Source organism: Promicromonospora sukumoe 327MFSha3.1 (assembly GCF_000385135.1).
GTDB classification, from domain to species: domain Bacteria; phylum Actinomycetota; class Actinomycetes; order Actinomycetales; family Cellulomonadaceae; genus Promicromonospora; species Promicromonospora sukumoe_B.
In genome coordinates, this window is record NZ_ARQM01000014.1 from 1 (window position 1) to 57,671 (window position 57,671).

The following is a 57,671-nucleotide window of genomic DNA, read 5'->3' on the forward strand; positions in this document are numbered from 1 at the left end:
ATCTGGACCCCGCTGCAGCCCGCGACCCAGCCCGAGGAGAAGATCACCGTGTTCGGCACCGACACCCCGCTCGGCCGGGCCGGGCAGCCCGCCGAGGTGGCACCCGCGTTCGTCTTCCTGGCGTCGCAGGTCACGGCGTCGTACGTGTCCGGGACGGTGCTCGGCGTGACGGGCGGCAAGCCGGTCTTCTAGGCGCGGTCTTCTAGGCGCGGTCTCCTGGGCGCGACCGGCTGGGCGCCATCCACCGGTTCGAGCACCTCGACCGTGCCGTGCTCGCCGTCCACCCGCACCCGATCGCCCGTGCGCAGCCGCATGGTCGCGTTGCCGCAGCCGACGACGGCGGGGATGCCCAGCTCCCGCGCGACGATCGCGGCGTGCGACAGGGGCGCGCCGACGTCGGTCACGACGGCGGCCGCGCGTGGGAAGAGCGGCGTCCAGCCCACGTTGGTCACCGCCGTCACCAGCACCTCGCCGGGCAGCAGCGCCTCGCCGTCGTCCGCTGAGAGAACCACGCGGGCCACGCCCTCGGCCACGCCGGACGCGCCCGGGAAGCCCCGGACCTGGTCGGACCGCGCGGCCTCCTGGCCGTGCTCGTCGAAGACGTCGGACCGCCGATCCGGGTCCGCGGCCCACCGCACCGGGTCGAACCGGCCGCGGATCACCGCCGGGTACGGCGGCAGGCTCCGGTACAGGTCGTAGGTCGCGCGGCGCACGGGGACGACCTGCTCCCCCGCGCGCGGCACCCCCCGGCCGGACGGCGCGCGGAGCACCGCCAACAGCTCGTCGACGTGCAGGTAGAAGACGTCGTCGCCCAGGCCGGTGAGCTCGCCGGCCCGCACCGCGAAGGCGCGCAGGGCCCAGAACGCGCGGATCACCTCGGACCGCGCGCTCTCCCGGCCGCGCGCGTTGCGGGCCCACCGGTCGAGCTGCCTGCGCAGCGACGCGGCCCGGCGCGGGGACACGCTCTCCAGCCGCTCCCAGACGGCGGCCCGGGCACGTTCCTGCCGTTCGAGCAGCGCGTCGACGTCGGTCCCGGCCGCCGCGGCGATCTGGCGGTCGAGCCAGGCGGGGTCCTCCGCCGGACGGGGCCGGGAGACCTCGAACTCGTCGACGCAGCGGTGCCCGAACCGCGTCACGTAGGTCGCGCGGTCGAGCCGGCCGAGGGCGACCTCGCGCAGGCCGATCAGGGTCTCCATGCTGGCCAGCGCGTGCCCGCCGGACGACAGGCCGGAGGTCAGGGTCTCCGTGTCGGCGTCGCCGAGCAGCGCGCGCAGGTCCCGGCGCAGCGTGAGCAGCTTGGTGCCGTCCTGCCGGGCGGCGCCCCGCAGCGCGCGCGACGCCGCCTCCAGGTACGGACCGAGCTCGGCGTCCCAGAAGTCCGCGAGCTCAGCCGGGCCGACGACGGCGCCCGCGCGCTCCCGCAGCTCCGTGCCGCGCTGCTCGGCGGTACGCAGGAACCCCGGCACGGCCCGTACGTCCCGGACGAGCGTCGTGAGGTTGCGCCCCACCATGGGCAGGAGCCGCCGGATCAGCTCCGCGCGACCGAGCGGGACTACCGGGATGTCGGGCTGGCCGGGCAGCCGCCCGAACACCTCCCGGTACGCCGCGTCAACGGTCTTCTGCAGGCCCAGCGTCCGGGCCACGGTCTCGGTGGTGCTGAGGTTCATGTAGAACCGGCCGCCGATGGTGCCGTACGCGGGCACGCCGATGTCGGTGTCGGCCATCGCGTTGGCCATGAAGATCTGCACGAGCGACCAGGTCAGCGGTGTCATCACGCTGGGCAGCGCCTCGCCGAGGTTCGCGTTCGTCCACAGGAAGTCGCCCAGCAGGCTGTCGTTCCACACCTCGGTGACGGCGACCTCGCCCGCCGCGCCAGTGACGGGGCGCGCCTGGAGCACGGCCGGCTCGCCGTCGTGCAGCGCCCACTCGACGTCCATCGCCACGCCGTACAGCGCCTCGATGCGGACGCCGAGCGCGGCGAGCCGCGCGGCCTGCGCGTCGGTGAGCGCGGGGCGATCTCGGAGCTCGGCGGGGACCGGCTCGTTCCGCGGACCGGCGCCGGTCCGCACGGTGCGGACCTCCTTGGTGCTCACCGTGCGCTCGACGGCGCCACCCACCCGGGCCACCAGGTACGTGTCCGGCGTGACCTGCCCGCCGACAACCGCTTCGCCCAGTCCCCAGGCGGCGTTGATCAGCACCCGGTCGCGGGAACCCGTCATGGGGTCGACGGTGAACAGGATGCCGGCCGCGTCGGCGTCGACGAGCCGCTGCACCACCACCGCGAGCGCCACCTCGTCGGCAGGGATCCCGTGCCGCGCCCGGTAGCCGATCGCGCGCGCCGTCCACAGGGAGGCCCAGCAGTCCCGGACCGCGTCGAGCACGGCGTCCGCGCCACGGATGTCCAGGAACGAGTCCTGCTGGCCGGCGAACGACATGCCGGGCAGGTCCTCGGCCGTGGCGGAGGAGCGGACGGCGACGGCGGGGGCGCCGTCGGGCGAACCGCCCGGGGCGAGCAGACCGGCGTACCCGGCCCGGACGGCGTCGGCCACGGTCTGCGGGACCTCGAGGGCGGCGAACACCTCGGCGATCCGGGCCGCCGCGGCCTCGTGGGTCTCGGGGCGGTCGGAGTCGACGTCCCGCGCGGCGGCGACGATGGCCTCCTGCGGGGCGCCCGCCACGGCCGCCCGGTAGGCGTCGGTGGTGACGTGGAAGCCACCGGGGACCGGCAGCCCGGCCGCGGCCAGACGCGCGAGGGACGCCCCCTTGCCGCCGGTGGTGGCCAGGTCGACCGCCGCGGGATCCGCGAGCGGCAGCGTGAACGAGCTGGTGACCTCGGTGCTCACGTCGGTTCCCCTTCCTCCGGCGGGAGGTCGTCGCCGAGCGACTCCCGCAGCTTGGCCCGCGCGACCGCGTAGGCCTGGTCGACGAACTCACGGGTGGCGTCCGCGCAGGCGGCCCGCGCGGAGTCGGACGGCGGGTGGTCCGCGGCGAAGGCACGCGCGAGCGTGTCGCCGATCAGCTCGCCGGCACGCTCGTCGGAGACCCGCAGGGACTCGGGCATCATCCGCAGCGAGACCAGCGAACCGTGCAGCACCGCCGCGATCACGGTGAGGTGGTCCTCGACGCTCAGGTCGTCGCGCACCGTGCCGTGCTCACGGAGCCTGGCGAGGTACTCGCCGAAGGGCACCACCATCTCGGGTGTGGTGGTGCTGGTCTGCTTGCGGGCCACGAGCTTGCCGAGCACCGCGGAGTCCTGCACCATCGCGGCCTGCAGCAGCGGACGCCGGTGGATCTCGTGCGCGAGATGACCGAACAGCCCGGGCAGCGTCGCGGTCGCCGGGTCCTCCCGGATCCGCCGGCGCACCGCGCCGATCATCTCGGCCCGGTCCCGGCGCATGATGGCGGCGAACAGGTCCTCGCGGCTGCCCCAGTGCAGGTAGATGGTGCCCTTGGCGACCCCGGCGAGGCGGGCGACGTCGTCGATGGTGGTCTTGTCGTAGCCCCAGCGCAGGACCAGCTCGGTGCCGGCGTCGAGGATCCGCTCCGCCCGCTCGACCCGTCGCTGCGCCGTGCCGCGCCGCCGCGTCGTCGCTGCCGCACTCATGCTCGCCTCCGCTTCGTGAAATTATGACCAGATTCGTTGATCTGGTCATACTCGGAGGCTAGACCCGGTCGCCGCCCTGGTCAACAGCCCATGGGACGCCGTCTGACCTGCGGATTCGGCGAGCCTCGTGCGGCATGGAACCTTTCGCACACGTCTCCGCGTGGTGGGGGACATGACGAGGGAGAGCAGGGGACCATGCGGACCGAGGTGAGCGACGAGGCGCGGGTGCGGGTCGACGTCACGCGCACCAAGGACCAGGAGTTCACGGCGTTCGTGCACGATGCCGGCCCGTACCTCTACAAGACGGCGCTCCTGCTCTCCGGCGACGCGCACCGCGCGGAGGAGCTGGTCCAGGCGACGTTCGAGCGCACCTACCGGTCCTGGCACAAGGCCCGCGCCGGCGAACCGCGCGCCTACGCGCGGCGCATCCTGCTCAACCTGCGCATCGACGGCTGGCGTCGCAGCCGCGGCGAGGTGGTGTCCGACGTCGTCCCCACGGGGTCGGTCGCCGGCCCGGCCGACGGCGTCGCGGTGCGCGACGAGGTGGTGCGCGCGCTGGCGTCGCTGCCCCTGACGCAGCGGCGGGTCGTGGTGCTGCGGCACCTGCTCGACCTGACCGAGCAGCAGACGGCCCGCGAGCTCGGGATCGCCGTCGGCACCGTCAAGTCCGCCAACGCACGCGGGATCGCCCGCCTGCGCGAGATCTTCGAGGAGGGTGCGCGATGAGCATCGACGACACGGACGTTCTGGCCCGCCTCCGGGCCGGGGCCGACCAGGTCGAGCGGCACGAGTTCGACGCGGGACAGGTGGTGGCCGGGAGCCGGCGGGCGCTGCGGCGGCGGCGTACCTGGCAGGCCCTGGGCAGCGGCGCGACGGCGGTCGCGGTCGCGTTCTCGTTGGCCCTGGTGGGGCCCGTGCCGGTGCCGGGGGGTGGCGAGGTGACAATGCCGGGGAGCGAGCGGGTGCGGGAGCTGTTCGGGCTGGCGGAGGGGTCGGAGTGCACCGCGCCGGAGCCTGCGGCCCGCCGAAGCCCCGTCGATTCAGGTACCAACCTCCGGCCTGGGGTGACGTTCGATCTGGCCAGGGCACGACCGATGTCCACCTGCTCAGACGTCCGAATCGACGGCGCGGTCGGGGGAACCAGCCTGTCGCCCGAAAGCCTGACGGAGGAAGGTGCGTTCTGGAAGCCGCCTGAGGACGCCGTCGATACCGCCGGTACGACCGGAACGAGCGTTGCCCGTGTCGACCCGTTCATCGACGGAATCGAGCAGGTAATGGCGCCTACTGTCCTCACACCGGCGGATGACGAGCTACACACTCTTGGTGGTCTCACACCACAGGGCGACGAAGCCGCATGGTTCGAGATCACCACACAAAGCGCAGATCAGCCGCCGGATCGGATCGTCCTTGTTGCCGGTGGCCGCCGGATCGACTCGTCGAACGAAGAATTCCGCAAGTCCCGAGCCATCTCCGAGATCGAAGGTGACTATGACGACAAGGTGGCCGTGACCGCCCAACGCGTGGCGTGGCGTCAAGAAGCACTCGGAGGATCCACAGACTCAGCCGCGGCGACGGACTCATGGGGCTTGCCCGCGTGGGTGGCAGACATCGAGTCAGGTGGCCCTCAGCTCCTTGCGGAACGCGCAACGGCGATCGGTGGTGACGGCGACGAGATCGTCGTGGCCACCCTCGACCAGCCTGTCACCGGCGCCTGGAGCACCACCTTCACGTCCTTCCGGGACGACGGCACCGAGTCCACGGTCCTCGTACTGGAACACCCCCGCGAAACGTATGTGCCGCTCGTCGACATGACCGACGACGTGCTCACGTATGCCCTGGACGGCGGTTATCACCTCGCCGTCGTGCCGCGTGTGGGCGGCATCGCCGAACCGGATGCCGATCAAGCCGTCGCCGTACGGCTGGGCGGCGCCGGCGTCAGCAGCCTCTCCGCGTCGGGTGATGCCGTCGCATGGGTGTCCGGCGAGGTGGCCTATCTGCTGCGTGACGCTGGACCAGGTGACAGGTCAGTTCCTGACCTCGTGCGAATCGTGCAAGGTGGCTTGAGGAAACACGTCATGATTCAGCTCGCCGGTGACCGGATCGCCTGGAGCACGACTGCCAGGGACTACCGCAGGGGCATGACCGATGAACCGGAGGGCTCGTTGACCATCGGTACTCTCCTCTCGCGAGACGGCCCCGCCCTCAGCGGTCCGGCGGATCCCGGGTCGAATGCTCACGCCGTACCCGCCGCACCGACGGTCACGGTCCCGGAGGACGCCGTCTTCCACACCTACGACTGACCGGCAGGGACGCGAAAGGTCCGCCTCCAGGATTGTGATCTGGAGGCGAACCCTCGCGGTGGCGGATCGGCGGGGCGCTCGGTCAGCGGACCGTGACCGTCACCGAACGCTTGGACGGCGCCTGCAGGCTGGTGCCCTCGTACTTGGCGATCCACGTGCCGGACCTGGTCGCTCTCACGGTCGTCCGGTAGGCGCCCGTCGGCCCCGTGCGGACGGTCTTGACGTAGGAAGGCCCGGCCTGGCCGGCCGGGTCGAAGTACAGCTTCAGCGCGATGTTCGGCGCCAGCCGGTTCTCCGCCTTGGTGTCGCTGACCAGCTGCACCCTGCGCAGCGAGCCGCGCAGCTCGATGTTCCGAGCCCCGGTGAACGACGTCGACGACGCGGCGATGGTGGTGGTGCTGGCGCGCCGGACGCGGATGGTGGTGATCGGCTTGTGCGGCATCTGGACCTCTGTGAAGCGGGTGATGCCGTCACGGTCCATGTCCCAGTACTCGTTGTAGACATTGACGACGTCGTCGGAATAGACGTCGTACAGACCTGCAGGATGCAGGGCGGACATGCGATAGGCCCGTACCCCGCTGTAATTGGAAGTGAGCTTCGCCGACCCCGGGGCGGCGAACTCACCCACCCGGTACCGCCCCTCGGCGCGGCGATTGCTCAGGTACGGGAGACGGTCGCTGTGCGCGGAAGCGCCCAGAGTCTGAATTCCCATATCGAGGTAGACCGTCTGTGCCTCTACCCGGGTCACGACGTCCTGGGTCGTCACCCGCATCTTGGCGGTGTAGCCGTTCTTCGAGGCCGAGATGACTCCGGATCGGACGGTCTGGTCGGCCGGCCGCACAGTGAAGTCCGCCTTGTTCGTACCGGCGACGTAACCCGCCAGCTGAGCGACGACTTCGTACGTCCCGGAGGTACGGGGTGTGAACGTCCGGGCGAAGGCGCCGTATCCATCAGTGATGACCGTGTCCACGACCTCACGCGGCGCCGTCCCGACCGGGTCGAAATAGATCAGCAGTTCTACCCCGATGGAGGGCCGGGCCTCTGAGTCCCAGAGGTACCCGTGGAGCTGGACCGGCGCGCCCACTGTCGACGCATTCGGCGCCAAGTACACGTTGTAGTTGGTGTACGAGTTCTGTGGGCCGACAGAGCTCGAGCCTGCGTCATCGGGGCTCGCCGCGACTGCCGCCGGCACTCCCAGCGTGCTCCCGACAAGCACCAGCCCGAGCACGGATGTGACCAGTTTTCGGGCACCGACAACCAAGGGACACCTCAAGGGGGAGAAAGGGGGCCCGGAAACCGGGAGCAAGCACAGATCCTGCCAGTCCAGGCGATTCCCAGCGCGTCCTTTTCCGGGTGAACTTCCGTCCAGCACAAAGGTCCGCCCCCACCAGACGATCAGGCATGGATCCGCGTGAGAACCCATGCCTGATCACCTGGCGGAGGCGGACCTCTGTCCGCCGTCGGCCGGGGTGGAGCTAGCCGACCGACACGTTCACGCCCGCCTCGGACGGCGCCACCAGGCTCGTCCCGGCGTACTTGGCGATCCACTTGCCCGAGGTCGTGGCGCGGACCGACGTCGAGAAGCTGCCGTCGGAACCCGTGGTGACCTCCTTCTTGAGGACCGGTGCCGCCGAGCCCGCGGGGTCGAAGTACACCTTCACCGCCACGTTCGGCGCCGGCCGGATCGCCGCACCGCCCGTGCTGACCAGCTGGACCCGCTCGACGTCACCGCTCAGCGTGATGGTCCGCGCCGTGGGCACGGACGTCCGCGAGGCGGCCACGGTCGTGGTGCTCGCCCGCTTGACCACGATCGTCGTGACCGTGGGGTCCTCGACCAGCACGTTGTGCGTGCAGTTGCTGGTGCCGCCCTCGAGCCCGTCCCAGTCCGGTGCGGAGCAGGCCTTCATCTCGTCGCGGATGCCGATGTCGTAGATGCCGGCGGGGAGCGTCGGGTTGAAGGTGAACGTCGCGTGGCTCGTCCCGAGCCCGGAGTGCGTCAGGTCCCGCTGCACGCGGTAACCGTCGGGGAAGTTGCCCTCGCCGCGCCGGCTCTCGGCGCTCAGCCAGCCGGACGTGCCGCCCACGGTGAAGTCGAGGCTGCCCACGTCGACGCGGCGCTGCACCGGGGCCAGGCCCAGCACGACGTCGTGCGTCATCAGGTGGTCGCCCGCCGTGAAGCCACCATCGGTGGCGGTGACGGTGCCCTCGCGCAGCGTCGTGTCGCGGGCCCGCTCCGCCGAGGTCAGGGTCCACACCGCCTTCGCGCCCGTGTCGGTCATCGGCATCTCCGCGCGCCACTTGCCCGACGCGCCCGGCTTCTGCCGGGTCGTGAAGTAGCCGCGGTCGTCGGTCGTGAGCGTGTCGATGAAGCGCTCCGGCGCGTCGCCCGAGGGGTCGAAGTACAGCTTGACCTCCTGGTCGGTGGCCGGCGCGTAGTCACCGGTGCCGAGGCTCCGGATGTTCGCGGCGCCGTGGACCGAGATGGTCGAGCCCGCGGGCGCGCTCGACGTCGAGGTCCAGATCAGCGGGATGTTGCGCTTGGCCCGGAACGGCACCAGGACCGGGTCCGCCGTGCGGATCGGCACCTTGACGACGCCGTCGGTGGTGGTCACGTCGATCTCGGCGTTCACCGACACCTCGAAGGTGCCGGGCTCGACGTCGGCGGGGAGCTGGACGGTCGAGGTCCACGTGTTCGCCGTACCCGAGGCGACGAACTGCGCGCCGGTCAGGCTGCGGCCCTCGGGGTCGATCATGGTCATGCGCCCGGAGCGCATGGCCGCCGAGGACCCGTTGTGCGTGATGGCCAGGGTTCCGGTGACGGACCCGACCACGTCCCCGCCGGGGGGCAGGGAGATCTTCGCGGAGACGACGACGTCGTCCACCTTGTTGGTCACACGGTCCGCGGTGATGCCCGGCGGCGGCGCGGTGCCCACCTCGGCCGCGACGCTCGGTGTCGCGGCGACGCCGGTCATCAGCAGTGCGGCCCCGAGCGCCAGGCCCAGCGACGCACGCATCCTCGATCTGTTCAAAGCAGCCCCCTCGTCAGAGGGACGCGGACGCGTCCCGCCCAGCCAGATGTTCTCCCGGCGGACAGCGGCGGGCCACGGGAGGCGGTGATGCGAGGGGGTGAATTTCCCTCGCCCGGCTCGGTAAATCGGACGTCAGGTAAGAATGGGGACTATGCAGACCGACGGGCGGACCGAGACGCCGAACGAACGCGCGGACCGGAACTGGAGCGAGCTGCTGCAGGAACTGCGCGTCATGCAGACCGGCGTGCAGATCCTGACCGGGTTCCTGCTCACGCTGCCGTTCCAGTCCCGGTTCGCCGACCTCGACCGGTACCAGGTGAACGTCTACCTGGCGCTCGTCATCGCCGCGGTAATCGCGACCGCGCTGATCGTCGCCCCGGTGAGCGTGCACCGCGCGCTGTTCCGCAAGCGCATGAAGGGCAACATCGTCACCCTGACCGACCGCATCACCCGGATCGCGCTCGCCGTGCTCGCCCTCGTGATCACGGGCGTGGCGGTGCTCGTCTTCGACGTCGTGGTCGGGCGGACGGCGGGCATAGTCGCCGGTTCCGCCGCTCTGGTGGTGATGGTGCTGCTGTGGGTGCTGCTCCCCGAGGTGCTGCGCCGGCGCGGCTGAGCCGGCGCAGCACCCGGGACTACTTGACGGTGATCCAGACCGTGCGGGTGGACGAGGCGTGCAGCGACGTTCCCGGGAACTCCGCGACCCACCGGCCCGACGCGCTCGTGGGGACCTTCGCCGCCCATACGCCCTTCGAGTTCGTGTAGACGGTCTTCTTGTACTGCGGTGCTGCGGAGCCGGCGGGGTCCCAGTAGAGCTTGACGGGTGCCTTCGGGGAGTAGCGGTACGCGGCCTCCCTGTTGCTGACGAGCTGCAGCTTCCGCACCGAGCCCTTGAGCGTGACCGACTGGGGCGCGGCGAGCGACTTCGACGACGCCGAGATCGTGGTGATGGTCGCCCTCTTCACGGTGAGGGTCGTGATGGTGTCGTCCTTGATCGGCAGGTCCATCGGCCCGCAGCTACCCGAGAACGACCACTTCGTGCAGGTACCGACGACGACGTTCGCGCCGACGTCGTAGACGCCGGGCGGGGTGAGGGCGTCCATCTTCATCGTGATGTAGCCGGCGCTGTTCGCACCGACGAAGCTGTGCCGCGGCGCGTAGTCACGCCCGTTGGGGTAGGAACCCTCACCACGACGACCTTCGACGCGCACTCCATAGGTGCTTCCGATCGTGCCGAACGTCGTCACACCGAAGTCCACCCGGACCATCTGTGGCTCGAGTGTCGTCACCACGTCCGTCGCCGTCACGCGGATGCGCGCGGTGGCGTTGCCCGAGGTCCGCGAGGCGGTGCCCTGATGCACCGACCGCGTGTGCGGACGAGCCGACTGCGTGATGCGCACGGTCTCCGGGTTCTGCTCACTGGACCCCGCATACGAGACGTACCATCGGCCAGGGGCCGTCACCCGGGTGTCCATCTGGAAGAACCCCGTGCTGCTCACCGTGGCGGTGCCCACCTTCGCGCGCGGCCCCGGCCCTTCGGGGTCGAAGTCGATGTCGACCACCGCACCGGTCGCCGCGACGGAACTGTAGTAACCGGCATCACGCCAAACCCGCCACCCCATCTTCCCCGCCACGGTCGTGACCGTTCCGGTCGGCTGGTTGCCCGACCGTGCGTTCGCTTCCAGCACCGTCGGGTGCCGGACCTGGAACGACACGAGGTTCACAGCCCCGATCCGCACGAGCGCGGGCGCACCGGCGCCCTGGACGTCGACGAACGCGGTGAAGGACACGCGATAGTCGCCGATCAGCGCGGCGTCCTGGAGGCGGGGAACGGCGCGGAGGTGCCCCTCTTCGACCTCGGTGAGGCCGGCGTCGCCGGCCCAGACCTGATTCCCCGCGGGGTCGGTCACGTCCACCCACCCCTGGTCCAGCGAGATCGCTGTCCCGTCATGCTCGAGGTAGATGTCGATCGGCATGTCCCGCGAGCCGGTCGTGTCGCGGTCGCTCACGACGACGCGCGCCGTGACCTCGTAACCGCCCGAGGAGACGGTGACCGTCCCCTCCGCGGCCGTGGCGGGCGCCACACCCGCGCCCGTGATCAGCAGCATCGTTCCGAGCGTCGCACCGAGCGCACGCCTCACCTGTGACATCACTGTCGTGGCCTCGCAAGAAGGAAGGGAGAAGTCACCGGAGATCCCGGGCACCGAGATCCTGCCAGAGCGGAGGTGCCGGCCTCGCTGTCAGCCGGTTATCCACAGGGTGATCTTCGCAAGCTCGTCAGAGCGTCTTGTGCCAGGCCTCGATCCGGTCGACCGCGCGCGACACCGTGTCCAGCGACGACGCGAACGACAGCCGCACCCACTCGCCGCCGTGGACGCCGTCGAAGTCGGTGCCGGGCGTGATGGCGACGTCGGCCTCGGCGAGGAGGCGGGCGCAGTAGGTCACCGAGTCGAGCCCGAACGAGGCGATGTTCCCGTACAGGTAGAACGCGCCGTCGGCGGGGGCGACGGGTCGCCAGCCGAGCTCGCCGAGCCGCTCCAGGAGCAGCCTGCGCGACGACGCGTACCGCGCCACGTTCTGCGCCGCCGCCTCGTACCCCTCGGGCGAGAAGGCGGCGATGCCCGCGTGCTGCGCGAGCGCCGGCGGCGAGAGCGCCACGTTGCTCGCGAGGGCGTCGACGGGCGCGACCAGCTCGTCGGGCAGCACGAGCCAGCCGAGCCGCCAGCCGGTCATCGCCCAGTACTTCGAGAACGAGTTCACGACGACGGCGCCCCGGTCGACGAACGTCGCCGCCGTCGCCTGCGCCACCTCGTCCGAGTAGGCGATGCCGTGGTAGATCTCGTCGCTGATCAGGCGCACGTCGTGGTCGGCGCACCACTCCGCCACGGCCGCCAGCTCCGCCGGCGTGATCATCGTGCCGGTCGGGTTCGCGGGCGAGGCGACCATGACGCCGTCGAGCCCGCCGCCGTAGTAGGCCTCGTTGAGCTGCGACACCGTGGGCTGGTAGCGGGTCTCGGGACCGCAGTCGAGCTCCACCACCTCGCAGCCCAGCGCCGACAGGATGTTCTTGTAGGCCGGGTAGCCGGGCCGCGCCAGCGCCACCCGGTCGCCGACGTCGAACGACGCGAGGAACGCGAGCACGAACCCGCCGCTCGACCCCGTGGTGACGGCGATCCGCGCGGGGTCGACGTCGACGTCGTACCAGCGCTTGTAGTGGCCGGCGATCTCGGCGCGGAGCGCCGGCACACCCATCGCCTCGGTGTACCCGAGGTTGCCGTCGCGGAGCAGGGCGATGGCTCGCTCGCGCACGACGTCGGACGCGCCGGTCGACGGCTCCCCCGCACAGAGGTTGAGCACGTCCGCACCGGTGGCGCGGCGCGCGTTCGCGGCGGCGAGCACCTCCATGACGGCGAACGGGGGCACGTGGGACCGACGAGAGACCTTCATGTCGCCATCATGGCCCACCTGGGTGCCCGCCGGGGGCGCGAGCCGGCGAGGTTCACCAGCGCACCCGGGCGAATGTCAGCGACGCGACGCCGTTCTCCCCGAGACTGGTCCAGGCGATGTGATCGCCGTCGACCCCGACCGCGGCCTGCTCGCGAGACAGCCGGATGACGCCCGGCGCGCCCTCCCGGTCCACCATCGCGTAGGCCGAGCCGTCCTCCGTCGACCAGGCAACGGTCCCGGTCGACACGTCCAAGGCGGTGACGGGCGAGGTGCCGCGTACCTGGTAGGCCGTCTGTGCGAAGAGGTCCATCAGGTACAGCCGGTCACCGGCAGAGAAGGCGAGCCACCCGACGTCGTACCCGAGCGCGGACACCGGCTCGCCCCCGAGATCCGCGTCCCGGATCGAGAGGAGCCGGAACGAGTCCAGGTCGTCCGGCCCGGACATCAGCGCAAACTCCGTCGTCGAACCGGGGCCGGCCCCGACACCCGGCTCGCCGGAACGCTCTCGGTACGCGACCAGCAGAGCGTCCGGCGTCGACCCCAGGGCGCAGACCTGCTTCCGGACACTCGTCGTGACCGGGGCGGACCCGTCGAGCGCAGCCGTGTGCAGGGTCTGGGTGCAGCTGGTCCGCGCGACGTTCGGCGCCGTGGTCCACCCGAGCAGCGTGTCCGCGAGCGCCGCGGTGCCGGCCTCCGCGTCCTCCAGCGCCGACGAGTCGCTGACGGTCGTCACGCCCCCGTCCTCGCCCAGGACTCGCAGGGTCCACGGCAACGTCCCGGCGATCTGGGTGTTCGGCGTCTCGAACCAGGCGGCCCGGTCGCCCTGCCGGACCAGACCCAGGGCCTGCGGCCAGCGTCCGTCGACCTGCTCGGTCTCGGCCACCGGCACCACGGCGCTCCAGCCCTTGCCGTCCGGGGCCAGCACCTCCAGGGTGACCGGTCCGGGGATGAGGTCGCCGTCGAACGCGTCGTACGGATCGGACCAGTTCAGCACGCTCTCGCCCGCACCCAGGGTCGTGGCATCCGCCTGGACCCTGGCTGCGGTCCTCCACCGGTGGTCGACGACGACGTCGACGCAGCGCTCGACGTCGTGCGCGTCGGCGGTGTCGATCATCCCGACGACGGTGAGCTCGCCCCAGTCGAGGGGCGTGGTGTCGACCGGAGTCGTGGGCGCCTCGTCGTCGGGCCGGGTGCACGCCGCGGTGTCCGCGTGATCCGAGGGCAGGCCGGAGATCCCTCGGCCCTCGAGCCCGACCACCTCGCGCAGCCACTCGCTGCCCGGCAGCGTGACGGGCCCCAGGCCAGGAATCCGAACCGGACCGGCCAGCAGAATGCCTACGACCAGTGCGAACACCCCCGTGACGGTCACCACGGCCTGGACCACCCGCCGACGTCGGGCCGACGCCCGGGCCCGGAGCAGCACCCGATCGCCGTCCACCCGGAACTCCGGGACGGAATCGATCGCCGAGGCACCGAGCAGGGAGCGCAGGCGCGCGAGGCCGCGTGCGTTGGCGGACTTGACCGCGCCGAGGGAGATGCCGAGCTCCTCGGCGACCTGCGCCTCGGACAGGTCCAGCAGGTGCCGCAACACCACGACGCGTCGCTGGCCGAGGGGCAGTGCCCGCAGGGCTTTGCCGAGCTCGTCCCGGACGGCGACGTCGGGCGCGTGGTCAGGGACGGGCGAGAGCGGTATGACGCCGTCGTCCGTCACCGCCGTGCGCTTGTCCTTGCGCCAGCCGTCGATCCGGAGGTTCATCAGGATGCGCCGCGCATAGGCCCGCGGCTCCCCCGCCCGCGCCTTGTCCCACGCCCGGTACGTCCGCTCGAACGTGGCCTGGACCAGCTCCTCGGCCTCGTGCGCGTCGCCGGACAGCAGGTACGCCGTCCGGTACAAGTAGGCCCCCGCCGACGTCACGAACTCGACGAACTCCACGTCGGGGTCACGCGCCACCAGCACGCCGGCGCGCGGCGGGTCGACGACGGGCTGCTCGGCTGTCTCCACGTTCATACCGTCCACCACGGTCGGGACCGCGCGGAGGTTGCCTCGTCCACGACATCACAGTGCACGGGGACATCCTGCCGTCGGGCACCCCGGCGCTTCCCTTTCGAGCTGCTTGTGAAAGTTGTAACATGACCGCCATGGCGCCGGGATCGCGCGACGACGCAGACAACGACCCCCTCCGCCGAGCCGCGCAGTACCGCGTGGGCCGGGAGGCCGAGGCGGAGCGCGCGGAACGCGCCGGCTCCCCCGACGAGGCGGATCCGGTCGAGGACGCCGCCGACGAGGGCAAGCGGCCCGGCGCGATGAGCGTCGAGGAGCGCTCGCGCTACGTCGACACGGTGATCGACCAGGCCATGCGGCGCGGCGAGTTCGACAACCTGCCCCTGCACGGCAAGCCGATCCCGGGCATCGGCGGCAAGCACGACCCCGACTGGTGGGTCAAGGGCCTGATCGAGCGCGAGAACATCACCGGCGTCCTGCCGTCGGCCCAGCTCCGGAAGGACGACGCCGAGCTCGACGCCCGGCTCGACCTCGAGGCGATGGAGGAGCGCGTCCGGGAGATCGTCACGGAGTTCAACGCCCGTGTCGTCGACGCCCGGCGCCAGCTCCAGGGTGGACCGCCCGTCGTCACGCCCACCCGCGACATCGACGAGCAGGTGCGCAGGTGGCGGGAGCGCCGGGCAGCGCGAAGGGCCGCCGCCTCTGCCCCGGCGCCGCGACGCGAACCGGGAACCTCGGCCGGCAGGCCCTGGTGGAAGTTCTGGTGACCTGGAAGTTCTGGTGACCGCGGTCAGAACCCGTACGCCGTCACGATGACCACGGCCGTCATCAGCCAGTAGGGCACCGAGCCGAGCGCGAACCCCAGGCCAGCGGCGATCGCCATGCGGCCCCGGTGTGCCCCGAACCGGCTGGACACGGCCCCGATGGCCATCGTGATGCAGCCGATGATCGTCACTCCTTCGGCGGCGCCCTGGGATATGAGCATCCCGAGGATGAGCGCGACCAGCCCGACGACGGCCTCGTTGCGGGCGAGGAACGGCCCGCCTCGGCGAGCCCGCGGGTGAGTCTCCTGGTGCGTTGTCATGGCGCATCGCCCCTCGTGCCCGACGTCGGAGTGGGCACCTCTTTTCCAGCATCGCACCATGACCCTGTCTTCGCCAGGGCCCGCCGGGCTCAGGCGACAGGCCCCTCCGCGGCCTCCTGCGTGAGCACGTAACCGCGGAACCATCGGCCCGTCTCGCGCCAGACCTGCTCCCGCGCGGGCGCCGCCGAGAGGGTCGCGTCGTGGAGCCCGCCGGCGATGCGCACGAGGGTGGTGAGGGAGCCGAGATCGGGCACGCGGCGGGCGATCCCGACCACGTCGAGCACCGAGTCGGTGACCTTCATGTCCTCGGTCCAGCGCGTGGGGATGCTGCTGCGGGCGCTGAGCAGCACCAGCACCGGCACGTCGATGCCGAGACCGCGGGCGACCTGGTCCTGCCCGCGGAAGATCGCGGCGAGCCAGGCGGGCGTGGCGCGCCATCCGGCGTCGGGCCGCCAGGCGACGTCGTAGTCCCACTCGCCGTCGAAGCGGGACGAGATGGAGCGCGCGTAGAGGCCGCGGTCGAGGTTGACGAGCTGGCTGCGCGGCACGAGCACGGACTGCACCCGGATGCCGGGCTCCATGAGCTTGCGCCCCGCCTCGCGCGTCTGGAACTCCAGCCACGGGCCGTTCAGCACCAGCCCTGCGACCCGCTCCTGGTTGCGCGCCGTCCACAGGCTGAGGATGAGTCCGCCCGTCGAGTGCCCCATGAGCACGAGCCGGCGGTCGGACCCGGCCTCGCGCCCGTGGCCCATGACCTCGAGCGCGGCCTCGATCTCCTCGTCGTAGGTGGTGAGGTTGCGGACGTAGCCCGGTGTCTGGCCCTCGCGCAGGCTGCGCCCGTACCGCCGCAGGTCGAGCGCGTGGAACCGCACGCCGAGCGACTCCCAGAAGTCGGCGAGGTGCGTCTGGAAGAAGTAGTCGAGCCAGCCGTGCACGTAGAGCACGTCGACGCCGGCGTCCGGCGGGCCTGCGGGCTCGCCGTCGGTGGGCCGGTGGGCCGCACCCGGCAGGCGCAGCCGCCGGCCGAGCTCCGACAGCTCCTCCCAGAGGCGCGCCAGCTGCGGGTTCTCCGCCCCGTTCCGGCGGATCCCGCCGGGCTTGTCGGCGGCGCCGTCCTCGGCCGGGTCGGTGCGGGCCCGGCGCACGAGCGTCGCCACCACCTCGGGCTCCTCCTCGTCGGGCTCCAGCGGCAGCGTCAGGCGCTCGAAGCCCGGCAGCACGTCGGGCTCCCAGGCCGGCTCCTGCGCCGGCTCGTCGTCCAGACCGGGGGAGAGGCTCGTCATCTGACCGACGGTAACCGGAGGTGGGCCCACTCCGCCGGGTAGTCGTCGAGCCAGACCTCGAGCGAGCGGGCCCGGCGCCCGGCCAGGTGTCCGACGTCGGGGCTCACCTGCGCGAGCACACCCGCCTCGATCGCCTGGCACTGCGTGATCCAGTCCTCCACCTCGGTGGCTGTCGACCGGTAGAACTGGGCACGCGCCTGCTCGACCGTCTGCGGCACGTACCGGATGGTGCGGCCGACGGCGGCGGACAGCGTGGCCGCGATGTCGTCGAACGTCAGGGCCTCGGGGCCGGTCAGGAAGTAGATCCGGCCCGCGTGCCGGCGGGGGTCCTCGTCGAGCAGGACGGCGGTGGCGACGTCGGCCACGTCGTCGTGGGACACGGTGGCGACCGCGCCCTGCCCGGCCGGCGCGCGGAGCAGCGCCCGCTGCCCGGCGCCGGACGACTCGTCGCGCACCGCCAGGGTCGGCGTGCGGTGGAACATGCTGGTGCGCAGCATGGTCCACGCCAGGTCGGTGCCCCGCAGGTACTCCTCGGTGAGCCAGTCGTCCCGCGCGCCGGACGCGATCGCGTCCGGCGCCGCCCCGATCGACGAGACGTAGACGACGTGCCGCACCCCGGCGAGCACGGCGGCGTCGATCGCCGCACGATGCCGGGCGAGCCGGCCGGGCCGCTCCCGGCCCGGCACGAGAAAGACGGCGTCGGCCTCGGCGAACGCGCTGCTCATGGCCCTGGCATCGGCCTCGGCCGGGATCGCGGCGACCTCGGACTCGGGCAGCGGCGCGCCGTCGGGCAGGCGCGGGGCCGAGCCCCTGCCGGAGATCAGCAGGCGCTGCCGGCCGCCTGCCGCGGCGACACGGAAGGCGAGCCTGGAACCCAGGCGGCCGTCGGCCCCGGTGAGCACGACCAGCCGGTCCGGCGAGGCGGGCGTCATTCCCACACCGTAGACGGCGGATCGCCGACGGGCCGGGTGGGGCAGGATGAAATTTGCCTCAGGCGTCCGAGGAGACGCCGAGCTCCGTCCGGACGAACTCGACGACGCCGTCCGCCGCCGCCTCGATCTCCGCGAGGCACTCCTCGAAGTCCTCCGGCCCGCCGTACCAGGGGTCGGCGATGTCCAGCCGGTGCTCCGGGAGGCCGTCGGCGGCGGGGTCGAACGACCGGTACATCCGGATGTTCGGCTCGGCCTGCGCGCGGCCGGCGAGGTTCCGCAGCGCCTGCGCGTGGCGGGTCGTCATGGCGAGCACCAGGTCCCGCGAGCCGACGTCGTCCCGCGTCACCTGACGTGCCCGGTGGCCGTCGCCCGTGGTGTAGCCGTGCTCGGCGAGGACGGCGCGGGCGCGGCGGTCCACCGGGTTGCCGTGCTCCTCGTCGCTCACGCCGGTCGAGTCGACGACCACGGAGTCGCCCAGGCCCGCGGCCTCGAAACGGTCCCGCAGCACGATCTCGGCCATGGGGGAGCGGCAGATGTTCCCGGTGCAGACGGTCATCACGCGGTATGCAGTCACGCGCTCATTCTCCCCGGTGGCAGGGGAAAGCCCGCGGGGCGACGAATGTCAGCCGTGCTGGACGAGGGCACGGCACCCGCGGGCTCCGGTGGTCGCGAGGAAATCGCCACCAGTGTCCCGTGCGCCTGAACGATCGGAAAGGCCCCGTGCTGAGCCCTCCGACCGCCGTCGGCGCGAAACGCCTACAGCGTCACGCGACTAGCGCGCGACCACCTCATGGGTCCGATGTGAAATCACTTCTCGGATCACCTCCCTTCTCATGTGCGAACGAACCTACGCCGCCTCTTTGCGTATGCACAGGTTTTTTCCTCGCGGCGAAATCCGGCGCCCGTACGGCCGAGCGACGAGTTTCGGGAGAGCGCCCCGTCTGCCCTGCATGACCATCACCACCGTGGACGCGTGCACGACGTCGGCCGACGGCACGCGGATCGCGTTCGACCTCACCGGGCCGGGCCGCGGCCTGGCACCGGCGGTCGTGGTGGTCGACGGCGTGCTCGCGCACCGGACGCCCGTCACGCTCGCGGTGGCGTCCCTGCTGGGCGACCGGGTGACGACGCTCCGGTACGACCGGCGCGGCCGGGGCGGCAGCGGCGACACACGGCCGTACGGCGTGGACCGCGAGGTGGACGACATCGCCGCGTTGTTGCAGGTCACGGGTCCAGCAGCGCTGCTGGGCATCTCGACGGGCGCGTTCCTCGCGCTGCGCGCGGCGGCCGACCTGGGCTCCTGCGTCACCGCCGTCCTGTGCTACGAGCCGGGGTACGACGTCGCCGGCGGCGAGCCGCCCACCGACCCGCGGATGATCGCGGGGGTGGAGGCTTGCGTCGAGGCGGGCGACCCGGGCAGCGCCGTCGAGCTGTTCCTCGACCTGGTGGGCATGCCGTGCCGGCTGGTGCCGCGCATGCGGGCGTCGCCTTCGTGGGCGGACCTGGAGTCGATCGCGCCGACCATCGCGTACGACGGCCGGGTGCTCGCCGAGATCGCCCTGGGCCGGCGGGCCCTGATGGGGCGCTGGCACTGCATCGAGCAGCCGGTGGTCGTGGCCCACGGAGCCGCGAGCGCCGCCGGGACCGCGACGGCTGCGCGGTCCCTGGCGGCGGTGCTTCCGGCGGCGCGTCGGGTGACGCTGCCCGGTCACGGGGCGGACGTGCCGCCGGAAGCGATGGCGGAGGCCGTGGCCGGCCTCCTCGGGATCAGTCCGTGACCGTGGCCCGGAAGCCGGTCTGCGGGGCGACACCCGCCGGGCCGGCGAGGCCGAGCCCGGTCGCCGAAATGCCCAGGCTGGTCCGGGCGGCGGAGTTTATGTTGAAGTCACTGCCCCGCCGGTAGGTGACGTACTGGGTGTAGGTCTGCCCGTCCGAGCGGTCGGTGATGCGCCACCGGCCGCCGTCGCGCACCGACTGCGGGGCGTTGGAGTAGACCCCGAACCAGCCGCAGCCGTCCGCGTCGAGCGGGACGCCCCAGTAGAGGTGGTCGCCCTGCTCCATGCCGGCATCGCCGTAGACCCGACCGTTGTTGCCGACGAACCGGACGCTGAGGTCGTTGCTCACGTAGTAGCCGGGCGCCGCGCAGATGCGGACCTTGGCAGCGAGGTAGCCCTGGTAGTCGTCCACGGACTGGCTGAAGGCCGCGTTGTAGTTCCACAGGCTGAACCACTGCTCCACCGGGAACGGGCGCGACAGCGAGGACTGGATCCACACGTAGGTGCCCGCGCTGGTGTCCCGGCCCGCCATGTTGGTCACGACCACGCGGATCCGGTTGAGCTCGTAGGACGTCGACGCGGTGAACTTGAGCGTCGAGCTGGTCTTGCCGGACATGTTGGTCCACTTCGGGTTCGCCGGCGTCCAGCGCTGCCACTGGTAACGCAGGCTGCCGCCGGACGCGGAGACCTTGAGGGTGACCGTCCGGCCGGCGACCGTCTCGACGGAACGCGTCGGGTTCTTCGTCACGCGGGGCACGCTGATGCCGACGGGCCACTTCACGACGGAGGTGCTGGCGCTGGTGCGGGCGGCCGTGACGTAGGCGTGCTTGCGGCCCGTGACCTGGACCGAGATCCGCTTGCCGTACTGCGCGCTGGTGAGCTTGAAGGTGCGGCTGGTCGCGCCCGAGATCGTCTTGCCGTTGGCGAGCCAGCGGTAGCTGACCGACGTCGGGGACGGCGACCAGGTGCCGCGGTAGGCCGTCAGCGTCGAGCCCACGCGGGCCGTGCCCTTGATCGCCGGGGCGGCCGTTCGCGCGAACGGCTTCGCCACGAGGGACGACGCCGAGGTGGCGCTCCGGGTCGTGTACCCGTCCCGGTACGCCGTCGCGGTGACGGTGAGCCGGTCCCCGTGCAGCCGCGAGGGGATCGTGAGGATGCGGCTGTTCGCGCCGTAGATCGACTTCCCGTTCGCCTTCCAGCGGTAGGTCACCTTGCTGGGCTTGGGGGAGAAGTTGCCGGTGCTGGCGCTGACCTTGGCGCCGACCTTGACGGTGCCGATGATCTTGACCGTCGTGGCGCTGAAGGACGCCTTCGCGACGGTCGTGGTGGCGCTGGACACCGTGCGCGAGCCGAAGCCGGCCTTGGTGCCCGTCACGTCGAGCCGCAGGCTCTTGCCCGCCTGGGTGGTCAGGGGCGTGAAGGTGGTAGCGGTGCCGGCGGTCGCACCACCCACCACCCAGCGATAGGCGAACGTGGTGCCCTCGGGCCAGCCGGCCGCCCGGGCGAGCAGCCTGGATCCAACCTGGACCGTGCCGGCGACGGCGGCGGTGCCCGCGGCCAGGTCGCCCTCCACCACGGGTCCGACGGCTGCGGCCGCGACGGGGTCACCCGTGAGGCCGGCGGCCGTACCGGTGACGGTGCCGATCACGTACTTGCCGAGGTGCTCGGGCAGCAGCGTGAGGGACTCCGTGGCGGCGTCGGCGACGGGGACGTCGGCGGCGTCGAGCACCGCGTCGTCGCTCAGGAGCCAGGCGTAGCCGAGACTCTCGGGCTGGGGCGTCCAGGTGCCGCCGGTCTGGTCGATGGTGAGCACGGAGCCGACGGCGGCGTTGCCGTCGACCGCCAGGGTGCCCTCGAAGACCGGGCCGTCGGCCTCGGCCGCGGACGCGGGGGCCGCGGCGAAGGGCGTCGCGACCAGGGCCAGGGTGGCGAGCGACGCGGTGCCGCGCCAGCGGCGGGCCGCGCTTCTGACAGGTACAGCGGACGCGGGAGAGGCGTCGCCAAGGACTGCAGGATTCATGGGGGTCCTTCGTGATCCGTGACGGGACGGGCGCCAGGACCGACGTCGGTCCCGGGCGCCGCGAACCTAACGCGCGCCAGGCCCCACCAGAAGCGCATTTGCTGTGAATTAGCGGGAATTCGAATTACTTCACCCCGTACTTCACCCGCTGCGCCGCCCCCACCGCCCCGAGGCCGGCGGAGCGTGCCGGGGACGTGGCCCCGGCACGCCGGGCTCAGAAGGGCCGGCGCGCCGTGACCAGGATGCGCGGCGCCTCGTCCACGAGCTCGTTGCCCGTCGCGAAGTGCATGTGCAGCCCGCGCAGCGCCGCCTCGTGCCGGGCGACGGCGGCCGGCGTCAGGTCGGCGAGGTCGGGCACCTGCCACGCCGCGACCCGGAGGTACCAGAGCACGGACGACAGGTCCTTGAAGGTGCGCGTGCCGGGGTACTCCTTGGCCTCGACGATCTCGAGCCCGGAGGCGACGAGCCCGTCGGAGATCACGTCGACGGTCACGCCGTCCGGGTCCCAGCCGAGCGGAACCCGGAGCGCCTGGTTGAGCGCGATGCCGTCGCGCGTGTCCACCTGCTCGGTGATGAACGTGCCACCAGGCTCGACCACCCGGCCCACCTCGTTCGGGTCGATGGTGCCGAACCGGCTGAGCACCACGCTGAACTGGCCGTCGAAGAAGGGCAGCAGCACGTCACCGGTCCAGGACGGCTCCACCCGGCGCACGTCCACGCCGAGCGGCTCCAGCCGGCGTCGGGCCGTGAGGAACGCCGGGCCGACCTCCGTGGCGGCGGACGCCGTCGGCAGCGGGCCCAGGCCGGCGAAGAAGTTGCCGTCACCGGTGCCGATGTCGAGCACGGCACCCCGCGAGGCCCGCACGATCTCCTGCGCCAGGGCGGGGTAGTCCCACTCCGGCGTGTCGGTCGTGAGACGGTCGTCGACGGGGGTGGCGTCGAGACCACCGGTGAACAGCGCCGCGGGTGTCGCGGGGGTAGCCGGGGCGTTGCGGGCCCATTCGATGTGGTCCTCGAAGGGCGCGTCCGGCGCCGGGGCTGGGGCGATCGAGACGTCAAGCATGTGGGAGATTGTGACGCAAACGGGGAGTAAGGGCTAACACTGGTGCAAACACGACCGGAGGAGTCGTCGTGATGGCAGAACCAATACCCGGGACAACGCTGTCACCAGCAAATACACAATTTCCACTGCGAGTGGTCGGCTTGATGTCCGGCACATCCCATGACGGGGTCGACGCCGCCGCGTGCGATCTGCGGCTCGCCGACGACACGCTGGTGCTGACTCCTCTCGGACACCTCTCCGCGCCCTGGCCGAAGGCGCTGCGGTCCGAGCTCGTGGCCGCCCTGCCGCCGGCCGCCACCTCGGCGGAGGCGTTCTGCCGCCTCGACACCGGTATCGGACAGGCCTTCGCCGGCGTCGCGGCGCGCGCCGTCGACGAGCTCTGCGGCGGCCGCGCCGATCTGGTCGTCTCGCACGGTCAGACGCTCTTCCACTGGGCGCCGACGGGTGGTGATGTGCGCGGCACCCTGCAGATCGGCGAACCCGCGTGGATCGCCGAGGCGACCGGCCTGCCCGTCGTCTCGGGCCTGCGCACGCGCGACGTCGCCGCGGGCGGGCAGGGCGCCCCGCTGGTCGGCCTGTTCGACGCGCTCTGGCTCGGCGGGCGACCCGGGGCGGTCGCCCTCAACCTGGGCGGGATCGCGAACGTGACGGTGCTGCCGGGGGCCGACGGCGCCCCGGTCGCCTTCGACACCGGACCCGCCTGCGCCCTGCTCGACGCCGCCACCCGGCACGTCACCGGCGGACGCCTCGCCTTCGACGCCGACGGCGCGCTCGCCGCCCGCGGCCGCGTACTCCCGGAACTCCTGGCGCGGCTGCTCGACGAGCCCTTCTACACGCGGCCCGCACCGAAGACGACGGGCAAGGAGCTGTTCCACCTGTCCTATCTGCTGGACCGGGTCGGCCCCACGCCGCCGACGGCGGAGGACCTGCTCGCCACGCTCGTGGCGCTCACCGCCCGCACGGTGGCGGACGCCGTCCGCGACACCGCGACCGAGGTGGTCGCCTCGGGCGGCGGCACGCGCAACCCGGTGCTGATGGCGGCGCTGCGTGCGGAGCTGCCCGGCGTCGTCGTCCGGACGTCGGACGAGCTGGGGGTGCCGAGCCAGGCCAAGGAGGCGCTGGCGTTCGCGGTGCTGGGCTGGCACACCTGGTTCGGGCTGCCCGGGGTGGTGCCGGGGGCGACCGGGGCGCGGCATCCCAGCGTGCTGGGGTCGGTGACGCCGGGGGTGGACGGCCGGTATCCGCCGGGACGGAGCGCGGGTGTGGAGCGGCCGGGACGGCTGGAGATCTCACGGGTGGTCTGAGGCGACGGAACGTCACCGGGTGAAGATCGGCGCGACGCGGTTATTTCGGGGCAAACGCGGCTGCACGGCGGATACAGTCACGCGACTTGTCGTTCCGCGCACGAACCGTGCGCCATGTTCCTGGAGCGCTCGATGCCGACCTCAGACCTTCGGCGATTCCTTCCCTCGGCCCGGCGGGCCTGTGCGTCGCTCGTGGCGTCCGTGCTCGTGCTCGGACTCACCATGACGACAGCCGGTGCCACGCCCGTCCAGGCCACGCCCCCGGGCCGCATGGGCACGGTAGTCCAGGCGGCCAACGAAACGCTGGACCGCACCTTCGTGCAGGAGGGCATGCCGAGCGCACGGGGCGGGCAGTTGGTCAGCTGGGGCGACCAAAGTGGCGGCAGCACGACGCAGGCTCTTCCCGACGGGGTCCACGCCACGGCAGTTTCCACCGACCACGACAGAGTGCTGGTGCTCCGGACCGATGGACGGGTCGATCTGCACCAGTACGACACTTCGCCCTATTCCTTGGAGCCCCTACCCGCTCCGTCAAATGGCACCCGCTACATGGCGGTATCGGCAGTTTCAGGGCGAATTCTCCGGTCCGACGGTGTCGTCGTGAGCTTGCAGGGCCGACCCGAGATCACTCCGCCTGACGGCCTGGCCTACACGGCGATCTCTGGTGAGCTCGCGCTGCGCTCGGACGGTGTACTCAGCAACCCGGGAAATCCGGACGGGTCGTGCGCCGACGTACGTGATCCCGGCGCGGGACCCCACTACACCGCGGTCTCGGCCCGTACCGGTCTCGAAAACTGGGCTGCTCTACGAAGCGACGGAGCACTCGTGTACTGCCAGGACGCGTTCGCGGAGTCCACAGCGGCGGTCGTTGATCCGCCTGCGGGCACACGGTTCGTCGGCGTCGACATGGGAGTGGACGAGGCGATCGGAGCCACTGCAGATGGTCGGGTCATCTCAACGAACGGCAGGCAGCTCGCCGCAGCACCGACTGGACGGTCGATCGTCTCGCTCGCTGCGATGTCCAACGGCCAGGGTGCCGCTGCCCTCGATGACGGGACGATCATCAGCTGGGGTCTCAACGGTCAGGACGCGGCGCCGCCCGTGATCCCCGCCGGACGCGACGTCTTCTCGGCCGTCAGTGGCTACTCCAGCTCCGGCCAGCACTGGGCGATCGTGGTCGGTGATCCCATCCCGGTGGAAGTCTCCGTCGACGTGTCGGTGTCCACCGACTCCTCAGGACCAATGGAACGCCCCACAAGGGTGACCGACATCGTCGCGTTGAAGGTCTCTGCCACGCTCGATGGTGGAGCGCCGGTTCCCGGCCGCGTGACCACGACGGTGATCGCGCCTGACGGGAAGACGCACACGCTCGAGCCGGAACAGACATATCGGGGCACGGCTGAGGTCGAGCTCTATCCTTGGGATCACGAGCAGGTGGGTACCTACGTGCTGAGCACGGCCTTCTCCGGATCGCCGTACACCGTGAGTCCCGTCGAGACGACGGTTGACCTCGCGGAGCCGAGTCCCGTCGTCGTGACCACCACCGGGCCAGACACGTGGTACGAGAACTCGACCAGGACGCTCTGCTTCGAACTGTCCACCACGGATGGTTCGCCCCTCTGGTTGCGGTCGACGGAACAGATCAGGATCACCGTGGACGGGCGTCCGGATCTCATCCAGTTCGGCGAGTTCCACAGGGAGTGTGTCGATCGCCTCGATCTCGACCCCGGGACCTACACGTTGCACTACGACTACGAAGGCTGGAGCGAGGTGGACTCGGTGGCCTGGAGCAAGCAGGTGGTCGTCCTTCCTCCGGTCGCGACTCGCATCGAGAGCGACCTGCCGTCGTCGTGGCACTACGGAGAGATGCCTGCCTCAGTCGAGGTCGATGTTTTCTCCGATTCATCGGTCCCGGCCGGAATCACCACCCTTGAACTCGACCGGCTGACTATCGGCTACGGTTCCCGGCTCGACGGGGGCGGTCACAGCCAGATCAGGATCACTGACGAGGACGAACTGGCTCCTGGCACCTATGCCATGGTCGTGAGGTTCCGGGCGGACGACAACTTCCGCGACGCAAGTCTGGAGCGAACGGTCACCGTCAGACCAGCGTCGTTCACGACGACCCCTCCGACCATCACCGGGACCCCACAGATCGGCTCGACGCTGACGGCCGTCCCCGGCACCTGGTCGCCGGCTCCCACGAGCACCGGCTACGTGTGGAAGGTCGACGGCGTCGCTGTCGCGGGCGCGACGTCGAGCACGTTCACCGTCCCGGCGTCGGCAGCGGGCAAGAGGATCACGGTGACGGTCACCGGAGATCGGCAGTACTACAACACGGGATCGGCCACCAGCGCCCCCACGGCCACGGTCGCGCCCACGACATTCACCGCTGCCCCGATCCCGGCGGTCAAGGGCACCGCCCAGGTCGGCAAGACATTGACGGTGACCCGCGGGACGTGGTCGCCGGCGCCGTCGTCCGTGAAGTACGTGTGGAAGGCGAACGGAACGACCATCTCGACCCAGACGTCGAGCAGCTTCGTGGTCCCGACGTCGGCGAAGGGCAAGCGTCTGACGGTCACAGTCACCGGTTCTCGGACCGGCTACACGACCAGGTCCGTGACCAGCCCCGCCACCAGGACCGTGGCCGCCGGCACGTTCAGCGCACGCCGGCCGGCGATCAAGGGCACCACGCGGGTCGGGTCCACGCTGACCGTGGTCCGTGGGACCTGGACGCCGGCGCCGTCGGCGCTGAAGTACGTCTGGAAGGCGAACGGCGTCACGATCGCGACGCGGACGAGCAGCACGTTCGTCGTCCCGGCGCGGGCCCGGGGCAAGCAGCTGACGGTCACGGTGACCGGGGCCCGGGCCGGCTACACGAGCAAGTCGGTCGCGAGCTACCGGACCGCGACGATCCGCTGACCCCCGACCAGAGCCCTCCGAGGCGGTGACATCCCCGGATGTCGCCGCCTCGGCTGCGTCCGGCCCGCCAGACCGCCCGACATTTCGGGGTAGAAGTACCCATACCGGATCACTTTTCGGTACCGATGTCGGGCATGACGAAGGCCCCGACTCGATGAGTCGGGGCCTTCGTACAACGTGCGCGAGGGGGGAGTTGAACCCCCACGCCCTTTCGGGCACACGGACCTGAACCGTGCGCGTCTGCCTATTCCGCCACTCGCGCGCTGCGAGGAAGACGTTAGCACGGCTCAGACGCAGATCCCGAATCGAATAACGGTGAAGTGGTTCACGTCCCGGCGCAGGTCTAGTAGCGTGCGGATCCGCCCACGCCTCTCCTCGCCGCGCCACCTGAGGGAAGATCGGAGAAGATCCGCAGGACATCCACAGTATTGGAGTCTGCGGGGACCTACCGGTCTATACGATCTAGGTAGTCTGCCCGGCGCAGACCCTGGAAGGAGGTGGCATGGGCGCCCTGGACCGCTTCGAGAAGAGCGTGGAGCGCATGATGAACAACGCGTTCGCCAAGGTGGGACGTGGCGAAGTGAAACCCGTCGAACTGGCGAGCAGGCTGCGGCGCGAGCTGGACGACCGTGCCGCGGTCGTCGGACGCGACCGTACCGTCGCGCCGAACGAGTTCACGATCGAGCTCGCTCCCGACGACTTCGCCCAGATCGAGGCGTGGGGCGCACAGACCCTCGCCGACGAGCTCGCGTCCAACATCACGGCGTACGCCGCGACGCAGCACTATGCGTTCGTCGGCCCCGTGAGCGTGACGTTCGACGAACAGTACGAGCTGGTACCCGGCCGTTTCACCGTGCGCTCGCGCAGCGTGCAGGGGAGCGTCGCCCCGGCGACCTCCGGCGCGCCGACCGGACGGCACCCGCTCATCGACATCGACGGGCAGCGATACCTGCTCACCGGGCCGGTGACCGTCATCGGGCGTGACGCCGAGGCGGACATCGTGGTGGACGACCCGGGTGTCTCCCGGCGGCACCTCGAGATCCGCGTGACGCCGGACGGCGTCGTCGCGACCGACATGGGCTCGACCAACGGCCTGTACGTCGAGGGCCACCAGGTACCTGCCGCGACTCTGCTCGATGGCAACACGATGACCATCGGCCGTACCCGCATCATGTTCTGGACCGGCAGCGCGTCCGGTGCGGACAACGAGGACTGGTGAAGAATCCGAGATGAGCGAGCTGACGTTCACCCTGCTCCGGCTGGGCTACCTCGTGCTGCTGTGGGTGTTCGTGCTCTCCGCCGTCGCCGTGCTCCGGCGCGACCTGGCAGGACCACGCACCTCCAACAGCCGGCGTCGCCGGCCTGAGCAGGCGGGACCTGCCCCGACGCCGGCTCCCGGTGGCGGCGCGTCCCGCGCGCCCCAGCGCGGTGGCCCGTCGCGGCTCGTCGTGGTGGCCGGCCCCCTCACCGGGACGACCATCCCGCTGACCTCGTCCGGGGTGCTGATCGGTCGCGCGCCGAGCTGCACCCTCGTGCTCGACGACGACTACTCGTCGTCGCGTCACGCGCGGATCTTCCCCCAGGGCGGCCAGTGGTTCGTGGAGGACCTCGGTTCCACGAACGGCACCTACATCGGCGAGGAGCGGGTGCAGGGCGTCATCCCCCTCGGTCCAGGTGTGGGCGTGCAGATCGGACAGTCCGTAGTCGAGCTCCAGGGATGACCACCACGTGACCGTGACCTTGCGGTATGCCGCGCGCTCCGACGTCGGCCTCGTCCGCTCCAACAACCAGGACTCCGCGTACGCGGGGCCCAACCTCCTCGTCGTGGCCGACGGCATGGGCGGGCACGCCGGCGGCGACGTCGCGTCCGCGCTGACCATCGCGGCCCTCGTGGGCCTGGACCGGCCCGACCACAGCTCCGAGCAGTCGATGTCCGAGCTCGAGCGCACGATCGACCGTGCCCGGCAGGATCTCGTCGACGCCACGACGGCCGACCCCGACCTGGCCGGCATGGGCACCACGGTCACGGCGCTGCTCAAGTCCGGCAACACGCTCGCGATGGCCCACCTGGGCGACTCGCGCGCGTACCTGCTGCGCGACGGCACCCTGGCGCAGGTCACGGTGGACCACACCTTCGTGCAGCATCTGGTCGACACCGGCCGCATCACCCCGGACGAGGCCGAGAGCCACCCGCAGCGCAACGTCGTCATGCGGGTCCTCGGCGACTTCGACCTGGACCTCACGCCCGACCTCTCGATCCGCGAGGCAGTGCCCGGCGACCGCTGGATGCTGTGCTCCGACGGCTTGTCCGGCTTCGTGCCGGACGACGAGGTCGCCGAGGTCCTCAACACCGTTCCCGAGCCCTACGACGCCGTCGAGCGTCTGGTCTCGATGGCCATGCGCGCGGGCAGCACCGACAACATCACCGTCGTCGTCGCGGACGTGCTGGACGACGCCGCCGCGGCCGGCACCGCCGCCACGGTCACCCCGGAGATCGTCGGCTCGGCCGCCCTCGCGGGCGTGACCGCCGCGGGTGGCGGCACGCCGTCCGCGAGCGCCGCGCCGCACTCCGAGATCGACGGCGACACCGTGACCGGCTTCAGCCGGGGCCAGGCGGCGCCCGGCGGACAGCCCGCTCCGGCGCCCGTGGCGGTGGGCGTGCTGACCGATCCCACGGCCCCGGAGAACCTCGCGGACACGCTCGAGCAGGCCATGATCGCGGGCGGCTCCGACGAGGAGCAGTACCAGCCCGACATCAAGCCGGACGACGACGAGACCGAGGAGTCCGGCGAGGAGACGCCGGTGCGCAAGAAGCGCGCCTGGCTGACGGTGCTGAGCGTGCTGCTGCTGGTGGCCGGCCTGGGCCTGGCCGGCTGGGGCGGCTACCGCTGGACCCAGACGCAGTACTACGTGGGTGAGTCCGACGGCCAGGTCGCGGTGTTCCGCGGCATCCCGGCCACGGCGGGCCCCCTGACCTTCTCCACCGCGGTCGAGCTCACGGGCACCCGCGTCGACGAGCTGCCCGCGTTCGTCGGCGACCGCGTGAACGAGACGATCCGGGCCAACTCCCTCGAGGACGCCCGCGGCCGCGCCGGGCGGCTGATCTCCGAGGCCACCGAGGAGACGGAGCCGTCGGCCTCGCCGACGCCGTCCTCCACGCCGACGCCGACCACGAGCGAGGAGCCGGCCGCCGGCTCGTCGCCCAAGTCCACGCCGTCCGCCTCGACCAAGAGCAGCGGGGGCAACGGATGAGCATCCTCCAGCCCGAGGAGAAGGCCCCGGCCCGTGTGGCGGAGGCGGTGCTGCTCCTCGTCGCGCTCGCGCTCGGCATGGGCGGCATGTGGATGGTGGGCTACTCGCTCGAGGACGGCCTGCCCGAGGGCTTCTGGACGTACTCGATCGTGCTGGCCGCGCTGGCCTTCACCATCCACATCGTGCTGCGCCTGCGTGCGCCGTACGCCGACCAGGTGATCCTGCCCGCGGTGGTGCTGCTCAACAGCGTCAGCATGGCGATGATCCTGCGGCAGGACCTGGACGGCATCAACGGCGCGAACGCGTCCCGGCACCTGATGTGGACGTCGCTGGGCATCGTCGTGGCGGTGGTCGTCCTCTTCGTGATCCGCGACCACCGGAGCCTGCGTCGCCTGACCTACACGGCGATGGTCGTGGGCATCGTGCTGGTGGTCCTGCCCCTGATCCCGGGGCTGGGCCGCGAGATCAACGGCGCGCGGATCTGGATCTACGTCGGCAGCTTCTCGCTGCAGCCCGCCGAGTTCGCCAAGATCGCGTTCGCCGTGTTCTTCGCGGGCTACCTGGTCGCGAACCGCGACACGCTGGCCCTGGCCGGCAGGAAGTTCCTGGGCCTGCAGCTCCCGCGCCTGCGCGACCTCGGCCCGATCCTCATCGTGTGGGCGGTGTCGCTGGCGGTCCTCATCGGCGAGAAGGACCTCGGTACCTCGCTGCTGTTCTTCGGCCTGTTCGTCGGCATGCTCTACCTCGCCACGGACCGCGTGGGCTGGATCGTCATCGGCCTCGTGATGTTCGCCGGCGGCGCCGTCGTGGCCTGGTCGATCTTCAGCCACGTGCAGCTCCGCGTGAACATCTGGCTGGACGCTCTCAACCCCGACCTCATCACAGGGCCGTCGTTCCAGCTCGTCCAGGGCCTGTTCGCCATGGCCTACGGCGGCATGTTCGGCGCAGGCTGGGGCGGCGGTTACCCCGAGTACGTGCCGTTCGCCTTCTCCGACTTCATCTACGCCTCGCTGGGCGAGGAGCTCGGCCTCACCGGCCTGCTCGCGATCCTGCTGATCTACCTGGTGATCGTGCAGCGCGGCCTGCGCCACGCGGTGGGCGTCCGGGACGGCTTCGGCAAGCTGCTCGCCGGCGGCCTCGCGTTCGTGATGGCCCTGCAGCTCTTCGTCGTGGTCGGCGGCATCACCCGCCTCATCCCGCTCACCGGCCTGACCCTGCCGTTCATGGCGCAGGGTGGTTCCTCCCTGCTCGCGAACTGGATCGTCATCGCCCTCATGCTGCGCATCTCAGACGCCGCCCGCCGCCCCTCGGCCCTGCCCACCCGCGGCGCCCTGGCCGAGCCGGTGCCTGCCGCCGTCGCCAACGGTGGTGCCATCGAGGTCGGTGGCCCCGGCGCGGGACCGGTGCAGGCCGGGACCGAGGCCGGCGCAGGCCGCAACGCGACGCCCGACGACGCGACCCAGATCGTCCGGGGGGTAGACCTGTGAACGCGACCCTGCGCCGCCTGTCGACCGTCGTCATGGTGATGTTCCTGGCCCTGATGGTGTCGACCACCTGGATCCAGTTCGTCGCGGCGGACAGCCTGAACGACCACCCGCGCAACGTGCGCGGCACCTACAGCGCGCTCTCGCGGGACCGCGGCCCCATCGTGGTGAAGGGTGGCGAGGCGATCGCCACCTCCGTGCCCGTGGAGGACAACTACAAGTACCAGCGCACGTACTCCGACGGTGACGCCGGCGCCGCGGCGATCTACGCCCCGCTCACCGGCTACTACTCCGTGGTCGGCACGATCAGCGGCATGGAGCGGTACGCGAACAGCTACCTCGCGGGCGAGGACGACTCCCTGTGGCTCGACCGCCTGCAGAACCTCATCACGGGTGAGGAGGCGCAGGGGTCCTCGGTGGAGCTGACCATCGACCCCAAGGTGCAGAAGGCCGCCTGGGACGCCCTGGGCGACTACACCGGTGCCGCGGTCGCGATCGACCCGAAGACGGGCGCCATCCTCGCGATGGTGTCCAAGCCGTCGTACGACCCGAACCCGCTCGCGTCGCACGACTCGGAGGCAGCCCGGGTCGCCGCGGAGGAGGTCATCAACGACAAGCCGCGGGTCAACTCGGTCGGCGGCGAGGAGCGGTTCAGCCCCTACGGGCCCACCATCAACCGCACGATCAACGCCACCTTCCCGCCCGGCTCCACGTTCAAGCTGCTCACCGCGGCCGCGGCCATCGAGTACGACGGAAAGACCCCGGACACGGAGATCCCGGCGCCGAACACCTATACCCTGCCGGGCACCTCCACGGACGTCGCGAACTTCGGCGGCATCCCGTGCGCAGGCTCGCAGCAGATGACGCTTCTCGAAGCGCTGGAGATCTCCTGCAACACCGCGTTCCTGAACCTGGCCGACGAGGTCGGCAAGGACGGCATGCAGCGGATGTTCCAGGACTTCGGCTTCACCGACTCGATCGAGGTCCCGATGACCACCTCGGTCGGCGCCTACCCCGGTCTGATCGGCGGCGAGAACGACGACGACTCGGACGCGCGCATCGCACTGTCCGGTATCGGCCAGGGCAGCGTGCGCATGACGCCGCTCCAGGTCGCCATGATCTCGGCGGCCATCGCGAACGACGGCGACCTCATGGAGCCGTACCTCATCCAGAGCGTGCGGGACAGCGATCTCGAGCTCGTGAGCCAGACCAAGCCGAGTCGCTACAAGAGCCCGTTCTCGTCGTCGACGGCCGATGGCCTGACCAAGATGATGGAGGCCGTGGTCAACAGCGGCTCGGGCAAGGGAGCGCAGATCCCGGGCGTCGCGGTGGCCGGCAAGACCGGTACGGCGCAGGACGAGCCGCGGTCGCCGTCGCTGTGGTTCACCTCGTTCGCCCCGGCCGACGACCCGCAGGTCGCGGTGGCGGTGGTCCTGGAGAACGAGGGCCAGTCCACCAACGAGACCACCGGTGGCGCCCTCGCCAGCCCGATCGCCAAGCAGATCATGCAGGCGGCGATCTCGAAATGAGACCGGTCGAGGGTCTGTCGCTGGGCGATCGCTACAAGCTGGTACGGCGCATCGCCATGGGCGGCATGGGCGAGGTCTGGGTAGCGCGCGACGAGAAGCTCGCGCGCGAGATCGCCGTGAAGGTGCTCCGCGAGGAGTACACGGGCAACGAGGACTTCCTCCGTCGCCTGCGCACGGAGGCCCGGAACTCGTCGACCCTCGTGCACCCGAACATCGCGCAGATGTTCGACTACGGCGAGGAGAACGGAGCCGGCTACCTCGTCATGGAGCTGGTCCTGGGTGAGCCCCTCGCCGACCTGCTCGAGCGGGAGCCGGTGCTCCAGCCCGCCCGCCTGCTGCCGATCCTGGCGCAGACCGCTCGCGGCCTGCACGCCGCGCACCTCGCCGGCGTGGTGCACCGTGACGTGAAGCCCGGCAACATCCTGCTGGAGCACTCCGGCACGGTGAAGATCACCGACTTCGGCGTCTCCGTGGCGCAGAACCAGGTGCCCATGACGGCCACCGGCATGGTCATGGGCACGGCGCAGTACCTGTCGCCCGAGCAGGCCGTGGGCCAGTCGGCCACGGGCGCCTCGGACATCTACGCGCTCGGCGTGGTCGCGTACGAGGCGACCGCCGGTCGCCGACCCTTCACCGGCCGGACGCCCGTCGACATCGCGATCGCGCACGTCAACGCGCCGATGCCGCTGCTGCCTACCTCGGTGCACCCCGGTCTCGCCGAGACCATCACGCAGATGCTGGAGAAGGACCCGGCCCAGCGCATCGCCTCGGCCGACCAGCTCGCGCGGCACCTCGACGTGCTCGCCGCGGAGATCGCCGAGGACCCGTTCGGCAGCTCGCGCTACGCGCGCCGCACCCGCCGGGACAGCCAGAGCTCCGGCGGGCAGCGCTCCAACAACGGCCGGTCCTCCGCGCCGCAGCCCGGCCCCTCGCACGCCCGCGGCCGCCAGACACCCTTCGGCCCGACCAGCGGCGGTCGGCACACGACCGTGGCCAACGCCCAGTCCGCGCCGCCCCAGCCAGCTCCCGGTCCGGCCGCGCCGCCCAGCACCTACAGCCCGGGCACTCCGGCCGGTGGCTACGGCTCGGGCACGCAGTCGGGCGGCTACGGCACGGGCACCCCGGCCGGTGGCTACGGCTCCGGCCCCTTCGGCTCGGGCTCCTACGGCTCGGACTCGGCCGGGTACGGCACGACGTCCGGCGCGTACGGGACCGACGCGTACGGCCGCCCCTACGCGCCAGGTCAGGACGGCACCGCTGCCGCCGGCGGTCCCGGTTCGGGGGCGTACGGCACGGACTCCGCCGGCTACGGCTCGGACTCCGCGGGCTACGGCACCACGTCGGGCTCCTACGGGTCGGACGCCTACGGCCGTCCGACAACGCCCGGCTACGTTCCGCCGCCGGCGGCCGGGAACGGGACCGCGCGCTCCTATCCGTCGCGGCGCGACCTGCACTCGACACGCCAGGACGGGCGAAGGGTCCCCCAGCAGGGACGCTCGGGAGGGCACCCTGGTAAGGGACGGCGCAGCCTGTCGTCCGACATCCAGGGCTTTCTCAACGGGATCGAGGATCGTCTGGGGATGCGCGTGTCCTGGCCGCTGGTCGCACTCGTCGCGCTGCTGCTCGTGGTCCTCGTCATCATGCTGGTCACCGGGGGCGGCAACGACGGCGCTCTGGGGGAGCCGTGGGGTTCCTCCGAAATCTACGCTGAAACGCTGAATCCCCCGGCAGCGGCCGGACTGGCCGCTTCTGGGATGATGCTCCTCAACGAGTCGTATGCCCTGAGGCCGACGGCCATGACATCAAAGGACCTATGAGTGGTGGAGAACACGCCCCGCGTACTCGCCGGCCGTTATGAGGTCGGCGAGCTCGTCGGCCGTGGCGGCATGGCCGAGGTGCACATCGGCCACGACACCCGCCTCGGTCGTACCGTCGCGATCAAGGTGCTCCGTTCCGACCTGGCACGCGACCCGTCGTTCCTCACGCGCTTCCGGCGTGAGGCGCAGTCGGCTGCCGCGCTGAACCACCCCGCCGTCGTCGCCGTGTACGACACCGGCGAGGACATCCACCAGAACGCCGCCGGCGAGGACGTGCACGTGCCGTTCATCGTCATGGAGTACGTCGAGGGACACACCGTCCGCGACATCCTGACGGACGGCGCCGCGGTGCCGATCGAGGAGGCCGTCGAGATCACGGTCGGCGTGCTGAGCGCGCTGGAGTACTCGCACCACGCGGGCATCGTGCACCGCGACATCAAGCCCGCGAACGTGATGATCACGCCCACGGGCGCGGTCAAGGTGATGGACTTCGGCATCGCCCGGGCCATGGCCGACTCCGCCGCGACCATGACGCAGACGCACGCCGTGATCGGCACCGCCCAGTACCTCTCGCCCGAGCAGGCCCGCGGCGAGCAGGTGGACACCCGGTCCGACCTGTACTCGACCGGTTGCATGCTGTTCGAGCTGCTCACGGGGCGCCCGCCGTTCCAGGGCGACTCGCCGGTCGCCGTCGCCTACCAGCACGTGGGCCAGGAGCCGCAGCGCCCGTCGGAGGTCGCCACCGACGTCCCCGAGGTGCTCGACCGCATCACCCTCAAGGCCCTCACCAAGGACCGCGACCACCGGTACAGCACGGCGGCGGAGTTCCGCCGCGACCTGGAGGCCGCGATGCGCGGCGGCCAGGTCACCGCGCCCATGGTCGGCGCCGCGATGATGGGCGCCACCCAGGTCGGGGGCCAGCCCGCCTACGGGGCCACGCAGGTCATGACGCCCGGCCAGGGCAACTGGGGTCAGACGACGGCGCAGCAGAGCCCCGTCACGCCGGGCAACGGCTACCCGGGCCCGCAGACCCGCGGCGGCCAGCGCGAGCCCGAGAAGAAGAGCAAGGCCCTGATGTGGTGGCTGCTCGGGATCGCCCTGGCGGCGGTTGCGGCCATCGTCATCGCCATGGTCATCAACGGCGACGGCGAGAAGGAGCCGACGACGGTCGCCGTGCCCAGCATCGCGGAGGGCATCACCGCGGACGAGGCGAAGGCACAGATCGAGGCCGCCGGCCTGACGTTCCAGCAGGCCATCGACAAGGACTCCGACCTCGACGAGGGCATGACCACCGGCACGACCGAACCGGGCGTGGGCACGGAGGTCGAGCCCGACTCGACCGTCACCGTGTACGTCGCGGGCGCCCCAGGGCAGATCAACATGCCCGCGCTGAAGAACCTGTCAGAGGCCGACGCCAGGGCCAAGCTCGAGGAGCTGAACCTCTCGGTCAGCGGCACCGAGACGGAGAACAGCGCGGACGTCGGCAAGGGCCAGGTCACGAAGAGCGAGCCCAGCGCGGGTCAGACCGTGCAGGAGGGGTCGGACGTCGTCCTGTACCTCTCGACCGGCCAGGTCACCGTTCCGGACCTCACGGGCCAGTCGCGTGAGGCCGCCGAGCAGCAGCTCAAGGCCATCGGCCTGAGCTACGAGTTCAAGGAGGAGCCGAGCGAGGACGTCTCCGAGGGACTGGTGGTGCGTACCGACCCCAAGGGTGACGTCGACCAGAGGTCCTTCGTCACCGTCTTCCTCGCCAGCGCTCCGGAGCCCAAGGAGACCACGGTGCCGGCGGACCTCCTGGGCAAGACGCTCGAGGAAGCCCAGGTCGCGTGCACCGGCGTGCAGATCACCTGCGACAAGGCGTCCGAGGAACCGTCGGACGTCTTCCCGGCGGGCCAGGTCATCCGCTCCGACCCGAACCCCGGCTCCACCGTGGACATCGGCGCGTACATCAACCTCGTGATCTCGACCGGTCCGGAGGGCGGCGGTCCCCCCGAGGGCGACGGCGAGGACATCATCCCGTAAGGCACGAGGCCCTGACCGGACTCCCGGTCAGGGCCGCAGCACTACCTGACGTCGCAGGTCACGAGGTGACCAGCGGCGCCATTCCCTGTGCCCGCTCGACGGCGCCGTCGAGCCCGCACATCTCGAGCCAGTTCGCCAGCAGCCGGTGACCGCCCTCGGTCAGCACCGACTCGGGGTGGAACTGGACGCCGTGCAGCGGCAGCTCACGGTGCTGGAGGCCCATGACGATGCCCGAGTCCGTGGTGCCGGTGACCTCCAGCTCGGCGGGGACGCTGTCCGGTGTCACCGCCAGCGAGTGGTAGCGCGTCGCGGTGAACGGCGTGGGCAGCCCGGCGAGCACGCTCGGCTGCGCCAGGTCGCCGTCCGCCGCGAACACCTGGCTCGTCTTGCCGTGCATGAGCTCGGGCGCGTGCGTGACCTTGCCGCCGAACACCTCGGCCAGCGCCTGGTGGCCGAGGCACACGCCGAGCATCGGGGTGCGGGACCGGGCGCACGCGCGGATCACGTCCTCGGAGGCCCCGGCCTCCGCCGGCGTCCCCGGCCCGGGGGAGACGAGCACGCCGTCATAGGGCACGGGCGCGCCGTCGTCGCCGTCGAACCAGTAGCGGCCGTCGGCGTCGGGCGAGGGTACGGCGTCGTTCCGGACCACCACGGTCCGGGCGCCGATCTGGTCGAGGTAGCCGACGATCGTGTAGACGAACGAGTCGTAGTTGTCGACGACGAGGATGCGCGTCATGGCCACATGCTACGGCCCGGACCGCTACTCGCCCACGGTCGTGTCGTTGAACGGCATGTAGTCGCTCAGCCACGGGAAGAACTGGGTGAAGCACACCGCGATCACCCCGAACGCCAGCACGAGGCAGACCAGGAACTTGAACCAACCGGGGCCGGGGATGGCCCGCCACAGCAGCCCGTACATCAGCTGATCAGCTCCTTCGGCTTGCCCTCGCCCACGGGGGACCAGTACTCGAGCTCACCGTGCACGATGTACCGCTCGGTCGCGGAGAACATCGGGTGGCACGAGGTCAGGGTGATGAACCGCTTGGTCAGCTCGGGCATCGGCTCGTCCTTGGTGACACCCGGGACCGGCGCGATGACCTCGACGTTCTGCGGGTAGACGATCTTCGACTCGGTGACCTTGTACACGTACCAGGTGTCCTCGGTGCGGACCACCAGGGCGTCGCCGTTCTTCAGCTCCGCGATCTGGTTGAACGGCTTGCCGTACGTGGTGCGGTGCGCGGCGAGCGCGAAGTTGCCCAGGTCGCCCGGCATCGCCGTGTCCACGTAGTGCCCGATGCCGATGGTGTCGAGCACCGTGGCCTTGTCCGTGCCCTCCGCGACGGGCTTGACGTAGTCGTCGCCGAACCGCGGGATGTACATCTGCGCGAACAGCGTGCCGGCCTCCGGCGGCTCCTCCATCACCGGCGGCGGCCCGTGGTTCTCCACGGCGGTCTCGGGGCCGGTCGGAGCGGCCTCCCAGTCCATGCCGGCGATGATCTCGCTCTGGGCGCGTGCGCCCTCGACGTCGGTCCACCAGAGCTGCCACACCACGAACAGCCCGAGCACCAGCCCCGCCGTCACGAGGAGCTCGCCCATCACGCCGATGAGCCAGGCGACGGGCCGCATGGGGCCGCCCGACGACTGCGGGCGGCGCGCGTTGCGGGGGCCCATCCCGGACGGACCGCGCTGGTACGCGATGGGGAACACCTCCTGGGGCAGGGGCACGTTGTGACCGGCCTGCGCGTGGGTCATCCAAAGACCTCCGTACCATCGGGAACCGTCGCGTACTGCAGACCGCCGCCGTCGTACGCGGGGAGGTCCAGGTGGTCGCTACGCCGCACGTCCCACCCCAGGTGTACCCAGTCCACGTACTCGAGGTACGTCTGCACACCCTCGGATCGGTCGAGCGACGCCTCCATCTTCGCCGGGTCTCCCACAGCCGTCACCTTGTACGGTGGTGAGAAGACCTTTCCGTGCAGCAGCAGGATGTTTCCCGAGCATCGGAACGCCGACGTCGACGTCACGCGCTCGCCCTGGAGGGTCATCGCCTCGGCGCCACCGCTCCACAGCGCGTTGATCACGTGCTGGAGGTCCTGCTGGTGCACGACGAGGTCGTCCGGCTGCGGCTCCACGCCGCCCGGGCCCGCACCGACGGACGTGGACGGGGCGTCGTCGAGGGTCACGGTCAGGCCGGCACCCTGCACCGGCTCGGTCCCGGAGACCACGCCCTCGCGCCACCTCAGGTCGTCGTCCAGCGTCGGCACGGTCGTGCCGGCGCGAGCGCTCAGCGTCTCGATCTCGCGGTCGAGCACGGCGCTGCGGTCGGTGAGGTCCTGGACCCGGCTCGTCTCGGTGTCCACGAGCTGCGCCAGGTCCTGCGGGTCACGGTTACCCGCGCCGCCGCCGTCGGCCAGGCGGGCGCTGGCGCTGAACATGAGGCCGGCCAGCACGGCGACGGCGCCCACGCTCAGCCAGGACCGCCAGCGCGCGTGGGTGAGTGCACCAAGGAAGCCTCCGGCGCCGCCCTCGGACGACGGCGCGGGCGACGGCTCTGGTCCGGTCACACGCGTCCCTCCTGCAACATTCGACAAACCCGCGGACACGTCTGGTCACGACTCGGGCTGTGGACCACTACGCTAGTCCACGAGCAAGCAGACGTCGGCTCGGCACACCCGTCGGGCAGACCCCCCAGGACAGGAGCCCGCCTCGTGCCCGAGTCGAAGTCCCGCAACAAGAAGAAGGCCACGCCCAAGGCCGCCAAGGCCGAGGCCAAGGTCGCGCTGCCCGGCGAGGCGGTCAACCCGCGTTGGCTCGCCCCCGTCATGGTCGGCCTCATGGTCCTCGGTCTCGCGTGGATCGTGACGTACTACCTGACGAGCGCCGACCTCGCGCTGCCGATCCCGCCGATCGGCCAGTGGAACCTTGCGGTCGGCTTCGGCCTGATCATCGTGGGTTTCGGGCTCACCACGCGCTGGCGCTGAACACAGCGGCTCCGCGGCCGCACAGAGGCGGCCGCGGAGCTGTGTACCCATTTATCCACAGCTGTGGGTAAAGCTGGGGAAAAGAGAGCGGCGATACACCGCCAGCTGCTCCGTCCGCCTGTTCACAGGACGCCGACGGAGCTGTAGCGCCACACCGCGAGACCGATCAGAACCGCGATCCCGGCCACCGGGACCAGCCAGGCGACGAGCTCGCGACGCTCCTTGGGCGCGTACGCGTACGCCGTCGCCACCAGCGCACCGGTGACGAGACCGCCGAGGTGCGCCTGCCAGGAGATGTTCGGCACCCAGAACCCGATGGCACCGTTGATCGCGAGCAGCACGAGCACCTGTCCCATGCTGCGGCCGAGCCTGCGCATGACCGGGAGCATGGCCCCGAACAGGCCGAACACCATGCCGGACGCGCCCACGACGGGCGTGACCCAGGCATCCGACGTGAACGGGTCGCCCGCCAGGAGCAGCACGCCGACCGAGCCGCCCACGGCGGACAGCAGGCACAGGACCGCGAACCGCACCCGGCCGAGCAGCGGCTCGAGGAACTGGCCCGTTATCCACAGGGCGTACATGTTGAACAGGATGTGCAGCGGCGACGTGGAGTGCAGGAACGACGCCGTGAGGAAGCGCCACGGCTCGACCGCGCCGCCCCACGGCCAGAACCACAGGGCATGCGTCCACGCACCTCCCGTCACCAGCTGCAGCACCCAGCTCACCACGCAGATGCCGATGATCGTGAGCGTCACGACCGGCCGGCCGTTGGCCGTGGCGGTGGCCGTGCCACCGAAGACCGTCCGGATGCGCGGCGCGGCGCGCTTCGCCTCGCGGACGCAGTCGACGCACTGGATGCCGACCGCGGCCGGCCGTTGGCATTCCGGGCACGCCGGCCGACCGCAGCGCTGGCAGCGCACGTAGGCCACCCGGTCCGGGTGTCGCGGGCAGACGGGAGCCTCGGCCTCGGTCGGCTCCTCGGCGGCCGGGTCGTTCATCGCGATACGTCCTCAGTCCCCTCGGTCCTCGTGCTCAGGTCGTACGTGTCCGGTCCGACGGCGCCGGCGCGCCCCCGTGGCTCAGGGCTCGATGGTGACGGACTCGATCGTGATGTCGTCGACGGGGCGGTCGCCGGGACGCGTGCGCGTCTTGCCGACCTGGTCGACGACGGCACGGGACTCGTCGTCCGCGACCTTGCCGAAGATCGTGTGCTTGCCGTTCAGCCACGGGGTCTCCGCGGTGGTGAGGAAGAACTGGGAGCCGTTGGTGCCCTCGATCTCGCCGGTGACCGGGTTCCGGCGCTTGCCGGCGTTGGCCATCGCGAGGATGTACTTCTCGTTGAACTGGAGCTCCGGGTGGATCTCGTCGTTGAACGTGTACCCCGGGCCGCCGGTTCCCGTCCCGAGCGGGCAGCCGCCCTGGATCATGAAGTCGTCGATGACGCGGTGGAAGATCAGGCCGTCGTAGAACGGGTCCTTGCGCTCCTCGCCCGTCCGCGGGTCCGTCCAGGCCTTCTCACCCGTCGCGAGGCCGACGAAGTTCTCGACAGTCTTGGGCGCGTGGTTCGGGAAGAGCTCGATGCGGATGTCACCGGAGGTGGTGTGCAGGATTGCGAACATGTATCAATCCTCCCACGGAGCGACCCGCAGGTGCTGCAGCGGCGCCGCCTTACCTCGCCAGTAACGTCAGGCGATGGCAGAGTGGCACCTTGAGGAGTATTGAACAGTTCGGGGGGAGTTACATGACCCGCAAGAAGGTGACCGACTACGTGGACACGAGCAAGATCGACACCGAGAAGGTCAAGGAGAAGGCCGCGGAGGCCACAGCTCTGCTTTCCGACGTCAGCTCCAAGGCCGCGACACAGGCCGGGTCGTTCGCGGCCCAGGCCAAGGACCGGGCCTCGAACGCGAAGGACTGGGCCCAGCCCCGCGTGCACGACTTCATCGCGTGGCTGACACCACGCGCGGAGAAGGCCTGGCAGGACAGCGTCCAGGCAGCCGCGCCCCAGGTCGAGAAGGCGGCCGGCAAGGCCGCGCCGCTCATCGACTCCGCACACGACAAGCTCGTGGACGACCTGCTCCCGAAGATGGTCTCCGCGTTCAACGCCGCAGCGGACAACGCCGCGGCGGCACAGGGCAAGGCCTCGCTCGCCGCGACCGTCACGGACGCGGCGGACAAGGCGAGCAAGAAGTCCCGGAAGGGCTGGCTCATCGCGCTGGCCGCAGGCGGCGCGGCCGTCGCGGGCTACGTGTTCTGGAAGCGCGCGCAGCCGCAGACCGACCCGTGGGCCGAGCCCTGGGAGCAGAGCTCGGGAGCGGACTACTCCGACGGCGCCGCCAAGCACTCCTCCGGCGCCGGTTCCGCCGTGGCCAAGGGCCGCGAGGCCGGGGCCAAGGCCGCACAGACGGCCAAGGACCTCGGCGCCCGGGCCTACTCGGCCGCGAGCCCCGCGTTCGAGGCGGCGAAGGAGAAGGCCGGCCCGGTGCTCGAGAAGGCCGCACCGGTGCTCGACGCCGCCAAGGAGAAGGCCGCACCCGTGCTCGACGCGGCACGGTCGACGGCGCAGAAGGCCAGCAGTGCGGTGTCCGACGCCGCGCAGAAGGCCGGCATCAGCAGCTCCGACAGCGCCGCCGACGCATCGTCGGCGACCCCGGAGCCGGAGGACGCCGCGCCGACCCCGCCGGTCGTGGACGAGCCGGTCGTGGACAAGGTTCCGCCGGGCGAGAGCAAGCAGGGCAGCTGACCTCCGGTCGCTGTCCGAACTCCAGGAGGGCCCGGCCGACTCGGCCGGGCCCTCCTGTCGTGCGCGTACCTCTCGTGCCCGGCGTCAGCCGCCGATCGGGCTGGCGGCACCCGCGAACGGGTCGAGCTGGATGAAAGCCTCGGTCGGGTCGCCGTCGTGCACCAGCGACTCCTGCGCCACCACGTCGTCGAACGCGAACGCGTACGCCTTGCCGTCCGCCATCTGCTCGTGGATGAACTTCGCGTAGTAGTTCGTCACCGAGTCCTGGTAGAAACCGGCCGGGTCCTGGGTCGGCTGCGTGCTGCTGTCGAGCAGCGAGGACCGGTTGAATCCGGCGCAGAGCGTGCGCGCGATGGCGCCGATGTCGTTGTTCGGAGCCGCGAGGTCGCCCGCGCACCCGAAGATCGACTCGCCCGACGGCTTCGGAAACGTCGTGACGACGGCGCCCGAGGTGTCGGTGAACGTCATGGTGTCGCCCGAGACGGTGCCGAGGAACTTCTTCTCGGGCTGGTCGCCGTAGGGCACGACCGTCAGGGTCTCGCTCGAGTACTTGCTCCACACCCGGTCGACGTAGTCCGACAGGACGTTCGCGTCGACCTGGCCCGTGCCGACACCGTGGCCGGGGGAGAGCACCCGCAGGACGGACCCGTCGGGGCCGGTCTGCGCGAGGCCGTCCCAGCCGTCCTGCTGTGCGAGCGAGGAGACCACGTTGTCCCAGCCGTCGGGCTTGAGCATGCCGGTGTGCATCAGCTCGCCGCTCGAGGAGCGCAGGCCCGTCTGGTACGGGGCAGAGAAGAAGTCGACCTGGGTGCTGTTGATCCACAGCCCCGAGTCGTTGAGCGTGTACTCCGTCCAGTTGAACAGGATGTCCCGGTTCGGGTCGCTCGGGTTCTGCACGGCCGGCTGCACGAGCTGGCCGTCGTTGACGATCTTGAAGTCGAGCTTGCTGCCGTACGAGAAGTAGACCCGTCCGGACAGCTTGGGCATCTGGATGGTGACGTCCTGGCCGTCCGCGGGCCCCGCGATGGACGCGTCGGGCGCCGCCTCGGGCACCCCGCCGACGTCGGGCCAGGCGTGGAACGTCCCCTCGGCGTCGGAGTAGCCGAGCTGGCCACCGGTCTCGCCCAGGACGTAGATGAACACCTGGTCGCTCCGGCCGGAGTCGTTGGTGATCGTGAGCGGGATGGTGTCGGGTACTGCGGTGGCTGTCGGCGTGGCGACCACGGCAGCCGCCAGGGCGGCGGTCACTGCGGCGGCGGTGCCGATGAGCTTCCTGGTCAGGGACACGCTGTCCTCCTCGGTTCACGAGGGGCCGAACAGTTTGGGTGGTGCTGCCCCTCGCTGCTCGACGATATGGAAGGGGTCCTGCCTTGTCAGTAGGCGGAGGCGGATTGGGGGTGAAAAATCGCGTGAACGGCCCGAACCTACGGGTATCCCACAAGCGAGACCTGCGTGTTTACCCCGACAGGCGGCTGCCGACCATGGGAACGCGGGTTGCTGGGAACACAAAATGACCGAAGCCCGGACGAATCCGGGCTTCGGTCATAGATGTGGAGCCAGGGGGACTCGAACCCCCAACCCCCTGCTTGCAAAGCAGGTGCGCTACCAATTGCGCCATGGCCCCGGTGGAGGACCGCTCAGTCGATCGAGTCGGTGACCTCGGACCAGAGATCGCGGCCTGCGGCGTCCTCACTCAGCTTGCGCCAGAGGATGTAGCCGGCGCCGGCCGCCAGCAGCAGTACGAGCAGCTTCTTCACGAGTTCCTCCTGGGGAGCCTCTGCAGGTCCTGGAGTGGGGCTAGGAGGACTTGAACCTCCGACCTCTTCCTTATCAGGGAAGCGCTCTAACCGTCTGAGCTATAGCCCCGAGAGCGTTGCGCACGCTCTTGGCGACACTGGAGATTACCCCAGGTAGGGACGATGTCCCAAACCGAAATGATGGTTCGCGGTGTGACGTGCGCCGAGCCGTGCGCGATGACGCACGGGAACGCTCTGGTACTGCTGGATCAGTCGTCGGTCAGCGTCATGTGCACGCCGCCGACGAGTGCTGCCGTGATGTTGTACAGGAACGCCATGATCGTCGCGATCGCCGTCAGCAGCACGATGTTGCAGATGCTGATCAGGGTCGCGAGCGAGATGACGCGGGGGAACTCCACGAACTGCGTGAGGTTCACGTTGCTCTGCGGGCCGACGGCGTCCTCCACGAAGCTCTGCACCGTGGTGAACACACCGAGGCTGTTGAGCACCGACCAGAAGACGGCGGTGGCGACCACGGTCATGATGGCGACCGCGACGGCCAGCAGGAACGCGAGCTTCATGACCGACCACGGGTCCACGCGGGAGAGCGCGAGGCGCACCCGGCGAGGCCCGGCCGGCGCCGGACGCGGCACCTCCGGCGTGGGGGTCGACGCCGGCTGCGCGGGCAGCTGCTGGCCCTGCGGGCCGTCAGGGACCGGCGTGGCCGTACCGCGCACGCCTGCGGCCGTGTAGTGCATCTCGGGCCGCGGCTTGGGCTCGTTCTGGGCGGACGCCGTCTGCCCGTCGTCGTCAGGCATGATCGAGGACACCTTCTTCGCCGCGCTGCGGGCAGCGTCCAGGGCGGCCTGGGCCGCCTTCATCGCGCCGGCCTTCACGCCGTCCGTTGCTCCGGCCGGGGCCGCGGCCGGGCTGCTCACCGACGCGCTGGGCGCCGGCACCCGGTTCCACGACTTGGCGTCGGGCTCGGTCGCGGTGGAACCCTGCGCCGTCGAGGCGTCGTTCTTGCCCGAGGCCCGCCCGATGGCCGAGACCAGGCCCGCCTGGTCCTTGTCCTCGCCGTTCGACGCCGACGTGGGCTCTGCCGACTTCTGGTCCTTGCCCGACTTGCCGGCCTCGTAGGCCGACCGCCAGACACCACCCGTCGTCGGGACGTCGGTGGTGGACTCTGCAGGAGCGGGCGGTGCCGGGGGCTTGCCCTCGGCCTTGGCCGGGGCAGCCTCCGTGCTCGCCGAGCTGCCGGAGGCAGCCGGCGTGGTGCTTGCCGAACCGTCCGACGCGGTGCCCTTCTCCGAGTCGGCCCCTGCCGACTCCGTGTCCGGGGTCTCGGCCTCGGCCGACGCCTCCGTCACGTCCTTGCGGTCCCGGGTGATCTCCAGGTCCTCTTCGAGCGAAGGCGTCGCGATGCGCACGTGCCCGTTCTTGTCACTCGTCATCAGCTGTCCTCGCGTCCGGTGCTGTCCTGCTCAGGGGTGCTCGGAACTTCGTCGGGGGTCGGATTCTCTTCCACGGTAACCCGCTCGGTGGGTTCGCCGTCGGAGTTCTCGTCCAGGGCTCCCACCGCATCGCCCGCGTCCTCACGCTCCGCGTTGCGCGCGACGGCGATGATCCTGTCCCCCTTGTCCGGCTTTGCGAAGGTTACCCCCTGGGTGTTCCGGCCGGTGAGGTTAACTTCTGCGACGGCCGAACGGACGATCTTCCCGCGCTCCATGATGACCAGCACCTCGTCGTCCGCATGGGTCACGAGCGCGCCCACGAGGTCGCCACGTGCCTCCACGAGGTTGGCGACCTTGATGCCGAGGCCGCCGCGGCCCTGGATCCGGTACTCCGAGATCCGGGTGCGCTTGGCGAACCCGCCCTCGGTGACGACGAACAGGTCGGCACCGTCGATGACTACGTCGGCGGACAGCAGCTCGTCCTCCTCGCGGAACTTCATGCCGGTGACGCCGGACGTCGCGCGGCCGAGCGGACGGATCGACTCGTCGTCCGCGTGGAAGCGGATCGACTGGCCCTTGCGCGACACGAGGATGAGGTCGTCGTCGGCGTTCACGAGGCGGGCCGAGACCAGCTCGTCCGCGGCGCCGTCGGCGTCCTCCCGCAGGTTGATCGCGATGAGGCCGCCGGAACGCGGCGAGTTGTACTCGCTCAGGCGGGTCTTCTTCACGAGCCCGCGCCGGGTGGCGAGCACCAGGTAGTCCGCGGCCTCGTAGTCAGGGATGTCGAGCACCTGGGCGATCTTCTCGCCGGGCTGGAAGGCCAGCAGGTTGGCGACGTGCTGGCCCTTCGCGTCGCGGCCGCCCTCCGGGAGCTCGTAGCCCTTGGCCCGGTAGACCCGGCCGAGGTTGGTGAAGAACAGCATCCAGTGGTGGGTCGTCGTCGTGAAGAAGTGGTCCACGATGTCGTCCTCGCGCAGCTGCGCGCCACGCACACCCTTGCCGCCGCGCTTCTGCGAGCGGTAGTTGTCCGTCCGCGTCCGCTTGGCGTAGCCGCCACGCGTGATCGTGACGACCACGTCCTCCTCGGGGATCAGGTCCTCCATGGACATGTCGCCGTCGTACGGGAGGATCGTGGTGCGGCGCTCGTCGCCCCAGCGGTCGGTGACCTCGTCGAGCTCCTCACCCACGATGGTCCGCTGCCGCTCCGGGCGGGCGAGGATGTCCAGGTAGTCCTCGATCTCGGCACGCAGCTTGGCGTGCTCGTCGAGGATCTTCTGCCGCTCGAGGGCCGCCAGGCGGCGCAGCTGCATCGACAGGATGGCGTTGGCCTGCTGCTCGTCGATGGTGAGCAGGTCCATCAGGCCCGTCCGTGCCTCGTCGACGTCGGGGGAGCGGCGGATCAGGGCGATGACCTCGTCGAGCGCGTCGAGCGCCTTGAGGTAACCGTCGTAGATGTGGATCTGGTCCTGCGCCTCCTTGAGGAGGTACTCGGTGCGCCGGCGCACGACCTCGATCTGGTGCGTGGTCCAGTGCCGCACGAAGGCGTCGATGCTGAGCGTGCGGGGCACCTCGTCGACCAGCGCCAGCATGTTCGCGCTGAAGTTCTCCTGCAGCTGCGTGTGCTTGTAGAGGTTGTTCAGCACCACCTTCGCCACGGCGTCGCGCTTGAGCACGATCACCAGGCGCTGGCCGGTGCGGCCCGACGTCTCGTCGCGGATGTCGGCTATGCCCTGGATCCGGCCGTCGTTGACGAGGTCCGCGATCTTGGACGCCAGGTTGTCCGGGTTGACCATGTACGGCAGCTCGGTGACGACCAGGCAGATCCGGTTCTGGATCTCCTCGACGCTGACCACCGCGCGCATCGTGATGGAGCCGCGACCGGTGCGGTAGGCGTCCTCGATGCCCTTGTGGCCCAGGATCTGCGCGCCGGACGGGAAGTCCGGGCCCTTGATGCGCTGCAGGAGCGCCTCGAGCAGCTCCTCGCGGGACGCGTCGGGGTGGGCCAGGTGCCAGCGGACACCCTCGGCCACCTCGCGCAGGTTGTGCGGCGGGATGTTGGTGGCCATGCCGACGGCGATGCCGGCCGAGCCGTTGACCAGCAGGTTCGGGATGCGCGCGGGGAGCACCACCGGCTCCTGCGTGCGGCCGTCGTAGTTGGGCCGGAAGTCGACGGTGCCCTTCTCGATGTCGCGCACCATCTCGAGCGCGAGCGGCGCCATCTTGCACTCGGTGTACCGCGGGGCGGCGGCCGGGTCGTTGCCCGGCGAGCCGAAGTTACCCTGGCCGGCGACCAGCGGGTATCGCAGGACCCAGTCCTGCACCAGGCGCACCAGGGTGTCGTAGATCGCGGTGTCACCGTGCGGGTGGTACTTGCCCATGACGTCGCCCACGACGCGCGAGCACTTCGAGAACGCGCGGTCGGGGCGGTAGCCGCCGTCGTACATCGCGTAGATGACACGGCGGTGCACCGGCTTGAGGCCGTCCCGCACGTCGGGCAGCGCGCGGCCCACGATCACGCTCATCGCGTAGTCGAGGTACGACCGCTGCATCTCCAGCTGCAGGTCAACCTGCTCGACGCGGCCGTGGTGGACCGCTACGCGCGCGTCCTCCATGGGAATGCCGTCGTCGGAGTTCTCCACGCCGGGGGTCTCGTCCGTCACCGTCTTTACTTCCTTTCCACGCCGGTGGGCGTGTCACTTCGTCTCAGGGCCAGCTCGACGGGGGACGCCGCGAAGCCCTCTCGGACCCCGCGGCGACGCACCCCATCAGATATCGAGGAACCGCACATCCTTGGCGTTGCGCTGGATGAATGTGCGGCGGGACTCGACGTCCTCGCCCATGAGCACCGAGAAGATCTCGTCGGCCGCGGCCGCGTCGTCCATGGTCACCTGCAGCAGCGTCCGGTGGTCCGGGTCCATCGTGGTGTCCCAGAGCTCGGAGTAGTCCATCTCGCCGAGACCCTTGTAACGCTGGATGCCGTTGTCCTTGGGGATCCGCTTGCCCTGCGCGGCGCCGGCCTCCAGGAACGCGTCGCGCTCCCGGTCCGAGTACACGTAGTCGTGCGGGGCGTTGCTCCACTTGATCCGGTACAGCGGCGGCTGCGCGAGGTACACGTGGCCGTGCTCGATCAGCGGACGCATGTAGCGGAACAGCAGCGTCAGCAGCAGGGTGCAGATGTGCTGGCCGTCGACGTCGGCGTCGGCCATGAGCACGATCTTGTGGTACTTCAGCTTCGTGATGTCGAAGTCCTCGCCGATACCCGTCCCGAAGGACGTGATCAGCGCCTGGACCTCGGCGTTCGACAGCGCCTTGTCGAGGCGGGCGCGCTCGACGTTCAGGATCTTGCCGCGCAGCGGCAGGATCGCCTGGTTGTGCGGGTTGCGCCCGCGCACCGCCGAACCGCCGGCCGAGTCTCCCTCGACGATGTAGATCTCGCACTCGTCGGGGAAGCGCGACTGGCAGTCCTTGAGCTTGCCCGGCATGCCGCCGCCGTTGAGGATGCCCTTGCGGCGGGTGGCCTCGCGCGCCTTGCGCGCCGCGATGCGGGCCTGGGAGGCCTGGATCGCCTTGCGGATGACGTCACGCGCCTCGTTCGGGTGGGCGTCGAACCAGTCGACGAGCTGCTCGCGCACGACACGCTGCACGAAGGTCTTGGCCTCCGTGTTGCCGAGCTTCGTCTTGGTCTGGCCCTCGAACTGCGGCTCGCCGAGCTTGACGGAGATGACGGCGGTCAGGCCCTCGCGGATGTCGTCACCCGTGAGGTTCTCGTCCTTCTCCTTGATGATCCCCTTGTCCCGCGCGTAGCTGTTGACCAGCGTGGTCATCGCCGCACGGAAGCCCTCCTCGTGCGTGCCGCCCTCGGTCGTGGAGATCGTGTTGGCGAACGTGTGCACCGACTCGCTGTAGGCGCTGGTCCACTGGAGCGCGACCTCGACGGAGATCTTGCGCTCGGTGTCCTCGCTCTCGAACGAGATCACGTCGGGGTGGATGAGCTCCACGCGCTTCGCCGAGTTCAGGTGGTGCACGTAGTCCATCAGGCCGTCGTCGTACTTGTACGTGACGGTGCGCCAGGCGTCGGCACCCTGCGCGTCCGGGGTCGTCCCGTCGGCGTCGGCCTGCCCGTCGGCGACCTGCTCGACGCCGTCGGCGGCCACCTCGGGCTCCGCGCCCGTGACCTCGTCGGTCGCGGCGGAGTGACCCGCGCGCTCGTCGGTCAGCGTGATCTTCAGGCCCTTGTTGAGGAACGCGTACTGCTGGAAGCGCGCCCGGAGGGTCTCGAAGTCGTACTCGGTGGTCTCGAAGATGCTGCCGTCGGCCCAGAACGTCTGGGTGGTCCCGGTGTGCTCGTCGGGGCCGAGCGGCTCGAGCTTCTCGACGCCGGTGATCGGGTTGCCGCCGTCGGTGTACTCCTGGCGCCAGTGGAAGCCGTCGCGGCGCACCTCGGACACGAACCGGGTGCTCAGCGCGTTCACCACGGACATGCCGACGCCGTGCAGGCCGCCGGAGACGGCATACCCGCCGCCGCCGAACTTTCCTCCGGCATGCAGGATCGTCATCACGACCTCAAGCGTGGGCTTGCCCTCGGTCGGGTGCATGGCGACCGGGATGCCGCGGCCGTCGTCGGTGACTCGCACCCCGCCGTCCGCCAGAAGGCGGACGTCGATCTCCGTGGCGTGGCCCGCGAGAGCCTCGTCCACAGCGTTATCCACAATCTCGTACACAAGGTGGTGGAGCCCACGCTCACCGGTTGATCCGATATACATGCCCGGTCGCTTACGAACGGCCTCGAGACCTTCCAGGACTGTGATGTTCCCGGCGTCGTAGCCGCCGTCGATTCGCTCTGTCACGGGCGGGGTTGCTCCTCGTCTTTCAGGCACACGATGTGCACGACGACGGACGTACCAGCTACGGCACGAGTGGCTCGGGCCCGGTGGGGCCCCGGCCTGCTCGGGTGCTATGCACGGTCCGACGGCTCGTCGGTGCTCAGCGTTCCGGGCCCTCAGGACGTTCCTGGGAACCCGGCGCGGTTGACCCCCTCATACTACCTTCTGAGCGGCGAAAACCCGGGATCCTGGGGTGTTTGTAGCCACTCCTCCACAACCTTTCTCCACAGGGTGATTTCTGGGGCCCTGGAGGGGTTCGGATCAGGCCTCCGGAGGGCCGTTCCAGAGCTTGATCGGGTCCTCGATCCGGATGTTGATCGGGGCCCGAGACGGTCCTCGACCACGACTTCCGGACTACGCCGTCCGCCGGGTCGACGAAGGGGGTGTCGCGGGCATGTCACGACGGCGTCCAGGCATACGGATGCCCACCGAATCGCAATGCCCCTGCCTGACGAAGGTCAGAAAATTTGTACGCAGAAGGAGACATTTCGTTGATTTGTCTTTTTCTGCTCTAATGTCACCGACCGGTCACATGCGCGCGCTCGCGCACTCTCACTTCGAAGGGCTTATAGAGTGAAGAAGCTTCTTGCCGGCGGAACCCTCGCCGTCCTGGCTTTTGGCGGCATGATCGCCTCGGCCGCACCCGCATCCGCACACACTCCGAGCGTCTCCTCGGACTGCGGTTTCGTGAACGTTGATCTCAAGTACTACCAGAACGCCAAGGTCACGGTCGTCATTGACGGCCAGACCGTCGAGGACACCGAGTTCAACGGTGGTTTCCAGAAGCGCTACGAGGAGAACCTCGGGCTCGACAAGGCGCACGAGTGGACCGTCACCGTCGACGCCTACGACGGTCGTGACGGCACCCAGTACGACTGGTCCGAGTCGGGTTCCATCCCCGTGTGCCAGACGCCGCCGCCCGCCGAGGTCGTCACGCCGGTCGTGCCGGAGGCCGTCTCCGGCTGCGCCGCCAGCCTCGACGACATCGTGCTCCCGGAGAGCACCGAGGCGATCACCTACACCAAGACCGAGGCCGGCATCGTCGCCACCCTCAACTCGGAGGAGTTCGTCTTCCCCGAGGAGCTCGGTGCCTACCTCCCGCAGGAGGACGGCTCGGCCCTGCTGCCGACCGAGGCCATCGTCTTCGAGGAGGAGTGCGAGCCGACGCCGGAGCCGTCCGAGCCTTCGGTCGAGCCGAGCGAGGAGGCCTCCGTGCCGCCCGTCGACGAGCCCTCCGCCTCGCCCAGCCCCGCCGCTGAGGAGCCCGAGGAGCTCGCCGCGACCGGTGCGACCGTCGGTGGCGCCATCGCGTTCGCCGCGCTGCTCGCCATCGGTGGCGTCGCCCTGGTCTGGGCCCGCAAGCGCATGCAGCACAACGCGTGAGCTGATCGCTCCTGGCTGACGCCACGGCGCAGCTGAGCAGAGAAGGGCTCCCCGGCTTCGGCCGGGGAGCCCTTCGTGCGTCTGTGGACGCGTGAGCGCGCGCCTGTGGATATCTCTGGGCGGCGTCAGCCCCAGGTGTCGCGCGGCCCCGGTCCGCGCACCGAGCGCGGACCGCGCCGGAAGCCCGGACCGGCGGGGCCGAGGACCGTGACCTCCTCGACGACGCCCTCACCGATCTCCTCGGCCATGCGGCGGATCAGGTTCGGCACCAGCAGCCGGAGCTGGGTCGCCCAGGCTGTCGAGTCCGCGCGCACCACGAGGACCTTGTCCTCGAACGTCTCGGGTGTGCAGTGGTCGGCGATCTCCGAGCCCACCACCTCGCGCCAGCGGCCGACGACGCCGCCGACCGACACCTCCTCGGTCCAGCCCTTCTCCCGCAGCAGCCGGCCGACGACGGCGCCGAGAAGCTGTGGATCGCGCGCCCCGGGGCCCGAACCGCTCGACCGGGGCTCGGCCAGGGGAGAGCGGCGGGAGGGCGATCCGGGCCGCAGGCCGCGGGCGCGGGCCGCTGCCTTGGCGCGATTCAGCGCCGCGCGCGCGACCTCCGACGGCGGCGTCAGCGCGGGCTCAGAGTTATCCACAGGCCCCTGTGGAGATTCATCAGTCACGGGTCACCGTCCCGGGTTCCACGTGAAACCGTACGCCGTCGAGCGCTGCCGGGATGTCCTCGGGCACGGCAGCCGTCACGAGCACCTGACGGGCAGGCAGCACCAGGTCCGCCAGGCGCTGCCGACGTCGGACGTCGAGCTCCGCGAACACGTCGTCGAGGATGAGCACCGGGTCGGCATCGGTGCCGAGATCCGGGTCCCAGAATGCGGGTGAATCCGCCGAATTCTGCGGATCCCCGCCCAGCAGCCGGAAGGAAGCCAACCGCAGTGCGAGCGCGAACGACCACGATTCGCCATGGCTCGCGTACCCCTTGGCCGGTAGCCCACCGAGCGTCAGGACGAGGTCGTCCCGGTGCGGTCCGACCAGGCTGACGCCCCGCTCGAGCTCCTGCGGACGGGCCGCGGCCAGGGCCTCCAGCAGCAGGTCACGGAGCCGCGCGACGTCCGAAAAGTTATCCCCAGAGCCTGTGGACAAGTCCGGCGGATTGTCCTCCGAGAGCGCCGGGAGCGACGACCGGTAGGCGATCTCCGCGTCGCCGTCGGCGTCGCTCACCTGCTCGTACGCCGCGGCGACCGCGGGACGGAGCGCGTGCACCAGCTGGACCCGCAGCGACAGGATCTCCGCCCCCAGCTCGGCGAGCCGGGCGTCCCAGACGTCGAGCGTCGCGAGCTCGGCGGCCGCCGAGCTCTCGGAACGGGAGGAGCCACCCGACCGCCTCGCCGACCGGGCCGACTTGAGCAGCGCCGACCGCTGCCGCAGCACCCGCTCGTAGTCCGAGAGCACCGCCGACATCCTCGGCATCATCAGGACCAGCAGCTGGTCCATGAACCGCCGACGACCGTCCGGGTCACCCTTCACCAGGGCGAGGTCCTCCGGGGCGAACAGGACCGTCCGCAGGACCCCCAGCACGTCTCGCGCCCGGACCGGCTGGCCGCGGTTGATCCGGGCGCGGTTCGCCTTGCCCTGGGTGATCTCCAGCTCGACCGTGCTCGCCCGGTCGCCCCGCACGATCCGGGTCCGCACAACGGCACGCTCTGCGCCCGACCGCACCAGCGGTGCGTCCGTGGCGACACGGTGCGAGCCCAGGGTCGCGACGTACCCGATCGCCTCGACGAGGTTGGTCTTGCCTCGGCCGTTGCGCCCTACGAAGGCGTTGACCCCGGGCTCGAGCTCCACGTCGGCCGTCGCGTACGACCGGAAGTCCAGCAGGGAGAGGTGGGAGACGTACATCGGTAGGAGATCGTACGTCCCGGCCGCTACTCCGCCGACTTGACCGCGTGCCCGCCGAACTGCTGGCGGAGCGCGGCCACGGCCTTCATCGCCGGCGACTGCTCCTGGCGGGAGGCGAACCGCGCGAACAGCGCGGCGGAGATCACGGGGAGCGGGACGGCCAGGTCGATGCCCTCGTCCACGGTCCAGCGGCCCTCGCCCGAGTCGTCGACCCAGTCGTCCAGCAGGGCGAGCTTCGGGTCCTCCTCCAGCGCCTTGACCATCAGGTCGAGCAGCCAGGAGCGGACGACCGTGCCGCGGCTCCAGGCACGTACCGTGCCGTGCACGTCGGTGATCAGGTCGGACTTGGCCGCCAGCAGCTCGTAGCCCTCGGCGTAGGCCTGCATGAGGCCGTACTCGATGCCGTTGTGGACCATCTTGGCGTAGTGCCCGGCGCCGACCCCGCCCGCGTGGACGAAGCCCTCCTCGCGGGGCCCCTCCGGGCGCAGCGCGTCGAAGACCGGCATGACGCTCTCCACGTCGGCGGCAGCGCCGCCGACCATCAGGCCGTAGCCGTTCTCAAGGCCCCAGACACCGCCGCTCACGCCGACGTCGAGGTAGCCGATCCCGTTCTTGGCGAGCTCCGCGGCCCGCTCCTGGTCCTCGACGTAGTGGGAGTTGCCGCCCTCGATCACGATGTCGCCCTCGGACAGGATCTCCCCGAGCTGGTCGAGCACCCCACGCGTGGGCTCGCCGGCCGGCACCATCACCCAGACGACCCGCTTCTCCTCGGGAAGCGCGGCGGCGAGGTCGGCGAGCGTCGCGACGTCGGACACCTCGGGCCGCGGGTCGAACCCGGTGACCTCGATGCCGCCCTTGCGGAGGCGGGCCCGCATGTTGTTGCCCATCTTCCCCAGGCCGACGAGGCCGATGTGGGTAACCATGTGCGTGAAATCCTCCAGGGTCGTTCGACGGGGTCGCTCGTGGCGGCCGCCTTGGTGCTTGCTGACGGTGCTGTGGATGCACTGGACCGCTCCGGCCCCGAGGGGCGGAGCGGCCGACCGTCAGCCGGTGAAGCGGATCGGCACCAGCAGGTACCGGTAAGCGGAGTCGTCCTCGCCGTCCAGGCTGCCCTGGCCGGTGAACTCCACCGGCTTGTTCGGGTGCGTGAAGGACAGGCGGACGAAGTCCGTGCCCAGTGCACCCAGCCCGTCCAGCAGGAACTGCGGGTTGAACGCGACGGCGATGTCCTCGCCGACGAGCACGGCCTCCAGGGCCTCGGACGCCTGCGCGTCGTCACCCTGTCCGGCGTCCAGCACGACCTGTCCCTCGCTGAAGGAGAGGCGGATCGGCGTGTTGCGCTCCGCGACGAGGCTCACGCGCTTGGCGGCCTCGATCAGCGGCGCGGTGGCGACGACGGCGTGGATGGGGGTGCTGTCCGGGAACAGCCGGCGGACGGCGGGGTAGTCGCCGTCGACCAGCTGGGACGTGGTCTGTCGGCCGCCGGCCTCGAAACCGACGAGGTCGAGGCCCTGGCCTGTGGACAGACCGACGTTCACCAGACCGCCGCCCGAGCCGAGCGACTTGGCCACGTCGTTGAGCGTGCGGGCCCGCACCAGCGCGACGGCGGAGAAGCCCGGGGTGGCCGGGGTCCACGTCAGCTCACGCAGGGCGAGCCGGTAGCGGTCCGTGGACAGGAGGGTGATGCGCTCGCCCTCGATCTCCACCCGCACGCCCGTGAGCAGGGGGAGTGTGTCGTCCCGGCTGGCCGCGACGGTCACCTGTGCGACGGCGTGGGTGAACGCGTCGCCCGAGACCGTGCCGCTGACCTCGGGGAGACCCGGGAGCGCGGGGTACTCGTCCACAGGCATGGTGAGGAGGGTGAACCGGCTCGCGCCGCAGGTGACGATCACCTTGTTGCCCTCGAGGGCCACGTCCACAGGCTTGTTGGGCAGCGCGCGGGAGATCTCGGCGAGCAGTCGCCCGGAGACCAGCACGGTGCCCGGCTCCGCGACCTCAGCGGGGATCTCCGACCGCGCGGACGTCTCGTAGTCGAAGCTCGCGAGGTTGATCACGCCCTGTGCGTCGGCCTCGATCCGGACGCCGGCGAGGACCGGAGCCGGCGGGCGCGTGGGGAGCGTGCGAGCGGTCCATGTCACGGCATCGGCGAGGACGTCGCGCTCGACCCTGAACTTCATGCCGTTGCATCTCCTCTTGTTCCTGGGCTGTCGAGGGAAACCCTACGCGAGTTGAGGACCGGGCGGCACTCGATAGACAGGGGCTGTGGATAGACTTCTCACGGCCTCTCGTACTAGTGTTCGAAGCGGCGTCCGAGCGCTCGATCGCCTTATGAAGGCGTGTGGATTCCCCCTGATAGATAACTGTCGTAGTAGTAGTCGGTGTTGTGGAAACTGGGGAAATCGTGTCTTTCTGCAGGTCAGGTGCTATTTCTGCCTGTGGAGGAACTGTGGGTCCATCTGTGCATGAACTAGGGACCACTGTGGACGGCCAGTTTTTACACACAGGCTGTCCACCGATTCGGGTCTCGTCGCCCACAGAAAACAGGCCTTCATCCACACCCGTCCACAGGCTTGTCCCCAGGTGTGTATGGGCTGGTCAGCGCGGCGCACCAAGTTCTGCACAGAGCCTGTCCACAGTGCTGGGGACAACCTGATCGGAGTCGCCGGAATCCGGGGATCCGAGTGTGGACAGACCTGTGGAGGTGCGTATACGCAACACCCCTGCGCACCGGTGGGGCTGTGCACAGGGGTGGGGATACGTGTGGAACTGCGGGCTATGCCGGATTTCACAGGCGAGTTCGAGCCTGTGGGCTACCCGGAGGCTTCGGTCCTCCCGCGGAGCACGGAGACGGCTCGGCGCGAGCCCGAGGACGGTCTGGGGGCGCCTGGAGCTGGCCGGGGAGGAGTCCCGTCAGCCGCGCTGCTGCTGCTTGATCCGGCTGGTGAGCTCGGTGACCTGGTTGTAGGTCGAGCGGCGTTCGGCCATCTGGCCGGCGATCTTCTTGTTCGCGTGCATGACCGTGGTGTGGTCGCGACCGCCGAACTGCTGGCCGATCTTGGGCAGCGACAGGTCGGTGAGCTCGCGGCACAGGTACATGGCGATCTGCCGGGCGGTGACCAGCACGCGGGAGCGTGACGAGCCGCACAGGTCGTCGATGGTGAGGCCGAAGTACGCGGCCGTCTGCGCGATCACGACGGCGGGAGTGATCTCCGCCGTGTCGTCGTCGTCGGTGATGAGGTCCTTGAGGACTATCTCCGCCAGCGCCAGGTCGACCTGCTGCCGGTTGAGGTTCGCGAACGCGGTCACGCGGATCAGCGCGCCCTCCAGCTCACGGATGTTCGTCGAGATCCGCGAGCCGATGTACGAGAGGACCTCGGCCGGCACGTCGAGGTGCTCGCTCGCCGCCTTCTTGCGCATGATGGCGATGCGGGTCTCGAGGTCCGGGGGCTGGACGTCGGTGATGAGGCCCCACTCGAAGCGGGAGCGCAGCCGGTCCTCGAACCCGTTGAGCTGCTTGGGCGGGACGTCGGACGTGATGACGACCTGCTTGTTGGCGTTGTGGAGCGCGTTGAAGGTGTGGAAGAACTCCTCCATCGTCTGTTCCTTGCCCTGCAGGAACTGGATGTCGTCGATGAGGAGCACGTCGACGTCGCGGTAGCGGCGCTGGAACGCGCCCGCCTTGCCCTCGCCGATGCTGTTGATGAAGTCGTTGGTGAACTC

Annotated in this window: 47 protein-coding genes and 3 tRNA genes (1 of these 50 running past the window's edge); 18 read left to right on the plus strand and 32 right to left on the minus strand. The window is 70.6% G+C overall.

All coding sequences use genetic code 11. The features are described 5' to 3' along the window. The coding region (locus H291_RS31260) for an SDR family oxidoreductase (protein ID WP_033327760.1) at nucleotides 1-192 on the plus strand (192 nt) is incomplete at its 5' end. On the opposite strand, the gene H291_RS0122500 is transcribed toward H291_RS31260, so the two are convergent. After that, nucleotides 189-2,843, minus strand: a complete 2,655-nt coding sequence (locus H291_RS0122500) for a PEP/pyruvate-binding domain-containing protein (protein ID WP_020017286.1) — start codon at nucleotides 2,841-2,843, stop codon at nucleotides 189-191. The two genes, H291_RS31260 and H291_RS0122500, sit on opposite strands and share 4 nt — an antisense overlap. Further along, entirely contained in the window at nucleotides 2,840-3,604 is a 765-nt protein-coding gene (locus tag H291_RS32870) for a TetR/AcrR family transcriptional regulator (protein ID WP_020017287.1), read from the minus strand. The genes H291_RS0122500 and H291_RS32870 overlap by 4 nt, the downstream gene beginning before the upstream one ends. Nucleotides 3,605-3,799: 195 nt before the next feature. On the opposite strand from H291_RS32870, the gene H291_RS0122510 reads away from it, so the two are divergent. Both H291_RS0122510 and H291_RS0122515 read left to right on the plus strand, forming a co-directional pair. Continuing rightward, nucleotides 3,800-4,330, plus strand: coding sequence for a SigE family RNA polymerase sigma factor (locus tag H291_RS0122510; protein WP_020017288.1), 531 nt, complete (start codon nucleotides 3,800-3,802; stop codon nucleotides 4,328-4,330). After that, nucleotides 4,327-5,904, plus strand: a complete 1,578-nt coding sequence (locus H291_RS0122515; RefSeq protein WP_020017289.1) for a hypothetical protein — start codon at nucleotides 4,327-4,329, stop codon at nucleotides 5,902-5,904. Before H291_RS0122510 ends, H291_RS0122515 begins: the two co-directional genes overlap by 4 nt. Nucleotides 5,905-5,986: 82 nt before the next feature. On the opposite strand, the gene H291_RS0122520 is transcribed toward H291_RS0122515, so the two are convergent. Then, the gene (locus H291_RS0122520; RefSeq protein ID WP_020017290.1) at nucleotides 5,987-7,132 is read right to left on the minus strand and encodes a hypothetical protein; all 1,146 of its coding nucleotides are present in this window, start codon (nucleotides 7,130-7,132) and stop codon (nucleotides 5,987-5,989) included. Between the two features lie 247 nt (nucleotides 7,133-7,379). Beyond that, nucleotides 7,380-8,933: a hypothetical protein gene (locus tag H291_RS0122525; RefSeq protein WP_157237267.1), complete on the minus strand. Its 1,554-nt coding sequence runs from the start codon at nucleotides 8,931-8,933 to the stop codon at nucleotides 7,380-7,382. Between the two features lie 151 nt (nucleotides 8,934-9,084). On the opposite strand from H291_RS0122525, the gene H291_RS0122530 reads away from it, so the two are divergent. Beyond that, nucleotides 9,085-9,549 carry a DUF6328 family protein gene (locus H291_RS0122530; protein ID WP_020017292.1) on the plus strand — a complete coding sequence of 155 codons (465 nt, stop codon included), beginning with the start codon at nucleotides 9,085-9,087 and terminating at the stop codon, nucleotides 9,547-9,549. 19 nt (nucleotides 9,550-9,568) lie between these two features. Here H291_RS0122530 and H291_RS0122535 read toward each other — a convergent pair whose 3' ends face one another. The 3 genes from H291_RS0122535 to H291_RS34295 form a co-directional block, all read right to left on the minus strand. After that, entirely contained in the window at nucleotides 9,569-11,041 is a 1,473-nt protein-coding gene (locus H291_RS0122535) for a hypothetical protein (RefSeq protein ID WP_020017293.1), read from the minus strand. Between the two features lie 169 nt (nucleotides 11,042-11,210). Next, on the minus strand, nucleotides 11,211-12,380 hold the full coding sequence (locus H291_RS0122540) for an aminotransferase class I/II-fold pyridoxal phosphate-dependent enzyme (RefSeq protein WP_026366023.1): 1,170 nt from the start codon (nucleotides 12,378-12,380) through the stop codon (nucleotides 11,211-11,213). Between the two features lie 52 nt (nucleotides 12,381-12,432). Next, a complete protein-coding gene (locus H291_RS34295; RefSeq protein ID WP_020017295.1) occupies nucleotides 12,433-14,388 on the minus strand; it encodes a SigE family RNA polymerase sigma factor in 1,956 nt (651 codons plus the stop codon). A 131-nt stretch (nucleotides 14,389-14,519) separates the two neighbouring features. Here H291_RS34295 and H291_RS0122550 point away from each other — a divergent pair, with 131 nt between their 5' ends. Beyond that, complete coding sequence (locus H291_RS0122550) at nucleotides 14,520-15,149, plus strand: J-domain-containing protein (RefSeq protein WP_020017296.1); 630 nt, start codon at nucleotides 14,520-14,522, stop codon at nucleotides 15,147-15,149. A 23-nt stretch (nucleotides 15,150-15,172) separates the two neighbouring features. Here H291_RS0122550 and H291_RS0122555 read toward each other — a convergent pair whose 3' ends face one another. The 4 genes from H291_RS0122555 to H291_RS0122570 form a co-directional block, all read right to left on the minus strand. Then, nucleotides 15,173-15,466 carry a hypothetical protein gene (locus H291_RS0122555; protein ID WP_020017297.1) on the minus strand — a complete coding sequence of 98 codons (294 nt, stop codon included), beginning with the start codon at nucleotides 15,464-15,466 and terminating at the stop codon, nucleotides 15,173-15,175. 89 nt (nucleotides 15,467-15,555) lie between these two features. Continuing rightward, entirely contained in the window at nucleotides 15,556-16,749 is a 1,194-nt protein-coding gene (locus H291_RS0122560) for an alpha/beta hydrolase (protein WP_020017298.1), read from the minus strand. Beyond that, complete coding sequence (locus H291_RS0122565; protein WP_020017299.1) at nucleotides 16,746-17,681, minus strand: NAD(P)H-binding protein; 936 nt, start codon at nucleotides 17,679-17,681, stop codon at nucleotides 16,746-16,748. The genes H291_RS0122560 and H291_RS0122565 overlap by 4 nt, the downstream gene beginning before the upstream one ends. A 58-nt stretch (nucleotides 17,682-17,739) precedes the next feature. Continuing rightward, nucleotides 17,740-18,237 carry a low molecular weight protein-tyrosine-phosphatase gene (locus tag H291_RS0122570; protein ID WP_020017300.1) on the minus strand — a complete coding sequence of 166 codons (498 nt, stop codon included), beginning with the start codon at nucleotides 18,235-18,237 and terminating at the stop codon, nucleotides 17,740-17,742. A 394-nt stretch (nucleotides 18,238-18,631) separates the two neighbouring features. Here H291_RS0122570 and H291_RS0122575 point away from each other — a divergent pair, with 394 nt between their 5' ends. Then, nucleotides 18,632-19,459 carry an alpha/beta fold hydrolase gene (locus H291_RS0122575; protein WP_020017301.1) on the plus strand — a complete coding sequence of 276 codons (828 nt, stop codon included), beginning with the start codon at nucleotides 18,632-18,634 and terminating at the stop codon, nucleotides 19,457-19,459. Here the strand turns inward: H291_RS0122575 and H291_RS0122580 are convergent. Both H291_RS0122580 and H291_RS31275 read right to left on the minus strand, forming a co-directional pair. Then, nucleotides 19,449-21,476: a hypothetical protein gene (locus H291_RS0122580; RefSeq protein WP_020017302.1), complete on the minus strand. Its 2,028-nt coding sequence runs from the start codon at nucleotides 21,474-21,476 to the stop codon at nucleotides 19,449-19,451. The two genes, H291_RS0122575 and H291_RS0122580, sit on opposite strands and share 11 nt — an antisense overlap. A gap of 214 nt (nucleotides 21,477-21,690) precedes the next feature. Continuing rightward, nucleotides 21,691-22,539 carry a class I SAM-dependent methyltransferase gene (locus H291_RS31275; RefSeq protein ID WP_020017303.1) on the minus strand — a complete coding sequence of 283 codons (849 nt, stop codon included), beginning with the start codon at nucleotides 22,537-22,539 and terminating at the stop codon, nucleotides 21,691-21,693. A gap of 71 nt (nucleotides 22,540-22,610) precedes the next feature. Here H291_RS31275 and H291_RS0122590 point away from each other — a divergent pair, with 71 nt between their 5' ends. Then, on the plus strand, nucleotides 22,611-23,843 hold the full coding sequence (locus H291_RS0122590) for an anhydro-N-acetylmuramic acid kinase (RefSeq protein ID WP_269637222.1): 1,233 nt from the start codon (nucleotides 22,611-22,613) through the stop codon (nucleotides 23,841-23,843). Between the two features lie 114 nt (nucleotides 23,844-23,957). Next, a complete protein-coding gene (locus tag H291_RS0122595) occupies nucleotides 23,958-26,765 on the plus strand; it encodes a hypothetical protein (RefSeq protein ID WP_020017305.1) in 2,808 nt (935 codons plus the stop codon). A 178-nt stretch (nucleotides 26,766-26,943) separates the two neighbouring features. Here H291_RS0122595 and H291_RS0122600 read toward each other — a convergent pair. Continuing rightward, nucleotides 26,944-27,027 (minus strand) — tRNA-Leu (locus H291_RS0122600). A 240-nt stretch (nucleotides 27,028-27,267) separates the two neighbouring features. On the opposite strand from H291_RS0122600, the gene H291_RS0122605 reads away from it, so the two are divergent. From H291_RS0122605 to pknB, 7 genes are read left to right on the plus strand one after another with little or no spacing between them, the layout of a single operon-like run. Beyond that, nucleotides 27,268-27,984 (plus strand): FhaA domain-containing protein, encoded by a 717-nt coding sequence (locus H291_RS0122605; protein ID WP_020017306.1) that lies wholly within the window; start codon nucleotides 27,268-27,270, stop codon nucleotides 27,982-27,984. Nucleotides 27,985-27,994: 10 nt separating this feature from the next. Continuing rightward, nucleotides 27,995-28,486 carry an FHA domain-containing protein FhaB/FipA gene (locus H291_RS0122610; RefSeq protein WP_020017307.1) on the plus strand — a complete coding sequence of 164 codons (492 nt, stop codon included), beginning with the start codon at nucleotides 27,995-27,997 and terminating at the stop codon, nucleotides 28,484-28,486. 7 nt (nucleotides 28,487-28,493) lie between these two features. Further along, a complete protein-coding gene (locus H291_RS0122615) occupies nucleotides 28,494-30,017 on the plus strand; it encodes a PP2C family protein-serine/threonine phosphatase (protein WP_020017308.1) in 1,524 nt (507 codons plus the stop codon). Then, a complete protein-coding gene (locus tag H291_RS0122620; RefSeq protein WP_020017309.1) occupies nucleotides 30,014-31,504 on the plus strand; it encodes an FtsW/RodA/SpoVE family cell cycle protein in 1,491 nt (496 codons plus the stop codon). The genes H291_RS0122615 and H291_RS0122620 overlap by 4 nt, the downstream gene beginning before the upstream one ends. Continuing rightward, the gene (locus tag H291_RS0122625; protein WP_020017310.1) at nucleotides 31,501-33,030 is read left to right on the plus strand and encodes a peptidoglycan D,D-transpeptidase FtsI family protein; all 1,530 of its coding nucleotides are present in this window, start codon (nucleotides 31,501-31,503) and stop codon (nucleotides 33,028-33,030) included. Before H291_RS0122620 ends, H291_RS0122625 begins: the two co-directional genes overlap by 4 nt. Beyond that, on the plus strand, nucleotides 33,027-34,847 hold the full coding sequence (locus H291_RS34655; protein WP_051109605.1) for a serine/threonine-protein kinase: 1,821 nt from the start codon (nucleotides 33,027-33,029) through the stop codon (nucleotides 34,845-34,847). Before H291_RS0122625 ends, H291_RS34655 begins: the two co-directional genes overlap by 4 nt. Further along, nucleotides 34,848-36,869, plus strand: coding sequence for a Stk1 family PASTA domain-containing Ser/Thr kinase (pknB, locus tag H291_RS0122635; protein ID WP_020017311.1), 2,022 nt, complete (start codon nucleotides 34,848-34,850; stop codon nucleotides 36,867-36,869). A 58-nt stretch (nucleotides 36,870-36,927) separates the two neighbouring features. On the opposite strand, the gene H291_RS0122640 is transcribed toward pknB, so the two are convergent. From H291_RS0122640 to H291_RS0122655, 4 genes are read right to left on the minus strand one after another with little or no spacing between them, the layout of a single operon-like run. Next, complete coding sequence (locus tag H291_RS0122640) at nucleotides 36,928-37,605, minus strand: anthranilate synthase component II (RefSeq protein ID WP_026366025.1); 678 nt, start codon at nucleotides 37,603-37,605, stop codon at nucleotides 36,928-36,930. A 24-nt stretch (nucleotides 37,606-37,629) separates the two neighbouring features. Then, nucleotides 37,630-37,788 carry a hypothetical protein gene (locus H291_RS34305; RefSeq protein WP_020017313.1) on the minus strand — a complete coding sequence of 53 codons (159 nt, stop codon included), beginning with the start codon at nucleotides 37,786-37,788 and terminating at the stop codon, nucleotides 37,630-37,632. Next, complete coding sequence (locus H291_RS0122650; protein WP_020017314.1) at nucleotides 37,788-38,621, minus strand: class E sortase; 834 nt, start codon at nucleotides 38,619-38,621, stop codon at nucleotides 37,788-37,790. The genes H291_RS34305 and H291_RS0122650 overlap by 1 nt, the downstream gene beginning before the upstream one ends. Further along, the gene (locus H291_RS0122655) at nucleotides 38,618-39,433 is read right to left on the minus strand and encodes a DUF881 domain-containing protein (RefSeq protein WP_020017315.1); all 816 of its coding nucleotides are present in this window, start codon (nucleotides 39,431-39,433) and stop codon (nucleotides 38,618-38,620) included. The genes H291_RS0122650 and H291_RS0122655 overlap by 4 nt, the downstream gene beginning before the upstream one ends. Nucleotides 39,434-39,577: 144 nt before the next feature. On the opposite strand from H291_RS0122655, the gene H291_RS0122660 reads away from it, so the two are divergent. Then, nucleotides 39,578-39,850 (plus strand): cell division protein CrgA, encoded by a 273-nt coding sequence (locus H291_RS0122660; RefSeq protein WP_020017316.1) that lies wholly within the window; start codon nucleotides 39,578-39,580, stop codon nucleotides 39,848-39,850. A 122-nt stretch (nucleotides 39,851-39,972) separates the two neighbouring features. Here the strand turns inward: H291_RS0122660 and H291_RS0122665 are convergent, their stop codons facing one another. Further along, a complete protein-coding gene (locus H291_RS0122665; protein WP_020017317.1) occupies nucleotides 39,973-40,851 on the minus strand; it encodes a rhomboid family intramembrane serine protease in 879 nt (292 codons plus the stop codon). A gap of 81 nt (nucleotides 40,852-40,932) precedes the next feature. Continuing rightward, nucleotides 40,933-41,472, minus strand: a complete 540-nt coding sequence (locus H291_RS0122670) for a peptidylprolyl isomerase (RefSeq protein ID WP_020017318.1) — start codon at nucleotides 41,470-41,472, stop codon at nucleotides 40,933-40,935. A gap of 122 nt (nucleotides 41,473-41,594) precedes the next feature. On the opposite strand from H291_RS0122670, the gene H291_RS32880 reads away from it, so the two are divergent. Further along, complete coding sequence (locus H291_RS32880) at nucleotides 41,595-42,596, plus strand: hypothetical protein (protein WP_020017319.1); 1,002 nt, start codon at nucleotides 41,595-41,597, stop codon at nucleotides 42,594-42,596. Nucleotides 42,597-42,680: 84 nt separating this feature from the next. On the opposite strand, the gene H291_RS0122680 is transcribed toward H291_RS32880, so the two are convergent. The 7 genes from H291_RS0122680 to gyrB all read right to left on the minus strand — a co-directional run bounded on the left by H291_RS0122680 (nucleotide 42,681) and on the right by gyrB (nucleotide 50,633). Next, nucleotides 42,681-43,883, minus strand: coding sequence for a beta-1,3-glucanase family protein (locus H291_RS0122680; RefSeq protein ID WP_020017320.1), 1,203 nt, complete (start codon nucleotides 43,881-43,883; stop codon nucleotides 42,681-42,683). 264 nt (nucleotides 43,884-44,147) lie between these two features. After that, nucleotides 44,148-44,220: transfer RNA gene (locus H291_RS0122685), tRNA-Ala, on the minus strand. Nucleotides 44,221-44,233: 13 nt separating this feature from the next. Next, nucleotides 44,234-44,353: a DLW-39 family protein gene (locus tag H291_RS34660; protein WP_020017321.1), complete on the minus strand. Its 120-nt coding sequence runs from the start codon at nucleotides 44,351-44,353 to the stop codon at nucleotides 44,234-44,236. A 35-nt stretch (nucleotides 44,354-44,388) separates the two neighbouring features. Then, nucleotides 44,389-44,462: transfer RNA gene (locus H291_RS0122695), tRNA-Ile, on the minus strand. A 139-nt stretch (nucleotides 44,463-44,601) separates the two neighbouring features. Next, nucleotides 44,602-45,786 carry a DUF3566 domain-containing protein gene (locus tag H291_RS34665; RefSeq protein ID WP_020017322.1) on the minus strand — a complete coding sequence of 395 codons (1,185 nt, stop codon included), beginning with the start codon at nucleotides 45,784-45,786 and terminating at the stop codon, nucleotides 44,602-44,604. Beyond that, complete coding sequence (gene gyrA, locus H291_RS0122705) at nucleotides 45,786-48,446, minus strand: DNA gyrase subunit A (protein WP_020017323.1); 2,661 nt, start codon at nucleotides 48,444-48,446, stop codon at nucleotides 45,786-45,788. The genes H291_RS34665 and gyrA overlap by 1 nt, the downstream gene beginning before the upstream one ends. A 105-nt stretch (nucleotides 48,447-48,551) precedes the next feature. Next, nucleotides 48,552-50,633, minus strand: a complete 2,082-nt coding sequence (gyrB, locus tag H291_RS0122710; RefSeq protein WP_026366028.1) for a DNA topoisomerase (ATP-hydrolyzing) subunit B — start codon at nucleotides 50,631-50,633, stop codon at nucleotides 48,552-48,554. A 723-nt stretch (nucleotides 50,634-51,356) separates the two neighbouring features. Here gyrB and H291_RS0122715 point away from each other — a divergent pair. Continuing rightward, nucleotides 51,357-52,052, plus strand: coding sequence for a hypothetical protein (locus H291_RS0122715; RefSeq protein WP_157237269.1), 696 nt, complete (start codon nucleotides 51,357-51,359; stop codon nucleotides 52,050-52,052). Between the two features lie 125 nt (nucleotides 52,053-52,177). Here the strand turns inward: H291_RS0122715 and H291_RS0122720 are convergent, their stop codons facing one another. From H291_RS0122720 to dnaA, 5 genes are all read right to left on the minus strand, one after another. Further along, entirely contained in the window at nucleotides 52,178-52,693 is a 516-nt protein-coding gene (locus H291_RS0122720; RefSeq protein WP_020017325.1) for a DUF721 domain-containing protein, read from the minus strand. Nucleotides 52,694-52,712: 19 nt separating this feature from the next. After that, nucleotides 52,713-53,951, minus strand: coding sequence for a DNA replication/repair protein RecF (gene recF, locus H291_RS0122725; protein WP_020017326.1), 1,239 nt, complete (start codon nucleotides 53,949-53,951; stop codon nucleotides 52,713-52,715). A gap of 26 nt (nucleotides 53,952-53,977) precedes the next feature. Continuing rightward, nucleotides 53,978-54,874 (minus strand): phosphogluconate dehydrogenase (NAD(+)-dependent, decarboxylating), encoded by an 897-nt coding sequence (gene gnd / locus H291_RS0122730; protein WP_020017327.1) that lies wholly within the window; start codon nucleotides 54,872-54,874, stop codon nucleotides 53,978-53,980. A 120-nt stretch (nucleotides 54,875-54,994) separates the two neighbouring features. After that, nucleotides 54,995-56,128 carry a DNA polymerase III subunit beta gene (gene dnaN / locus H291_RS0122735; RefSeq protein ID WP_020017328.1) on the minus strand — a complete coding sequence of 378 codons (1,134 nt, stop codon included), beginning with the start codon at nucleotides 56,126-56,128 and terminating at the stop codon, nucleotides 54,995-54,997. Nucleotides 56,129-56,861: 733 nt separating this feature from the next. Next, on the minus strand, nucleotides 56,862-57,671 hold the 3' portion of the coding sequence (gene dnaA / locus H291_RS0122740) for a chromosomal replication initiator protein DnaA (RefSeq protein WP_020017329.1). It continues 627 nt past the right edge of the window; only the last 810 of its 1,437 coding nucleotides appear in the window; its start codon lies beyond the right edge, outside the window; it ends in the stop codon at nucleotides 56,862-56,864.

Excerpts from the sequence above, each read along its gene's own strand:
- H291_RS0122540 (WP_026366023.1), bottom strand. The coding sequence starts at position 12,380 with ATGAAGGTCTCTCGTCGGTCCCACGTGCCCCCGTTCGCCGTCATGGAG.
- H291_RS0122595 (WP_020017305.1), top strand. The coding sequence starts at position 23,958 with ATGTTCCTGGAGCGCTCGATGCCGACCTCAGACCTTCGGCGATTCCTT.
- H291_RS0122555 (WP_020017297.1), bottom strand. The coding sequence starts at position 15,466 with ATGACAACGCACCAGGAGACTCACCCGCGGGCTCGCCGAGGCGGGCCG.
- H291_RS34665 (WP_020017322.1), bottom strand. The coding sequence starts at position 45,786 with ATGACGAGTGACAAGAACGGGCACGTGCGCATCGCGACGCCTTCGCTC.
- H291_RS32880 (WP_020017319.1), top strand. The coding sequence starts at position 41,595 with ATGACCCGCAAGAAGGTGACCGACTACGTGGACACGAGCAAGATCGAC.
- recF (WP_020017326.1), bottom strand. The coding sequence starts at position 53,951 with ATGTACGTCTCCCACCTCTCCCTGCTGGACTTCCGGTCGTACGCGACG.
- H291_RS0122590 (WP_269637222.1), top strand. The coding sequence starts at position 22,611 with ATGGCAGAACCAATACCCGGGACAACGCTGTCACCAGCAAATACACAA.
- dnaN (WP_020017328.1), bottom strand. The coding sequence starts at position 56,128 with ATGAAGTTCAGGGTCGAGCGCGACGTCCTCGCCGATGCCGTGACATGG.
- H291_RS0122640 (WP_026366025.1), bottom strand. The coding sequence starts at position 37,605 with ATGACGCGCATCCTCGTCGTCGACAACTACGACTCGTTCGTCTACACG.
- H291_RS32870 (WP_020017287.1), bottom strand. The coding sequence starts at position 3,604 with ATGAGTGCGGCAGCGACGACGCGGCGGCGCGGCACGGCGCAGCGACGG.
- H291_RS34295 (WP_020017295.1), bottom strand. The coding sequence starts at position 14,388 with ATGAACGTGGAGACAGCCGAGCAGCCCGTCGTCGACCCGCCGCGCGCC.
- H291_RS0122580 (WP_020017302.1), bottom strand. The coding sequence starts at position 21,476 with ATGAATCCTGCAGTCCTTGGCGACGCCTCTCCCGCGTCCGCTGTACCT.
- H291_RS0122620 (WP_020017309.1), top strand. The coding sequence starts at position 30,014 with ATGAGCATCCTCCAGCCCGAGGAGAAGGCCCCGGCCCGTGTGGCGGAG.
- H291_RS0122570 (WP_020017300.1), bottom strand. The coding sequence starts at position 18,237 with ATGACCGTCTGCACCGGGAACATCTGCCGCTCCCCCATGGCCGAGATC.
- H291_RS0122605 (WP_020017306.1), top strand. The coding sequence starts at position 27,268 with ATGGGCGCCCTGGACCGCTTCGAGAAGAGCGTGGAGCGCATGATGAAC.
- H291_RS0122560 (WP_020017298.1), bottom strand. The coding sequence starts at position 16,749 with ATGACGAGCCTCTCCCCCGGTCTGGACGACGAGCCGGCGCAGGAGCCG.
- H291_RS0122515 (WP_020017289.1), top strand. The coding sequence starts at position 4,327 with ATGAGCATCGACGACACGGACGTTCTGGCCCGCCTCCGGGCCGGGGCC.
- H291_RS0122575 (WP_020017301.1), top strand. The coding sequence starts at position 18,632 with ATGACCATCACCACCGTGGACGCGTGCACGACGTCGGCCGACGGCACG.
- H291_RS0122550 (WP_020017296.1), top strand. The coding sequence starts at position 14,520 with ATGGCGCCGGGATCGCGCGACGACGCAGACAACGACCCCCTCCGCCGA.
- H291_RS0122530 (WP_020017292.1), top strand. The coding sequence starts at position 9,085 with ATGCAGACCGACGGGCGGACCGAGACGCCGAACGAACGCGCGGACCGG.
- H291_RS34305 (WP_020017313.1), bottom strand. The coding sequence starts at position 37,788 with ATGTACGGGCTGCTGTGGCGGGCCATCCCCGGCCCCGGTTGGTTCAAG.
- H291_RS0122535 (WP_020017293.1), bottom strand. The coding sequence starts at position 11,041 with ATGCTGCTGATCACGGGCGCGGGTGTGGCGCCCGCCACGGCCGCGGAG.
- H291_RS34655 (WP_051109605.1), top strand. The coding sequence starts at position 33,027 with ATGAGACCGGTCGAGGGTCTGTCGCTGGGCGATCGCTACAAGCTGGTA.
- H291_RS0122665 (WP_020017317.1), bottom strand. The coding sequence starts at position 40,851 with ATGAACGACCCGGCCGCCGAGGAGCCGACCGAGGCCGAGGCTCCCGTC.
- H291_RS0122650 (WP_020017314.1), bottom strand. The coding sequence starts at position 38,621 with ATGACCCACGCGCAGGCCGGTCACAACGTGCCCCTGCCCCAGGAGGTG.
- H291_RS0122510 (WP_020017288.1), top strand. The coding sequence starts at position 3,800 with ATGCGGACCGAGGTGAGCGACGAGGCGCGGGTGCGGGTCGACGTCACG.
- H291_RS0122565 (WP_020017299.1), bottom strand. The coding sequence starts at position 17,681 with ATGACGCCCGCCTCGCCGGACCGGCTGGTCGTGCTCACCGGGGCCGAC.
- gnd (WP_020017327.1), bottom strand. The coding sequence starts at position 54,874 with ATGGTTACCCACATCGGCCTCGTCGGCCTGGGGAAGATGGGCAACAAC.
- H291_RS0122610 (WP_020017307.1), top strand. The coding sequence starts at position 27,995 with ATGAGCGAGCTGACGTTCACCCTGCTCCGGCTGGGCTACCTCGTGCTG.
- H291_RS0122670 (WP_020017318.1), bottom strand. The coding sequence starts at position 41,472 with ATGTTCGCAATCCTGCACACCACCTCCGGTGACATCCGCATCGAGCTC.
- H291_RS31275 (WP_020017303.1), bottom strand. The coding sequence starts at position 22,539 with ATGCTTGACGTCTCGATCGCCCCAGCCCCGGCGCCGGACGCGCCCTTC.